General features: G+C 66.4%; 51 protein-coding genes, 1 tRNA gene and 1 pseudogene. 26 read left to right on the top strand and 27 right to left on the bottom strand.

Annotated elements, in window-relative coordinates; all coding sequences use genetic code 11:
- The first annotated feature begins 950 nt into the window (after positions 1 to 950).
- The 3 genes from ACLP4W_RS15065 to ACLP4W_RS15055 all read left to right on the top strand — a co-directional run bounded on the left by ACLP4W_RS15065 (position 951) and on the right by ACLP4W_RS15055 (position 3,360).
- Positions 951 to 1,904, top strand: coding sequence for a GNAT family N-acetyltransferase (locus ACLP4W_RS15065; RefSeq protein ID WP_442387195.1), 954 nt, complete (start codon positions 951 to 953; stop codon positions 1,902 to 1,904).
- 81 nt (positions 1,905 to 1,985) lie between these two features.
- On the top strand, positions 1,986 to 2,675 hold the full coding sequence (locus ACLP4W_RS15060; RefSeq protein WP_442387181.1) for a DUF5642 family protein: 690 nt from the start codon (positions 1,986 to 1,988) through the stop codon (positions 2,673 to 2,675).
- A 28-nt stretch (positions 2,676 to 2,703) separates the two neighbouring features.
- Entirely contained in the window at positions 2,704 to 3,360 is a 657-nt protein-coding gene (locus tag ACLP4W_RS15055) for a DUF5642 family protein (protein WP_442387179.1), read from the top strand.
- A 1-nt stretch (position 3,361) separates the two neighbouring features.
- On the opposite strand, the gene ACLP4W_RS15050 is transcribed toward ACLP4W_RS15055, so the two are convergent.
- The gene (locus ACLP4W_RS15050; protein WP_442387193.1) at positions 3,362 to 3,958 is read right to left on the bottom strand and encodes an alpha-ketoglutarate-dependent dioxygenase AlkB family protein; all 597 of its coding nucleotides are present in this window, start codon (positions 3,956 to 3,958) and stop codon (positions 3,362 to 3,364) included.
- Between the two features lie 68 nt (positions 3,959 to 4,026).
- Here ACLP4W_RS15050 and arcA point away from each other — a divergent pair, with 68 nt between their 5' ends.
- Positions 4,027 to 5,238, top strand: a complete 1,212-nt coding sequence (gene arcA, locus ACLP4W_RS15045; RefSeq protein ID WP_442387177.1) for an arginine deiminase — start codon at positions 4,027 to 4,029, stop codon at positions 5,236 to 5,238.
- A gap of 30 nt (positions 5,239 to 5,268) precedes the next feature.
- Here the strand turns inward: arcA and ACLP4W_RS15040 are convergent, their stop codons facing one another.
- Positions 5,269 to 6,834 (bottom strand): dolichyl-phosphate-mannose--protein mannosyltransferase, encoded by a 1,566-nt coding sequence (locus ACLP4W_RS15040; RefSeq protein ID WP_442387175.1) that lies wholly within the window; start codon positions 6,832 to 6,834, stop codon positions 5,269 to 5,271.
- 24 nt (positions 6,835 to 6,858) lie between these two features.
- Between ACLP4W_RS15040 and rsmI the strand changes: the two genes are divergently transcribed.
- Complete coding sequence (gene rsmI / locus ACLP4W_RS15035; RefSeq protein WP_442387173.1) at positions 6,859 to 7,701, top strand: 16S rRNA (cytidine(1402)-2'-O)-methyltransferase; 843 nt, start codon at positions 6,859 to 6,861, stop codon at positions 7,699 to 7,701.
- 6 nt (positions 7,702 to 7,707) lie between these two features.
- Here rsmI and ACLP4W_RS15030 read toward each other — a convergent pair whose 3' ends face one another.
- The 5 genes from ACLP4W_RS15030 to ACLP4W_RS15010 form a co-directional block, all read right to left on the bottom strand.
- Positions 7,708 to 8,646, bottom strand: a complete 939-nt coding sequence (locus ACLP4W_RS15030) for a hypothetical protein (protein ID WP_442387171.1) — start codon at positions 8,644 to 8,646, stop codon at positions 7,708 to 7,710.
- Between the two features lie 120 nt (positions 8,647 to 8,766).
- Positions 8,767 to 10,020, bottom strand: coding sequence for an aminodeoxychorismate synthase component I (locus ACLP4W_RS15025; protein WP_442387169.1), 1,254 nt, complete (start codon positions 10,018 to 10,020; stop codon positions 8,767 to 8,769).
- A gap of 72 nt (positions 10,021 to 10,092) precedes the next feature.
- Positions 10,093 to 11,010 carry an RNA polymerase sigma-70 factor gene (locus ACLP4W_RS15020; RefSeq protein WP_442387168.1) on the bottom strand — a complete coding sequence of 306 codons (918 nt, stop codon included), beginning with the start codon at positions 11,008 to 11,010 and terminating at the stop codon, positions 10,093 to 10,095.
- On the bottom strand, positions 11,007 to 12,206 hold the full coding sequence (locus tag ACLP4W_RS15015; protein WP_442387166.1) for an NAD(P)/FAD-dependent oxidoreductase: 1,200 nt from the start codon (positions 12,204 to 12,206) through the stop codon (positions 11,007 to 11,009). The genes ACLP4W_RS15020 and ACLP4W_RS15015 overlap by 4 nt, the downstream gene beginning before the upstream one ends.
- Positions 12,207 to 12,313: 107 nt before the next feature.
- A complete protein-coding gene (locus ACLP4W_RS15010) occupies positions 12,314 to 12,652 on the bottom strand; it encodes a hypothetical protein (RefSeq protein WP_442387164.1) in 339 nt (112 codons plus the stop codon).
- 65 nt (positions 12,653 to 12,717) lie between these two features.
- On the opposite strand from ACLP4W_RS15010, the gene ACLP4W_RS15005 reads away from it, so the two are divergent.
- The 4 genes and pseudogenes from ACLP4W_RS15005 to ACLP4W_RS14990 all read left to right on the top strand — a co-directional run bounded on the left by ACLP4W_RS15005 (position 12,718) and on the right by ACLP4W_RS14990 (position 16,417).
- A complete protein-coding gene (locus ACLP4W_RS15005) occupies positions 12,718 to 14,583 on the top strand; it encodes a putative bifunctional diguanylate cyclase/phosphodiesterase (protein ID WP_442387162.1) in 1,866 nt (621 codons plus the stop codon).
- A 43-nt stretch (positions 14,584 to 14,626) separates the two neighbouring features.
- Complete coding sequence (locus ACLP4W_RS15000; protein ID WP_442387160.1) at positions 14,627 to 14,815, top strand: hypothetical protein; 189 nt, start codon at positions 14,627 to 14,629, stop codon at positions 14,813 to 14,815.
- Positions 14,803 to 15,456: pseudogene (locus tag ACLP4W_RS14995) on the top strand (hypothetical protein); the annotation flags it as partial. The gene ACLP4W_RS15000 and the pseudogene ACLP4W_RS14995, both read left to right, overlap by 13 nt.
- Positions 15,457 to 15,685: 229 nt before the next feature.
- The gene (locus tag ACLP4W_RS14990; RefSeq protein WP_442387158.1) at positions 15,686 to 16,417 is read left to right on the top strand and encodes a TetR family transcriptional regulator; all 732 of its coding nucleotides are present in this window, start codon (positions 15,686 to 15,688) and stop codon (positions 16,415 to 16,417) included.
- Between the two features lie 128 nt (positions 16,418 to 16,545).
- Here the strand turns inward: ACLP4W_RS14990 and metG are convergent, their stop codons facing one another.
- Positions 16,546 to 18,105, bottom strand: coding sequence for a methionine--tRNA ligase (gene metG, locus ACLP4W_RS14985; protein WP_442387156.1), 1,560 nt, complete (start codon positions 18,103 to 18,105; stop codon positions 16,546 to 16,548).
- Between the two features lie 19 nt (positions 18,106 to 18,124).
- Between metG and ACLP4W_RS14980 the strand changes: the two genes are divergently transcribed.
- From ACLP4W_RS14980 to ACLP4W_RS14960, 5 genes are all read left to right on the top strand, one after another.
- Positions 18,125 to 18,979: a TatD family hydrolase gene (locus tag ACLP4W_RS14980; RefSeq protein ID WP_442387154.1), complete on the top strand. Its 855-nt coding sequence runs from the start codon at positions 18,125 to 18,127 to the stop codon at positions 18,977 to 18,979.
- A 173-nt stretch (positions 18,980 to 19,152) separates the two neighbouring features.
- Positions 19,153 to 20,280, top strand: a complete 1,128-nt coding sequence (locus tag ACLP4W_RS14975; protein ID WP_442387152.1) for a transglycosylase family protein — start codon at positions 19,153 to 19,155, stop codon at positions 20,278 to 20,280.
- Positions 20,244 to 21,206 (top strand): 16S rRNA (adenine(1518)-N(6)/adenine(1519)-N(6))-dimethyltransferase RsmA, encoded by a 963-nt coding sequence (gene rsmA / locus ACLP4W_RS14970; protein WP_442387150.1) that lies wholly within the window; start codon positions 20,244 to 20,246, stop codon positions 21,204 to 21,206. Before ACLP4W_RS14975 ends, rsmA begins: the two co-directional genes overlap by 37 nt.
- 70 nt (positions 21,207 to 21,276) lie before the next feature.
- Positions 21,277 to 22,257 carry a 4-(cytidine 5'-diphospho)-2-C-methyl-D-erythritol kinase gene (locus ACLP4W_RS14965; RefSeq protein ID WP_442387148.1) on the top strand — a complete coding sequence of 327 codons (981 nt, stop codon included), beginning with the start codon at positions 21,277 to 21,279 and terminating at the stop codon, positions 22,255 to 22,257.
- 256 nt (positions 22,258 to 22,513) lie between these two features.
- Positions 22,514 to 24,148 (top strand): fatty acyl-AMP ligase, encoded by a 1,635-nt coding sequence (locus ACLP4W_RS14960; protein ID WP_442387146.1) that lies wholly within the window; start codon positions 22,514 to 22,516, stop codon positions 24,146 to 24,148.
- 93 nt (positions 24,149 to 24,241) lie between these two features.
- Here ACLP4W_RS14960 and pth read toward each other — a convergent pair whose 3' ends face one another.
- From pth to ACLP4W_RS14920, 8 genes are all read right to left on the bottom strand, one after another.
- Positions 24,242 to 24,817, bottom strand: a complete 576-nt coding sequence (gene pth / locus ACLP4W_RS14955; protein ID WP_442387144.1) for an aminoacyl-tRNA hydrolase — start codon at positions 24,815 to 24,817, stop codon at positions 24,242 to 24,244.
- Between the two features lie 12 nt (positions 24,818 to 24,829).
- Positions 24,830 to 25,480, bottom strand: a complete 651-nt coding sequence (locus tag ACLP4W_RS14950; protein WP_442387142.1) for a 50S ribosomal protein L25/general stress protein Ctc — start codon at positions 25,478 to 25,480, stop codon at positions 24,830 to 24,832.
- Between the two features lie 141 nt (positions 25,481 to 25,621).
- Positions 25,622 to 26,503 (bottom strand): oxidoreductase, encoded by an 882-nt coding sequence (locus tag ACLP4W_RS14945; RefSeq protein WP_442387140.1) that lies wholly within the window; start codon positions 26,501 to 26,503, stop codon positions 25,622 to 25,624.
- Positions 26,504 to 26,590: 87 nt separating this feature from the next.
- A complete protein-coding gene (locus ACLP4W_RS14940; protein WP_442387191.1) occupies positions 26,591 to 27,196 on the bottom strand; it encodes an LpqN/LpqT family lipoprotein in 606 nt (201 codons plus the stop codon).
- Between the two features lie 107 nt (positions 27,197 to 27,303).
- Positions 27,304 to 27,660 (bottom strand): arsenate reductase (glutaredoxin), encoded by a 357-nt coding sequence (gene arsC / locus ACLP4W_RS14935; RefSeq protein WP_442387138.1) that lies wholly within the window; start codon positions 27,658 to 27,660, stop codon positions 27,304 to 27,306.
- A complete protein-coding gene (locus ACLP4W_RS14930; RefSeq protein WP_442387136.1) occupies positions 27,661 to 28,641 on the bottom strand; it encodes a ribose-phosphate pyrophosphokinase in 981 nt (326 codons plus the stop codon). It lies immediately after the preceding gene.
- 118 nt (positions 28,642 to 28,759) lie between these two features.
- Positions 28,760 to 30,250, bottom strand: coding sequence for a bifunctional UDP-N-acetylglucosamine diphosphorylase/glucosamine-1-phosphate N-acetyltransferase GlmU (gene glmU, locus ACLP4W_RS14925; protein WP_442387134.1), 1,491 nt, complete (start codon positions 30,248 to 30,250; stop codon positions 28,760 to 28,762).
- Between the two features lie 98 nt (positions 30,251 to 30,348).
- Positions 30,349 to 30,420, bottom strand: a tRNA-Gln gene (locus tag ACLP4W_RS14920).
- Positions 30,421 to 30,596: 176 nt separating this feature from the next.
- Here ACLP4W_RS14920 and ACLP4W_RS14915 point away from each other — a divergent pair.
- Positions 30,597 to 31,190, top strand: coding sequence for a TetR/AcrR family transcriptional regulator (locus ACLP4W_RS14915; RefSeq protein ID WP_442387189.1), 594 nt, complete (start codon positions 30,597 to 30,599; stop codon positions 31,188 to 31,190).
- 119 nt (positions 31,191 to 31,309) lie between these two features.
- On the opposite strand, the gene lysA is transcribed toward ACLP4W_RS14915, so the two are convergent.
- The gene (gene lysA / locus ACLP4W_RS14910; protein ID WP_442387132.1) at positions 31,310 to 32,650 is read right to left on the bottom strand and encodes a diaminopimelate decarboxylase; all 1,341 of its coding nucleotides are present in this window, start codon (positions 32,648 to 32,650) and stop codon (positions 31,310 to 31,312) included.
- 119 nt (positions 32,651 to 32,769) lie between these two features.
- On the opposite strand from lysA, the gene mfd reads away from it, so the two are divergent.
- The 7 genes from mfd to ACLP4W_RS14875 all read left to right on the top strand — a co-directional run bounded on the left by mfd (position 32,770) and on the right by ACLP4W_RS14875 (position 42,025).
- Positions 32,770 to 36,444, top strand: a complete 3,675-nt coding sequence (gene mfd / locus ACLP4W_RS14905) for a transcription-repair coupling factor (RefSeq protein WP_442387130.1) — start codon at positions 32,770 to 32,772, stop codon at positions 36,442 to 36,444.
- Positions 36,441 to 37,499 carry a nucleoside triphosphate pyrophosphohydrolase gene (locus tag ACLP4W_RS14900; RefSeq protein ID WP_442387128.1) on the top strand — a complete coding sequence of 353 codons (1,059 nt, stop codon included), beginning with the start codon at positions 36,441 to 36,443 and terminating at the stop codon, positions 37,497 to 37,499. Before mfd ends, ACLP4W_RS14900 begins: the two co-directional genes overlap by 4 nt.
- Positions 37,500 to 37,781: 282 nt before the next feature.
- Positions 37,782 to 38,510, top strand: a complete 729-nt coding sequence (locus ACLP4W_RS14895; RefSeq protein WP_442387126.1) for a lytic transglycosylase domain-containing protein — start codon at positions 37,782 to 37,784, stop codon at positions 38,508 to 38,510.
- 88 nt (positions 38,511 to 38,598) lie between these two features.
- On the top strand, positions 38,599 to 39,888 hold the full coding sequence (gene eno / locus ACLP4W_RS14890) for a phosphopyruvate hydratase (RefSeq protein WP_442387124.1): 1,290 nt from the start codon (positions 38,599 to 38,601) through the stop codon (positions 39,886 to 39,888).
- Between the two features lies 1 nt (position 39,889).
- The gene (locus ACLP4W_RS14885) at positions 39,890 to 40,594 is read left to right on the top strand and encodes an FtsB family cell division protein (protein WP_442387122.1); all 705 of its coding nucleotides are present in this window, start codon (positions 39,890 to 39,892) and stop codon (positions 40,592 to 40,594) included.
- On the top strand, positions 40,587 to 41,075 hold the full coding sequence (locus ACLP4W_RS14880) for a DUF501 domain-containing protein (protein ID WP_442387120.1): 489 nt from the start codon (positions 40,587 to 40,589) through the stop codon (positions 41,073 to 41,075). Before ACLP4W_RS14885 ends, ACLP4W_RS14880 begins: the two co-directional genes overlap by 8 nt.
- Positions 41,069 to 42,025, top strand: coding sequence for a Ppx/GppA phosphatase family protein (locus ACLP4W_RS14875; protein ID WP_442387118.1), 957 nt, complete (start codon positions 41,069 to 41,071; stop codon positions 42,023 to 42,025). The genes ACLP4W_RS14880 and ACLP4W_RS14875 overlap by 7 nt, the downstream gene beginning before the upstream one ends.
- 91 nt (positions 42,026 to 42,116) lie before the next feature.
- Here the strand turns inward: ACLP4W_RS14875 and ACLP4W_RS14870 are convergent, their stop codons facing one another.
- From ACLP4W_RS14870 to kdpF, 6 genes are read right to left on the bottom strand one after another with little or no spacing between them, the layout of a single operon-like run.
- Positions 42,117 to 42,797: a response regulator gene (locus ACLP4W_RS14870; protein ID WP_442387117.1), complete on the bottom strand. Its 681-nt coding sequence runs from the start codon at positions 42,795 to 42,797 to the stop codon at positions 42,117 to 42,119.
- Positions 42,794 to 45,370 (bottom strand): ATP-binding protein, encoded by a 2,577-nt coding sequence (locus tag ACLP4W_RS14865; RefSeq protein WP_442387115.1) that lies wholly within the window; start codon positions 45,368 to 45,370, stop codon positions 42,794 to 42,796. The genes ACLP4W_RS14870 and ACLP4W_RS14865 overlap by 4 nt, the downstream gene beginning before the upstream one ends.
- Positions 45,371 to 45,381: 11 nt before the next feature.
- A complete protein-coding gene (locus ACLP4W_RS14860; protein WP_442387114.1) occupies positions 45,382 to 46,305 on the bottom strand; it encodes a potassium-transporting ATPase subunit C in 924 nt (307 codons plus the stop codon).
- Between the two features lies 1 nt (position 46,306).
- On the bottom strand, positions 46,307 to 48,454 hold the full coding sequence (gene kdpB / locus ACLP4W_RS14855) for a potassium-transporting ATPase subunit KdpB (protein ID WP_442387111.1): 2,148 nt from the start codon (positions 48,452 to 48,454) through the stop codon (positions 46,307 to 46,309).
- On the bottom strand, positions 48,454 to 50,124 hold the full coding sequence (kdpA, locus tag ACLP4W_RS14850; RefSeq protein ID WP_442387110.1) for a potassium-transporting ATPase subunit KdpA: 1,671 nt from the start codon (positions 50,122 to 50,124) through the stop codon (positions 48,454 to 48,456). Before kdpA ends, kdpB begins: the two co-directional genes overlap by 1 nt.
- Positions 50,124 to 50,213, bottom strand: a complete 90-nt coding sequence (gene kdpF, locus ACLP4W_RS14845; protein WP_442387108.1) for a K(+)-transporting ATPase subunit F — start codon at positions 50,211 to 50,213, stop codon at positions 50,124 to 50,126. Before kdpF ends, kdpA begins: the two co-directional genes overlap by 1 nt.
- Positions 50,214 to 50,628: 415 nt before the next feature.
- Between kdpF and ACLP4W_RS14840 the strand changes: the two genes are divergently transcribed.
- From ACLP4W_RS14840 to ACLP4W_RS14830, 3 genes are all read left to right on the top strand, one after another.
- Positions 50,629 to 51,195 (top strand): DUF6611 family protein, encoded by a 567-nt coding sequence (locus tag ACLP4W_RS14840; protein ID WP_442387106.1) that lies wholly within the window; start codon positions 50,629 to 50,631, stop codon positions 51,193 to 51,195.
- Between the two features lie 513 nt (positions 51,196 to 51,708).
- Positions 51,709 to 52,530, top strand: coding sequence for an SDR family NAD(P)-dependent oxidoreductase (locus ACLP4W_RS14835; RefSeq protein ID WP_442387104.1), 822 nt, complete (start codon positions 51,709 to 51,711; stop codon positions 52,528 to 52,530).
- Between the two features lie 15 nt (positions 52,531 to 52,545).
- On the top strand, positions 52,546 to 52,638 hold the full coding sequence (locus ACLP4W_RS14830; protein WP_442387102.1) for a 50S ribosomal protein bL37: 93 nt from the start codon (positions 52,546 to 52,548) through the stop codon (positions 52,636 to 52,638).
- A 37-nt stretch (positions 52,639 to 52,675) separates the two neighbouring features.
- Here ACLP4W_RS14830 and ACLP4W_RS14825 read toward each other — a convergent pair whose 3' ends face one another.
- Positions 52,676 to 54,208, bottom strand: a complete 1,533-nt coding sequence (locus ACLP4W_RS14825) for a sensor histidine kinase (RefSeq protein WP_442387100.1) — start codon at positions 54,206 to 54,208, stop codon at positions 52,676 to 52,678.
- Complete coding sequence (locus tag ACLP4W_RS14820; protein ID WP_442387098.1) at positions 54,205 to 54,978, bottom strand: response regulator transcription factor; 774 nt, start codon at positions 54,976 to 54,978, stop codon at positions 54,205 to 54,207. Before ACLP4W_RS14820 ends, ACLP4W_RS14825 begins: the two co-directional genes overlap by 4 nt.
- Positions 54,979 to 55,706: 728 nt before the next feature.
- On the opposite strand from ACLP4W_RS14820, the gene ACLP4W_RS14815 reads away from it, so the two are divergent.
- Complete coding sequence (locus tag ACLP4W_RS14815; protein ID WP_442387096.1) at positions 55,707 to 57,053, top strand: PPE family protein; 1,347 nt, start codon at positions 55,707 to 55,709, stop codon at positions 57,051 to 57,053.
- Positions 57,054 to 57,114: 61 nt separating this feature from the next.
- Here ACLP4W_RS14815 and ACLP4W_RS14810 read toward each other — a convergent pair whose 3' ends face one another.
- Positions 57,115 to 57,399 (bottom strand): WXG100 family type VII secretion target, encoded by a 285-nt coding sequence (locus ACLP4W_RS14810; RefSeq protein WP_442387094.1) that lies wholly within the window; start codon positions 57,397 to 57,399, stop codon positions 57,115 to 57,117.
- Between the two features lie 50 nt (positions 57,400 to 57,449).
- The coding region (locus ACLP4W_RS14805) for a WXG100 family type VII secretion target (protein ID WP_442387092.1) at positions 57,450 to 57,671 on the bottom strand (222 nt) is incomplete at its 5' end.

Below are 57,671 nucleotides of genomic sequence, written 5' to 3'. Positions count from 1 at the left end.
CGGTGATGCATTAGTTCCGTTCCAGCATTTCGGTGGCCGTCTAGGAGCCCGGTTGAGTCCGTCGCCAGAATAATTACCCCAGCGAAATTACTGGAATTGCGGTGACTACCGACTGTATGGCTCCCAGCAATGAACGACGGCAGTAGGTAAGCATTGCTTGAGTCGGAAAACTTGGCTGCTCTAGCAGCATCGGAGCGGCAAGACCAGGTTTAATATGTCTTCGAAACCAAAACGACGACCGGATACCGTTCGGTGTGCGCGGCGCAAGTCCGGGCGGGTGACTGCAGCAGCCCTGCTTTGCCGAAGGATCCACGAGTAACGAGCCCAGGCCTCGGCCAACGGCAGTGGCGGGTTGCGGGCGATCTGGCCCCGCATCGGCTCGCAAGAGCAGACCAGCTACCGTGCTCCGCTGCAATCCGGGAATCCGCACCGGTCACAAAACGCAGCGCACACCAAACTCGGGATACTTCGCTCATTCAGTGCCCGACGGCCAGCCTTGTGCTTCACAAACCGCACAACGCGGATTTCGCAAATGCTTTCACCGTTTCAGCTAAACGCCGGCTGGCGGTGCCGGCAAAAATGGTCACACCGCACTGATTCTGCCGTTGCAAACACGGCATGCTACGGAACCTCACATCCTCGTTTGTGGTGACGGCGGCATTGGCAATGACATACAACGACCCGGAACCGGAGCAGAAGAATGGGCCCCTACACTGTGTCGGCGCGCGGGCGCGCGTCTTCTTGTTCTTGCCGCACCAGCACCCGACGCCATACCCTGAGTCGCATCGCACCGCGAGATGGCACGGGTGCCTGTCGCGGATGGGACGACAACAGGGCGGCGGGTTCATGGCAGTGCGGGCACCGCGAGTTCCCGTCCCGTGCGGAAACTCCGCGGCCCCTGGTATGTCGCAGTGGCCGGATTGACCGGCGCGCGGGCAGAAGAGCTCGCGATGATGGACATCTTCAAGGGATGCCCCGCCGAGGACTTGGTGCCGTTGGCGGCCTGCCTCCAGCCGCTGCGCGCCGCGGCCGGCCAGGTGCTGATGCAGCAGGGTGAGCAGGCGGTTTCGTTCCTGCTCATCTCGTCGGGTTCCGCCGAGATCAAACGTGTCGGTAGCGACGGTGTGGTGGCCATCGGACAGGCGTCTCCTGGCGAGATCGTCGGAGAGATTGCCCTGCTGCGCGACATCCCGCGGATCGCGACGGTCACCGCGGCCGAACCGCTCGGCGGCTGGATCGGCGACAGCGACGCCTTCACCCAATTGGCGGGCATCCCCGGGGTCATGCCGCGGCTGCTGCGCACGGTGCGCCAGCGGCTCGCCGCATTCATCACTCCGATCCCGATACGGGTTCGCGACGGCACCCATCTGATGGTGCGCCCTGTCCTCCCCGGCGACAGGGAGCGGACCGTGCACGGCCACATCCAATTCTCCAGCGAGACGCTGTATCGGCGGTTCATGACGGCTCGCGCTCCCACTACGGCGCTAATGCAGTACCTGTCCGAGGTCGACTACGTCGACCACTTCGTCTGGGTGGTGACCGACGGCAGCGACCCGGTGGCCGACGCGCGCTTTGTTCGTGACGAGAACGATCCAACGGTCGCGGAGATCGCGTTCACCGTCGCCGACGCCTATCAGGGTCGGGGGATCGGGAGCTTCCTGATCGGCGCCCTGGCCATCGCCGCCAAGGTTGACGGAGTCAAAAGATTTTCCGCGCGAATGCTTTCCGACAACGTGTCGATGCGCGCGATCATGGACCACTACGGCGCGGTCTGGCAGCGCGAAGACGTCGGCGTGATCACCACCGTCATCGATGTGCCCCGCCGGCGTGACCTGCACCTCCCGCGTGACATGGTTGATCAGATCAAGCGCGTTGCCCGCCAAGTGATCGAGGCGGTCGGCTGACCGCGGTAGCGCTCAGAATGCCAGCCGGTGTGGGGTTGGCGACAAGCGGCCTGATGCCCACCCGTCGTGATATGAACGGGCATGCGGCCGTTCCGGATTGGCCCGGTGGCACCTTACGTGCTCACACTGTTGGTGACCGCATGCGCTCATTCGCCCGCGCCCACGCAGTCGGCCACGCCCACAAAGCCGCCTTCGGCTTATGGCACTGCCGTCAACCCCGCCAACATCAAGCGGGTCGTTCGCGAGCTGCCGCCCGGCTATGAGGTGAGCACCGGCATTCCCAGCGGGGCCTCACCGAGGGTGATCTGGGGTCTTGAAGCGGGTGCGAGGGCCAGGCCGCCGCAATGCGCCAGACTCGCCGACCCCGGCGACGGACGCGACCAATCCGGGCAGGGCGTCTCCGGGTCGGGCCCCGGCGGCATCGTCGATGCGGTGGTGGTGGCTTTGCCGGGGCCGGTGGACCTGGACCCCCACGTCGTGGCGGCATGTGCCCAGTGGACCATGATCGCCGCGCGCACCACGGCCGGCGTTCGCCTCACCGACCCCCCGCACATCGACGGCGCACAAACCCTCGGCATGGTGGCCGACATAAAGTCATCCGTCGAGTCGGGAACCGAAATCGAGTCGCGGACATACACATTCACCGCGTACCTGGGCAACTATTACGCGTTCACCACGCTGACGACAGACCCAGGTTCGGCACTCCCAGCACTGCCGCCGCAGTTCGCCGCTGACCTGCTCGTCAAAACGGTGTCCACGTTGCGCAGCTGAGCCGTCTGCCTTCGGTAGATTGGCCACGATGTTGAAGGTGTTGCTTGCGACCGCTTCCGTGTGCGTGCTCGCCGGCTGCTCATCGGGTACCGAGACGTCCTCGGCGAAGGCCGACATCAGCAAGGTCGCCGACGTGAAGTCGAGCTTCGGACCCGAGTACAAAGTCGCCGACATCACCGAACGGGCGATCGACCCCAAGCTGCTGTCCGCCCGGAAGCTGCCGGATGGGCTGACTTTCGATCCGGCCAACTGCGCGAAAGTCGCGGTGGGACCGGAAATGCCGCCGGACTTGCAGGGCAATATGGCCGCCGTCTCCGCCGAGGGCAACGGCAACCGGTTCGTCGTCATCGCCGTGGAGACGTCAAAAGCCCTGCCATTCAACGACCCCGGGAAGGACTGCACCAAGGTCGCATTCTCCGGGGCCCAGGTGCGGGGCGGCATCGAGGTGATCGATGCGCCGCACATCGACGGGGCGCAGACGACGGGCGTGCACCGGATACTGCAAGCGCTGGTGGCCGGGGCTGCCCGCACGGGCGAGCTCTATGACTATTCCGCTCAGTTCGGCGACTACCAAGTGATTGTCATCGCCAATCCGCTCGTCGTCGCGGACCAGCCGGTTGCCAAGGTGGATACTCAACGCGCCCGCGACCTGCTCGTCAAGGCGGTGGCCGCGGTCCGGAGCTGACCTAGCGCACGTCTCGCGGCCGGAACTGGATGCTGACGCGCGGGCCGGTGGGTGCCGAGGTCTTAGGGACCGCGTGCTCCCAGGTGCGTTGGCATGATCCGCCCATCACCAGCAGGTCGCCGTGGGCCTGCGGCAGTCGCAACGAGGGACCGCCGCCCCGCCGCCTCATTGCGAAAGTGCGTGTGGCGCCGAGGCTGACGATCGCCACCATGGTGTCCTGCGAGCTGCTGCGACCGATGGTGTCGCCATGCCAGGCCACGCTGTCGGAGCCGTCGCGATAGCAACACAACCCGACCGTGGTGAACGGCTCACCGAGCTCGCCCGCGTAGATGTCGTTGAGCCGCCGCCGCAACCGTGCCAGCGCCGGATGCGGGGGATCTTCGACGGTCAGGTCGTGGAAACTCACCAGCCGCGGCACGTCGACCACCCGGTCGTACATTTGGCGGCGTTCGGTCCGCCACGGCACGGTCGACAGCAGGGCATCGAGCAGGTCCTCGGCGCCCGTCAGCCAGCTGGCGCGGATCTCGATGAAGGCGCCGTCACCGAGCTGTCTGCGCTCGGTGTGCTCGAACAGCGAGGTTTGCACCGCGATCCCCACGCCGGCCAGTCTATCGCACATTCGTTCGATGAAATGGCTTCGACCGGCCCAACGACTACGGTTTAGCTGTGGGTGTTGTTGAGCTGGGCACCAATTCCGAGGTGGGCGCGCTGCGGGTCGCCATCCTGCACCGCCCCGGAGCCGAGTTGCGACGACTCAATCCACGCAACAATGACCAGCTGCTGTTCGACGGATTGCCCTGGGTGGCGCGCGCCCAGGAGGAGCACGACCAGTTCGCCGAGTTGCTGCGGTCCCGCGGGGTCGACGTGCTGCTGTTGTCCGACCTGCTGACCGAGGCGCTCAGCCATAGTGGGGCCGCCCGGATGCAGGGCGTCGCCGCCGCAGTCGACGCCCGTCGGCTCGGAGTGCCGTTGGCACAGCGACTTTCGGCCTATCTGCGCGGCCTCGACCCGGTCAGGCTGGCGCGGGTGCTGATGGCCGGCATGACGTTCAACGAGCTCCCGCCGGACACCCGGAATGACGTGTCGTTGGTGATTCGCATGCACCATGGGGCGGATTTCGTCATCGAACCACTGCCGAACCTGGTGTTCACCCGTGACTCGTCGATATGGATCGGGCCGCGGGTGGTGATCCCGACGCTGGCGCTGCGGGCCCGGGTTCGCGAGGCGTCGTTGACCGACCTCATCTATGCCCATCACCCGCGATTCACCGGGGTGCGGCGTGCCTACGAGTCGCGCACGGCCCCCGTCGAGGGTGGTGACGTGCTGCTGCTCGCCCCCGGTGTGGTCGCGGTCGGGGTCGGTGAGCGGACCACCCCGGCCGGTGCGGAAGCGTTGGCGCGCAGCCTTTTTGACGACGACCTGGCGAACACGGTGCTCGCGGTGCCGATCGCCCAGCGGCGCGCGCAAATGCACCTGGACACGGTGTGCACGATGGTCGACACCGACACCGTGGTGATGTACGCCAACGTCGTCGACACGCTCTCGGCCTTCATGATCCAGCGCACGCCCGATGGCGTCACCATCGGCGATGAGGCGCCGTTTCTCGAGGCCGCGGCCAAGGCGATGGAGATCGACAAGCTGCGGGTGATCGACACCGGGATAGACCCCGTCATCGCCGAACGCGAGCAGTGGGATGACGGCAACAACACGCTGGCTTTGGCGCCCGGTGTCGTGGTTGCCTATGAGCGCAACGTGCAGACCAACGCCCGCCTACAGGACGCGGGCATCGAGGTGTTGACCATCGCGGGCTCCGAATTGGGAACCGGTCGCGGGGGTCCACGCTGCATGTCCTGTCCGGTCGCGCGCGACCCTCTTTAGTTTTCGGCGATGTGCCGAGCTTGCCGCCACTTACCGCCAGCTGGGCAGCCAGATTTCCATGTTCCAGGTCTGCTGCGAGATGGGTAGGCCGGTGAGCACCGGGAAAAGCCACGCGAAGTTGGTCACCACCAAGGCGACGTAGCAGGACACGGCGATCAGTCCCAGAGTGCGTCGTTCGGAGCTTTGACCGCGCGCGTAGAGGATGTCGCCGCAGATCAGCGCGATGCCCATGACCAGGAACGGTGCCATCGTCGCCGCGTAGAAGAAGTACATCTGCCGGTCGATGTCGGCGAACCAGGGCAGCCATCCCGCGCAATAACCGACCAAGATGACGGCGTAGCGCCAGTCGCGGCGAACCAGCATTCGCCACACGGCGTAAATCAAGACCGGCACCGACAGCCACCACATGGCCGGAGTGCCAACGAGCATCTCCGCCTTGACACACGACTGCGCACCGCAACCGGCAACGTTCTGCTGGTCGATGGCATACAGCACCGGCCGCAACGACATTGGCCAGCTCCAGGGTTTGGATTCCCACGGGTGGTAGTTGCCGGCGGAATTCGTCAGGCCCGCATGGAATTGGAAAGCCTTTGCCGTGTAGTGCCAAAGCGAGCGAATGGCGTCTGGGAGTGGGACAACGGAGTGGGGACCGATCGACAGACCGACCTCATGGCGATCGATCGCAGTCTCGGACGCGAACCACGGCGCGTAGCTGGCCAGGTAGACCGCAAGCGGGATGAACACCAGCGCATATGCGGTGGGGATCAAGTCACGTCGCAGCGCCCCCAGCCAGGGCCTGGTCACCTGGTACTGGCGCCGTGCGGCCACATCGAACGCCAACGACATCGCACCGAAGAACACCACGAAGTAAAGACCGGACCACTTTGTCCCGCAAGCCAATCCGAGGAGGACCCCCGCCAAGAAGCGCCACCAGCGCACGCCCAGCCGTGGACCCCACACGGTTTCGGCGTTGCGGCCCTCCAGGAGCGCGACATGCATTCGTTGCCGTACCTGGTCGCGGTCGACGATGAGCGCGCCGAAGGCCGCGACCATGAAGAAGCTGAGTAAGCCGTCGAGCAACGCGGTCCGCGCGGCGACGAAGCTCACGCCGTCGCAGATGACCAGCACGCCGGCGATGGCGCCGATCAAGGTCGAACGGCTGATCCGCCGGACGGTCCGCATCACCAGCGCCACCATGACCACGCCAAGCAGCGCACCGGTGAACCGCCAGCCCACCCCGTCGTAGCCGAAGATCGCCTCGCCGATCGCAATCAGTTGCTTGCCGACCGGGGGGTGGACGACCAGACCGAACCCCGGGTTGTCTTCCACCCCGTGGTTGTGCAGCACCTGCCACGCCTGGGGTGCGTAATGCTTCTCGTCGAAGATGGGTGTGCCGGAATCGGTGGGCGAGCCCAGGTTGAGGAACCGGGTCACCGTTGCCAGCACCGTGATGACGCCGGTCACGACCCAGCCGCGAATCTGGTCGGTTGGCCCGAAGTCCGCGACGGGAACCAGCGGCCCGGGGCTGACGACGGGTACGACGCGCTCGACGCGGTTTCCCAAGGCGGCGGATGCTTCGCGGGGCGGGGCGGTCATCACGTCGATCGTAGGCTGTCCGTCATGACCTCTGGTCGCCTGTTGCTGGGCGCGACCCCCCTGGGCCAGCCATCGGATGCCTCGCCACGCCTGATCGATGCGCTGGCCCGCGCCGATGTGGTGGCCGCCGAGGACACCCGGCGGGTGCGAATCCTGGCCAGGGCGCTCGACGTCGAGATCACCGGTCGGGTGGTCAGCCTGTACGACAGGGTCGAGACCGCGCGGGTGCCCGCCCTGGTCGACGCGATCAAAGCCGGCGCGGCGGTGTTAGTGGTCAGTGACGCCGGAATGCCCTTGATCAGCGACCCCGGCTACCGGCTGGTCGTCGCCTGCGTGGAGGCCGGACTGCCGGTGCAGTGCCTCCCCGGGCCGTCCGCGGTGACGACCGCGCTGACCGTGTCCGGCCTGCCGTCAGAAAGGTTCTGCTTCGAAGGATTCGCCCCGCGCAAGAAGTCGGCTCGTCGAACATGGCTGGCCTCGTTGGCCGACGAGCCGCGCACCTGCGTGTTCTTTGAATCGCCGCGCCGGTTGGCCGCCTGCCTGCGCGATGCCGTTGAGGAACTCGGCGGCGAGCGCCGGGCGGTGGTGTGCCGAGAGCTGACCAAGGTGCACGAGGAGGTGCTGCGAGGTTCGCTCGAGGAGCTGGCGACGTGGGCTGCCGACGGTGTCCTAGGCGAGATCACCGTGGTGCTCGCCGGCGCGATCCCGAGCGCCGACCTGCCGTCTCTGATGGCGGAAGTGGGGGCCCTGGTCGCCGGTGGTGTGCGCGTCAAAGACGCCTGCAGCGAGGTGGCCGGGGCGCATCCGAGTGTGCGTTCGCGCCAGCTCTACGACGCGGTTCTGCGATCGCGCGAAGACACCGGTTGAGTGGGGTTAGGGGGTGCAGACCCCGTGGAAGGGACCGGCGGTGGGGGTGCAGAATCTCGGGGCGGGTGGCAGCTGCGGCGGTGCCGGCAAGGCGGGCAGTGCCGGAAGACCCACCGATGGGAGGCCTACCGCTGGGAGACTGACATTCGGGAGGCCCACCGCTGGGAGACCGACATTCGGCAGGCCCACCGCTGGCAGGCTCACGTTCGGCAGGCCCACTGCCGGGAGAGCGGCTGCCGCGGGTAGCCCCACCGACGGCACACTCAGCGACGGGAGACTGACGTTCGGCAGCAGGCCCAGATTCTTCAGATAGCTGTACGCGATGGCGGCAGTGGCGACGGTGCCCACGACGCCGGAGCCCAGTCCGATGATGTCGCCCCCGACGCCCACGACGGCCTGGATGATGGAGACGCCCGCGCTTACCCCGCTCGGCACGGCGGCTGCGGTGGCGATTCCGCCTATGGCGGGCAGCAGGCCGGGCACCTGGCTGGCCACGGCCAACGGGTCGAAGGGCAGGCCCGCGGCGCCAAGAAGGCCCAGGTCGGGCTCGGCGGGAAGGACCGGGAGCACCGACCCGCCCCCGGCGGATATGCCCGGCGAAGCCACCCCGGGCACCGCGCTGGCGGCCGACGGTTCCGGGCCACTTGGTTCGGTGGCCACTCCGGGCGCTATCACATTGGACGCCGCTGAAAACGGCGTGGGCGACGCCGCTACCTGCGCGGCGGGCGCCGCCGCCGCGGCCGGCTCCGCTGCAGCTTGGCTGGCCGGTCCCGACGGTGTCGGCGTCTCGGGCATCAGGACCGACGCCACTTTCTCGCATACTCCGCCGCCGGTGCCGCACGTTACCGCGGTCGGCAGCGGCGTGCTGACCGAGGTCAGCGGCGTGACCGCCAGCGTCCCACCCAGGAGCGCAGAAGCTGCGGCGCCCAGGATAGCGATTCTCATTACGGCCCCCTCCGGCGGTCGACTCGCGATCGGCGCGGGTCTATGCCTGCAGCTTAAGCGCTCGCGGCCCGTGATGCGGCCGTTATCCGAAATTCAATGGCCGGGGCGCGGATGTCTCAGCTAACCGACCGACGCCGTGATCGCGATGCTCGGCAGCCCGACGATCGGGGCCGCCTTGTGCAGGCATTCCTCCCACTCGGCGTCGGGACCGGAGTCGGCGGTGATCCCGCCGCCGACTCCGAGCACGGCGCTGCCCGCGGGGTGGAACTCGACGGTGCGGATCGCGACGTTCAGCTCACATCCGGCGATCGGGGATGCCAACCCGATTGTGCCGCAATATATTCCGCGACGGCACCGCTCCAACTGCGAAATCAGTTGGCGGGCACGATGTTTGGGAGTTCCGGTGACCGAAGCTGGGGGAAAGGTGGCGTCTAACAGCGCCGACGTGGGTAGTTCGACGGGAACCTGCGCCGACACCGTGGACACCATGTGCCACACGCCCGGAGCGCGCCGCACAACCAGCAGCTCGGGCACGGTAACCGTGCCGACGATCGCAACCCGGCCAAGGTCGTTGCGGACCAGGTCCACGATCATGATGTTCTCGGCGACCTCTTTGGCCGAAGCTCGCAGCGCCGACGGCCACGCATCCAGCGGCAGGGTGCCCTTGATCGGGCTGGATGTCACGACCGCTCCGCGGCGTCGCAGGAAAAGCTCGGGAGACAGCGACGCCACCGCGCCCCACGGTCCAGCAACGTAGGCCGCCCGGGCCGGCGAGGTGCGTGCAACGCCGTCGATGAAGAAATCCAGCGGCGCCCCGGCGACCATCCCGGTGAACTGCGTGCAAACGCACGCCTGGTAGACCTCACCGGCGCGGATCGCCTCCAGGCAGGCCAGCACCCCGCCGCGGTGTGCCGCCCGGTCGGCCGCGCCCCAGTCGATCCGGCAATCACCCGCCGGCGCCGGTGTTGCCGCCAGCGCGGCGGTCAGCCACTCGGGCATGGCCGCACCAGAAAGGCTTTCGTACCACCACTGCCCGTCCCGGTCGCGGCGCAGAACGCAGTCGGTCCAGCCGCCGGCGGCTTCGGGGATCCGGTTCGGCTGCCCATCGGCACCGGGATCGGGGTAGGACAGGTACCCGACCCAGCCGCCGCCCACCGCCTCCGCATCGAGCGTGTGCGGGCCCAGCCGGACCGCGAACGCGTCGGCGATGTCGACCGGCTGGACCGACAGGCTCGGCGCGATCACCGCGAGCGCACCGAACCAGTCGCCGGTCAGAGCGGCGGGCGGCGGCAACTCGAGCCGGCTGGTGGCGTCACCGATGGCGCGCAGCACACGGGGTGCGGCGCCAAGGTCGCCGAGCCGGTCGATTCGCACCGCCCTAGCTTGACAGAGCGCTGGATTTTCGCACCGCGGGCGGTCCTTTGCGGTCCTTTGTGGTTGCTGCGCCTAGCCGCGGCTGATGTCGCGAGCTGTCGCCAGGGCCGTGAGCTTTTGCGGGTTGCGCATCACGTAGAAGTTGGTGATCTTGTCGTCGGCGATCTCGAGCGTGATCACACCCTCCAGCTGTTCGCCCAGGTAGAGCAACACCGCAGGAGCGCTGTTACAGGTCACCGTCTGCACGTGCAGCGTGGTCCCGGCTTTGTGTATCAGCCCGGCGATGGCCCGGGCGACGCGCTCGGCGCCGACAACCGGTTTGCGGGCGGCGCTCACGATGCCGCCGCTGTCGGCCGTCCAGGTGGCGTCCGGGGCGAGCATCGCCATCAGCGCCCGCACGTCGCCGCTGGCTGCTGTGGCCAAGAACTGGGCGGTGATCTGTGCGTTGCGTTCGGGGTCTATGGATATTTTCGAGGCCTCGGATCGCTTCCGCCGCGCCCGTACGTGTTCGCGGGCGCGGTGCGCGACCTGTCGTATGGTCGGCGCCGGTTTGCCTACCGCCTCGGCGATCTCGCCGTAGTCGAAACCGAAAACCTCCCGCAGCACGAACACCGCCCGTTCGTCGGGGCTCAGCGTCTCCAGTAAGACCAGCATCGCCATCGAAACCGATTCCGCCAGAACGACATCGGCTGACGGGTCCTGGTCGTCGAGTAGCAGCGGCTCGGGCAGCCACGGGCCCACGTAGTCCTCCCGGCGACGTGCGTCGGCCCGCAGCGCGTTGAGCGCCTGCCGGGTGACCAGCTGCGCCAGGTAGGACTTGGTGTCGCGCACGGTCGACAAATCGACTGCCGCCCACCGCAGATAGCCGTCCTGCAGCACGTCGTCGGCATCGGTTGCCGAGCCCAGGATTTCGTAGGCGATGGTGAACAGCAACGGCCGCAGCAGGGTGAACCGTTCGGCATGCTCACGGCCGCGCGACGGCGGGGTCATGGGAGCACGGCCTCTTGGTCGGCCGGCAACCGCGCGGGCCGCGTGCCGCCTTTGAGCCAGAAGTACGACCCGGGTTTGGCGGCCTCGCGCCGGATGGACCACAGCGTGCCCTTGCAAATCGCTTCCTTGATGGACGCGGCGCTTCGGCCGCCGACGACCACGTTCACCGGGGTGTCGTCCTTGCGCGCGAACTGAACGGTGCCGTGGGTGCGGCCCAGGCTGACGCACTGACCCACGAACGCCTGGTTCAGCACCGCGGGCGTGCTGCCGGCGATGCGGCTCAGCACCGTGTTGGCGGCTTGGGCGCCCAACGGCCCGGCGGCTTGGCAGCTCATCCGCAACGGCTGGCCCGACGGCGCGGCGGCGTCACCCGCGGCGACGATGCGTTGGTCGTCGACGCTGGTCAGCGTTTCGTCGGTGAGCAGCCGGCCCAACGCGTCGGTGCGAAGCCCGCTGCGCGTGGCCAGGTCCGGCACCGCAAAACCCGCCGTCCACACGGTCGCCGCGCTGGGCAGCACGGCGCCGTCGGTGAGCACCACCGCGTCCCAGCGCACCTCGCCAACTCTGATGGTTTCCAGGACGGACTCCAGCACGTTGACGCCGAGCTTGCGCAGTCGCCCGGCCACCGAACGCCTGCCCCGCCGGCTCAGCGACGGGCCGAGGACGCTGCCGCAAACGAGGGTTACGGACCGTCCCAGCTGGGCCAGCTCGGCAGCGGCTTCGATGCCGGTCAGCCCGGCGCCGACCACGGTGATCTGTGCGGCCAGCGGCAGGTCGGCGAGCGCATAGCGCAGCCGTTGGGCGCTTTCCAGATCGGCTACCGAATGGGCGAATTCGGCCGCGCCGGGCACCCCGGACCGCGTCGCGCCGGTACTCCCGACGGCATAGATCAGGTAGTCGTAGTTCAGCTCGGCACCCGAGCTCAGCAGGACGCGCCGGTCGGCCGTCTCGATGCGGTCGACGGTGTCGACGATCAGCCGGATGCCGTCGCCGAGCAGCGTGGCGTAATCGGCGGTCGCGGCGCCGGTGTCGGCGACCAACTGGTGTAAGCGGATCCGCTCGACGAACACCGGACGCGGATTGATCAGGGAGACGTCAAGGTCGGGGCGCTGTCGCAGACGGTTGGCCGCCAGGGTTCCGGCGTATCCGCCGCCGACAACGACGACATGAGTTCTTTTAGCGGCCATCTCGGTCATTCGTGTCTCCTACTCTCACGGGACTTGTGCCCTTGAGACACCGCAGGCCGGCCGGGCGTGACAGCCCTGTCCGCGATTGTGAGCTGTCTCACTGGCGAGCTCGCCGCTCAACCGCCCCTGGGCACGAAGACGAAGTTGTTGACGTAGACGCCGTTTTTGCCGCCGGCGCGAGCCGACGTTTCGCCGAGCGTGCCACAGGCATCTCCAGTGGTCGCTTTTGCAAGCTCGGCGGAGCCGGGCGCACGCGCGCCGCCGGTCGACGCCGATGCGGGCCAGGTGTACGGCCAGAAACCGCCTTCCAGCTGCGCCGGGCGGTGATACGCTTCCCAGCACCAAGTTCGTGACCTGCCCCGGGCCGAATAGACCCACCGAAAACCAAAAAAATATGGGGCTCTTTTCAGTGCACAGCGGTGTGCAATGGGAGAGGCAATCTCGAAGACCAACATTCCCTGATTGGGCCCCCGAAAAGGCCAAGCCAAGCCGGGCCATGTGCCCCATATCGGAGGAGCCCGTGCCGCGCAGCGTGGATCTCGTCGTCACCTCCGTGGCTACCCAGCTGATGGAGGCCACGGGATCCACCGCGACCCAGGTGAGTGAAAAGGTGCTCGCACAGCTTGTCCAGCAGTTCGATCTGGACGCCAGCTTCTTGCGCCACCACGATCACGACATCCGGGCCTCGGTGCTGGTCGCGGAGTGGCCGCCGCGCAGCGACGTTTCAGACCCGGATCCGATGGCGGTCGTCCATTTCACCAGCGCCGACCCGGTGCTCGCACAGTGCGAACACGGCAGGAAACCCGTCGTGGTCCGGCCGGACCAGACCAACCGCGCGTTCCAGCGCTGGATAGGGGCGGCGAAGCAGGTCGCCTCGCCCTCGGTGGCCGCCGCCCCGCTGGTTTCGGGCGAGGTGACCACCGGCGTGCTCGGCTTCGTCAAGTCGGGCGCCAAGAAGTGGAAGCAAGCAGAGATCAACACGCTCGAAGCGGTCGCCGCCCTGTTCGCGCAGCTTCAAGCCCGCATCGCGGCCGAAGAAAAGCTCCGTTACCTGGCCGAGCACGACGATCTGACCGGCCTCTACAACCGTCGGGCGCTGGTCGCGCATCTGACCGAAAGGCTCGAAGCCGGAAGCCCCGGCCCCGTCGCCGTCCTGTACCTCGACCTGGATCGGCTGAAGCCGATCAACGACTACCTCGGCCATACCACGGGGGACTGGTTCATCAGGGTTTTCGCGCAACGCCTCCGGGTGTGCGCGGGCAATCACAGCATGATTGCCCGGCTGGGTGGCGACGAGTTCGTCGTCATTCCGGACCAGCCGATGTCGACGGGAGCCGCGGAGTCGTTCGCTCGTCGCCTGGGGGCCATGCTGCGTGAACGCCTGGCCATCGGCGGTCACATGATCACCCGCACGGTGAGCATCGGGCTGACTGTCGGTATGCCGGGGCGTGACAACAGCACCGATCTCTTGTGCCGGGCCGACGAGGCCGTGCTGACAGCCAAGCGCGGCGGCGGCAACCAGGTTGCGCTGTCCACCGATGACATGTCCTTGAAAAGCGCCTTCCGCAACGACATCGAACTGCATCTGCAAGGTGATCTCGACAGCGAAGCGCTGCTGCTGCACTACCTGCCCGAGGTCGACCTGTGGACCGGCGCCGTCGTCGCGGCGGAGGCACTGGTGCGCTGGCGGCACCCGGTATGGGGACTGCTGCTGCCGGATTCATTCATCGGGGTAGCCGAATCGGCGAACCTCGCCGGAGAGCTGGGCCGGTGGGTAATGCGAAGCGCCTGCGCCGAATTCAGCAGGTGGCGAGCCAACGGCGTTGGAGAAAGCGCCATATTGCGCATCAACGTGTCCCCCGTTCAACTGATCACCCGCGGTTTCGTTCGTAGCGTCGCCGATACCATCGAGGAGTTCGGCATCGACGGCGGGTCGGTCTGCCTCGAGATCACCGAGCGTGCCGTGGTGCACGACATCGAAACCGCTCGCAAAACCCTGTCAGAGCTCAAGGAGGTCGGGGTCCAGATCGCCATCGACGACTTCGGCACCGGGTATGCGGTTCTGTCGCACCTGAAGTCCCTTCCGGTCGACATGCTCAAGATCGACACCGGCTTCGTCCGCGACCTGGGCACCAACGCCGGCGACCTGGCCATCGTTCGGGCGATCATCGGGCTCGCTGAAGCCTTCGGCCTACAAGTGGTGGCCGAGGGAGTCGAGACGCCGGCTGCCGCATTGACTTTGATGCAATACGGATGTCACCGGGCGCAGGGATTCTTGTTGTCGAAACCTGTCCCGGGCAATGCGATGGAAGCGTTGCTGTCCGCGCGCTGGATGCCGATGCCGTTCCTCGCCGACCGCGAGGCGTTGTCGTTAGGCGCGATCTAACCCTGGTGACGATGCCTCGTTCGTTGAAAGAGAGCGCGCTGTCGTGACCGTCGCGTGCACGGCACTGATGCTGAACGGATGTGGTGGTCATAGTAACCCCGGGCCGCTGTCCGCGATGGTCTTCCCGGCCATGCCGCCTACCATTCAGGAGATACCCAACCCGCTGCGCGGCCAGTACGAAGATCTGCTGAATCCGCTTTTCCCGCAGGGTAATCCGGCGCAGCGCCCGTGATCAGCGAGTGGTGCCAGTTGCCCAGCGGAACCGACCCGCGTTCCTATTACGAAAAGGGACTGCATGACGTCGTCAGGTATCACGTGTCGATGACATCGAGCGTCAACTTCCCGGACCGGGACTCGACCTCGGCGATGGACCCCAAGTTGTATCTGCTGTGGGCCCAAGCCAATACCTCCGCCGGTTATCGGTACTCGGTCGAGGTGCGGCCGGGATCGCAATCGATGCAGGGGAAAGTGGCGACCATGTCTGTCGTTTGGACCAATTACGGCTCGGCAGCCGCCACCGAGCAGTGGGCGCCCGGCTACAAGCTGGTGGACTTCTCAGGATCGGTGGTCAGGAGTCTGCCGGCAACGGTGAACCTCAAGACGCTGGTCCACGACTATTCCAGCCAGTCACGCGAGGAGGCGGTCCCGGAGTCGTCGACCGAGTCGGTTCGCATCGACCTGACCGGCTTGGCGCCGGGGCACTACACGCTGCGCGCGTCCGTGGACTGGCAGCAGCACAAGCCGGGCGCATCAGACGTGGTGAACTATGCGCCCATGGCGCTGGCCCGCGATGTCCGCGACAGCGCGGGGCTGTATCCGATTGCCACGCTTGACATACCGCGTGACTCGACGACATCAGCCAATGGTCAATGACATGTTGCACGCGGACCGGTTCGAACACTTCCGCCAATTCCTCAGGCGGCGTGCGGCACTCGCGATCACCGCCAGTTCGACGGGCGCGAAACCCCATCGGCACGACCGGCGCATTGCGCAACAAGGACCGTGTTGCACCGGCTGTTAGGCTTAGCCCTGGCCGGAAGACTTGAAGAGGCCGACGTCAGTGGTCTAAGCACATCAACGGAGCTCCGGAGGTGCAGTCGCGATGGCGCGTCAGGTTCGATCTGAAGCCACTCGGCGAAAGATCCTCGATGCTGCAATAGACGTGTTCAGCGAGGTTGGGTACGCCGCAGCCGGGTGGAATACGATCATCGAGCGGACTGGGATGACCAAGGGCGCCCTGTATCACCACTTCGATTCGAAAGAATCGCTGGCATCCGCCATCATCGAAGAAGGTTCCGACACAATACTTATCGCGTTCCGCAACGTGTGTGGGTCGTCATCACCGGCGCTCGAGAGCATGATCCATGGCACGTTCACGATCGCAGATGTGCTCTCCTCGGACAAAACGGCACGCGCGGCTGAGCAATTGATCGCTGCTTTAAGCGGATTCAATGAAGCGGCTGCGCACTTCTGCGCGAGCTTGGTCGAGCTGATGGCGGCTCTGGCCCGGCGGGCAAGCACTGAAGGAGACCTGCGAGAGGACCTCGACCCGGTACTGATCAGCGAATCGATCGTCGGTGCCATGTTCGGAACGCGATTACTGCGCAACGCGATAGCGGCAAAGGGTCTGGTGGGGCACCTTGAAGGGGACAGGGTCGTCGACGATGACGTCGCCGGCCGCACGAGTCAATTCTGGGAGCTTCTGCTGGCCGGCATCGTTACGGAGGCGTCGCTTGCCTACTTCCGCCAATTTCTTGCGCGCGAAGCACTCCGCTATGTCCCGCCCGCTGCGTCTCGCGCTAGTGACGCCGTCGCGGTGCCGACGGCAAACTAGGCGTTTATGACTGCCGTCGGCCGGGATGACAACATCGGGCACGGCCTGTGACGGCAATCTGCCTCCAAGTTTGCTGGAGAGCGCTTCGGTGCCTCGACACTCGCCTCGTTTGCGTCACTTCGTTCCGCTCACTCGACTTGGGAAGAAGCCGGCTGATAGCGCGGGAAAACGCCCGTGGGCGGCGGCAGCACCGTGCCGGGGGCCAGCCGTGCGCCGAGGGCGGTGAACGCCCGTTGGTCTTCGGTCTGGCCGAGCAAGTCCAACAGCTTGCCGGCCGACTCGGGCATGACCGGCTGAGCCAGTAGCGCCGCGATACGGACCGCCTCGCAGGTGACGTAGAGGACCGTACGGAACCTTGCTTGATCCGCCTCGGACTCGCTTTTGCGCAGCACCCACGGCTGCTCGGCGGAAAAATACCTGTTCGCATCGCCGAGCATCAGCCAGATCGCCTCCAGGGCCAAGTGCATCGCCTGCCCGTCGAAATGGGTGCGCACCCGCTCCACCAAGCCATCGGCCGTCGCCAGCAGCTCGATGTCGGCAGCGGTCAGCTCACCGGGTTCGGGCACGACCCCGCGCAGGTTCTTGGCCACCATGGACAACGACCGTTGGGCCAGGTTGCCGAGCTCATTGGCCAGGTCCGTGTTGATCCGCGTGATGATGGCCTCTTCGGTGTAGTTGCCGTCCTGGCCGAACGGGACCTCACGCAGCAGGAAGTAGCGAACCTGGTCGACGCCGAAGGCTTCCACCAGCGCCAGCGGGTCGACGGTGTTTCCCAGGGACTTGCTCATCTTCTCGCCCCGGTGATGCAAGAACCCGTGCGCGAAGACCTTTCGGGGTAGCTCGATTCCGGCCGACATCAAAAATGCCGGCCAGTAGACGGCATGGAACCTGATGATGTCCTTGCCGATCATGTGCAAATCGGCGGGCCAGTAGCGGCGGAACAGCTCCGAGTCGGTATCGGGGAAGCCGGCGCCGGTCAGATAGTTGGTCAGCGCGTCGACCCATACGTACATGACGTGGTCCGGGTCGTCGGGCACCGGAACTCCCCAGTCGAAGGAGGTGCGCGAGATCGAGATATCTGCCAGCCCGCCGGAGACAAAGCTGATCACTTCGTTGCGCCGCACCTCGGGGACGATGAAGCCGGGGTTGGCGTCGTAGTGGGCCAGCAGCTTGTCGGCATACGCCGACAGCCGGAAGAAATAGGACTGTTCCTCGGTCCAGGTCACCGCGGCGCCGGTTTCGGTTGCCACGCGGGTCCCGTCGTCGAGGAGCTGAGTCTCCGATTCGAAGAAGAACCGTTCGTCGCGCACCGAATACCAGCCGGAATAGGCGTCGAGATAAATGTCACCGGCAGCCGACATCCGCCGCCAGATTTCCTTGGACGCCTCGTAGTGGTCGGGATCGGTGGTGCGGATGAATCGGTCGAAGGAGATGTTCAGCGCCTCCTGCACGCGCTGAAATACGTCCGAATTGCGCCGGGCCAGCTGCGCGGTCGGCACACCCGCGGCCGCGGCGGCCTGGGCGACCTTCAGTCCGTGCTCGTCGGTGCCGGTGAGGAAGCGCACGTCGAAGCCGTCGAGCCGGTTGAACCGGGCGATCGCGTCGGTGGCGATGTATTCGTACGCGTGACCCACGTGCGGCGCAGCGTTGGGATACGCGATCGCGGTGGTGACGTAATAGGGCCTCATCGAGATTCCACCCTATTGTGTGGCCGTGAGCTCCAACCGCTCTGGTGAACGCAAAGCGCCGCCGGCGCCCGAGCCACTGGCACCCTTGATCGACGCCCATACCCACCTGGACGCGTGTGGCGCCCGGGACGCCGGGGGAGTGCGGGCCATCGTCGAACGCGCCGCGGCGGTCGGAGTGGGCGCCGTGGTCACCATCGCCGACGACCTGAACTCGGCGCGCTGGGTGACCCGGGCCGCCGAATGGGATCGGCGGGTGTACGCCGCGGTGGCATTACACCCGACCCGCGCCGACGCGCTCGACGGTGCCGCCCGTGCCGAGATCGAGCGACTGGCAGCCCACCCGAGGGTTGTGGCCGTTGGCGAGACCGGCATCGATCTGTATTGGCCCGGGCGCCTGGACGGCTGCGCGCGGCCGGACGTGCAGCGGGATGCCTTCGCGTGGCATATCGACCTGGCCAAACGGTGCGGGAAACCCCTGATGATCCACAACCGGGACGCCGACGCCGAGGTGCTCGACGTGCTGGCGGCCGAGGGAGCCCCCGACAACGTGATCTTCCACTGCTTTTCGTCGGACAGCGCGATGGCCCGCCGCTGCGTCGACGCCGGGTGGTTGCTCAGCCTGTCCGGGACGGTGAGCTTCCGCAACGCCCGCGCCCTGCGGGAGGCGGTGCCGTTGATACCCGTGGAACAACTTCTGGTGGAAACTGATGCGCCATTTTTGACGCCGCATCCCTATCGCGGCGCAGCGAACGAGCCGTACTGCCTCCCATATACCGTGCGCGCGCTCGCTGAACTGGTAGGTCGTCATCCCGAGGAGTTGGCGCAAACCACCACCAGCAATGCTCGCCGGGTTTACGGACTAGCCCCTGACTAGCCCCCGAGTAGCTTTATGGGCCAGTGAATTCCGCCAACACCCTCGCCCCGGAGTTGCTCAACATTGGCCGGTTCGTTACCGTCTTGTGATCGTATGCTGGGGCCGCTTGGCCCGTTTGTCATTTTCTGCTGAATAGTTCGTTGAAGTGTTACTGAGGCCGGGGTAGACGCGCGTTGAGTGTATTGACAAAACTTCATCAATCCCCATCACGGATGTTGCGGCTCGTAGTCGGAGGGCTGCTGTTAGTCCTGGGAATCGCCGGTGGGTTCGCGGTTTCTGCGTGCAAGACGGTGACGTTGACCGTCGACGGAGTCGCGATGCGGGTGACGACCATGAAGTCGCGGGTGGTCGACATCGTCCAGGAGAGCGGCTTCGCCGTCGGCGAGCGCGACGACCTGTACCCCGCCGGCGACGTGCAGGTTGGTGAGGCCGGAAAGATCGTGCTGCGGCGCAGCCGGCCATTGCAGATCTCGCTGGACGGCCACGGCGCCAGGCAGGTTTGGACGACGGCGTCCACCGTGGACGAGGCCCTGGCTCAGCTCGCGATGACCGACACCGCCCCGGTTGCGGCCTCCCGCGGCAGCCGCGTGCCGCTGGCGGGGATGGCGCTGCCCGTCGTTAGCGCCAAGACGGTCCAGATCAACGACGGCGGCGCGGTGCGCACCGTGCACCTGCCGGCACCGAATGTCGCGGGGCTGCTGAGCGCCGCCGGCGCACCGCCGCTCGACAGCGACCAGGTGGTGCCCAGCGCGGCGTCCCCGATCGTCGACGGAATGGAAATCCAGGTGACCCGTAACCGGATTCAGCAGGTCACCCAGCGGATTCCGCTGCCGCCGGGCTCCCGTCGCATCGAGGACCCCGAGATGAACATGAGCCGGCAGGTCGTCGAAGACCCGGGAACCCCGGGTGAGCAGGATGTGACGTTCGCGGTGGCCATGGTCAACGGTGTCGAAACCGGCCGGCTGCCAGTCGCCAACACCGTGATAACGCCGGCCCGCGATGCCGTGCTGCGGGTGGGCACCAAGCCCGGAACCGAGGCGCCCCCGGTGAGCAGTGGATCGGTCTGGGACGCCGTCGCGAGCTGCGAATCCGGCGGAAACTGGGCGATCAACACCGGCAACGGGTTTTACGGTGGCGTGCAATTCGACCTGGGTACCTGGGCGGCCAACGGCGGGCTGCGGTACGCGCCCCGTGCCGACCTTGCCAGCCGCGAAGAGCAGATTGCCATTGCCGAGGTGACACAAGCGCGCCAGGGTTGGGGTGCGTGGCCAGTGTGCAGCGGAAGAGCTGGTGCAAGCTGACCATCCGGCTGCTCGGACGCACCGAGATCAGGCGGCTCGCCAAAGAACTTGAATTTCGGCCCCGGAAAGCTCTGGGCCAGAATTTCGTCCATGACGCCAACACGGTGCGACGGGTGGTTTCGACCTCCGGGATCAGCCGGTCAGACCACGTGCTGGAAGTCGGTCCCGGCCTCGGGTCGCTGACGCTGGCCCTGCTCGACCGTGGCGCCACCGTTACCGCCGTCGAAATCGACCCGGTGTTGGCGCGTCGGCTGCCGCAGACCGTTGCCGAGCATTCGCACAGCGAAATCCACCGGCTGACGGTGCTGAACCGTGACGTGCTGAGCCTTCGCCACGACGAGCAGGCCTTGGGGCCGACAGGCCCGACAGCCTTGGTCGCCAACCTGCCGTATAACGTCGCGGTTCCGGCGCTCTTGCACCTCCTCGCCGAGTTTCCGTCCATTCAGACCGTGACGGTGATGGTGCAGGCCGAGGTCGCCGAACGGCTCGCCGCCGGGCCGGGCGGCAAAGACTACGGCGTGCCCAGCGTCAAGGTTCGTTTCTTCGGAGAGGTTCGTCGTTGCGGCATGGTTTCGCCGACCGTCTTCTGGCCGATCCCGCGCGTCTATTCCGGACTGGTTCGCATCGACCGTTACCCGGCCTCGCCGTGGCCGACCGACGAATCCTTCCGGCGGCAAGTCTTCGAACTCGTGGACATCGCGTTCGCCCAGCGCCGCAAGACATCTCGCAATGCATTCGCCGAGTGGGCGGGCTCGGGGAACGAGTCGGCGAACCGATTGCTGGCCGCCAGCATCGATCCTGCGCGTCGCGGTGAGACGCTGTCCGTCGACGACTTCGTGCGGCTGTTGCGACGTTCTGGTGGTTCGAATGACGGCACCACGCGGACAAGCCCAGACTCGGCGCAGTCACAGGCTTCTGTGAGCTGACCGGGACGCTTCGGAGCGCCGTCAGGCGCCGCTGCGTGTGGTCCGCCTGTCGCAGCGATAGTCTGCTGCGGTGTCCGCATCTGACGGCAACACCGCTGCCCAGTGGGTGCCCACTGGGTCAGTCACCGTTCGGGCGCCCGGAAAGGTCAACCTATACTTGGCGGTCGGTGACCGCCGCAAGGATGGCTATCACGAACTGACGACGGTGTTTCAGGCGGTTTCGCTGCTCGACGAGGTCACGGTTCGCAACGCCGACGTGCTGTCGCTCGAGCTCGTCGGTGAGGGCGCCGACAAGCTGCCCACCGACGAACGCAACCTGGCCTGGCAGGCGGCCGAGCTGATGGCCGAACACGTCGGCCGGGCACCCGATGTCTCGATCATGATCGACAAATCGATCCCGGTGGCCGGCGGTATGGCCGGTGGCAGCGCCGACGCGGCGGCGGTGCTGGTCGCGATGAACTCACTGTGGGAGCTCAACGTGCCGCGCCGCGATCTGCGCATGCTGGCCGCGCGGCTGGGCAGTGACGTGCCGTTCGCACTTCACGGCGGCACCGCGTTGGGAACCGGTCGCGGCGAGGAGCTGGCTACCGTGTTGTCCCGCAACAGCTTCCACTGGGTCTTCGCCTTCGCTGACAGCGAGCTGCTCACTCCGGCGGTGTTCACCGAGCTGGACCGGCTCCGCGACGCCGGGGATCCGCCGCGCCTTGCCGAGCCCGGGCCGGTGCTGGCGGCGCTGGCCGCGGGCGATCCGGAGCAGCTGGCGCCGCTGCTGGGCAACGAAATGCAGCCGGCCGCGGTAAGCCTGAACCCCGCCCTGCGGCGTGCTCTGCGAGCCGGCGTGGAGGCCGGTGCCCTGGCGGGCATCGTGTCCGGCTCGGGGCCCACGTGTGCCTTCCTGTGCGCGTCGGCCGCCTCGGCGGTCGACGTCGGTACCCAGCTGTCGGGGGCGGGTGTCTGCCGCACCGTTCGGGTCGCCAGCGGACCTGTGCCGGGCGCCCGCGTGGTGCCGGCGCCGGTGACCCCCGATGATCAGGGTCTGAACGGCGTGTGAAATCGAACTCAAACCGCGCGACGGTTTGGTGGTTACTTAAGAGGAGTTTAAGATAATGCGCGGTGACGAGCAGCGGTAAGCAAGACCACTCGATTACGTCGTCCGCCGGGCGTTCCGGTGGACTAGTCGATGCATCACAGGTTCGAGACCTAACCGCTGCCCAACTGTGCTCGCGCGCCTGCTTCAAAGTGACATCCAGCAGGCGGAATATGAGAATCCGAGCCTTGGGGAATGTGCCGGAACCGAGGAGGTTTTTGTGAGCAGGTTTACCGAGAAGATGTACCGCAATGCGCGAACCGCGAAGACGGGCATGGTCACCGGTGAGCCCCACGAACCCGTCCGCCACACGTGGGGTGAGGTCCACGAGCGCGCTCGTTGCATCGCGGGCGGCCTGGCCGCCGCGGGCATCGGTCTGGGCGACGCGGTCGGTGTGCTCGCCGGCTTCCCGGTGGAGATCGCCCCGACGGCGCAGGGTCTGTGGATGCGCGGCGCCAGCCTGACCATGCTGCATCAGCCCACTCCGCGCACCGACCTGGCCGTGTGGGCCGAGGACACGATGACCGTCATCGGCATGATCGAGGCCAAGGCCGTCATCGTCTCCGAGCCATTCCTGGTGGCGATCCCCGTGCTCGAGGAGAAAGGCCTCAGGGTCCTTACCGTCGCCGACCTGCTGGCGTCGGATCCGATCGACCCCGTCGAGGTCGGCGAGGACGACCTGGCGCTGATGCAGCTGACGTCTGGATCCACTGGTTCACCGAAAGCGGTCCAGATCACCCACCGCAACATCTACTCCAACGCCGAGGCGATGTTCATCGGCGCCCAGTACGACGTCGACAAGGATGTCATGGTCAGCTGGCTGCCCTGCTTCCACGACATGGGCATGGTCGGCTTCCTCACCATCCCGATGTATTTCGGTGCGGAGCTGGTCAAGGTGACGCCGATGGACTTCCTGCGCGACACGCTGCTGTGGGCCAAGCTCATCGACAAGTACAAGGGCACCATGACCGCGGCGCCCAACTTCGCCTACGCGCTGCTCGCCAAGCGGTTGCGTCGCCAGGCGAAAACCGGCGACTTCGACTTGTCGACCCTGCGCTTCGCACTGTCCGGTGCCGAGCCCGTCGAACCCGCCGACGTCGAGGACCTGCTCGACGCGGGTAAGCCGTTCGGCCTTAAGTCCTCGGCGATCCTGCCCGCCTACGGCATGGCCGAGACGACGCTGGCCGTGTCGTTCTCGGAGTGCGACGCCGGTCTCGTCGTCGACGAGGTCGACGCCGATCTGCTGGCCGCCTTGCGCCGGGCCGTGCCCGCGACCAAGGGCAACACCCGCAGGCTGGCCACGCTGGGCCCGCTGCTGAAGGACCTCGAGGCGCGCATCATCGACGAGGACGGCAACGTGATGCCCGCGCGCGGCGTCGGTGTCATCGAGCTGCGCGGCGAGTCGCTGACGCCCGGCTACCTCACCATGGGCGGCTTCATTCCGGCCCAGGACGAGCATGGCTGGTATGACACCGGCGACCTCGGCTACATCACCGAGGAGGGCCACATCGTGGTCTGCGGCCGCGTCAAGGACGTCATCATCATGGCGGGCCGCAACGTCTACCCCACCGACATCGAGCGGGCCGCCTGCCGCGTCGAAGGCGTCCGGCCCGGCTGCGCCGTCGCGGTGCGACTTGACGCCGGCCACTCACGTGAGACGTTCGCCGTCGCCGTCGAGTCCAACGCCTGGCAGGATCCGGTCCAGGTGCGCCGCATCGAGCACCAGGTCGCCCACGAGGTGGTGGCCGAGGTCGACGTGCGGCCGCGCAACGTGGTGGTGCTCGGCCCCGGCACCATCCCGAAGACCCCGTCGGGCAAGCTGCGCCGGTCCACCTCCGTCACCCTGGTCACGTAGGTCTCGCCGGTCGGCGCAACCTTCGCCGCGAGCGTGCGCAGATTGCCATGGTTTACGGCGTGTCGTTGTACAAACACGCGCGCTCGCCGCGGGCTACCAGGCGTGGACGCGGTTTTGTGCGGGCTCTAGGCCCAGTTCGATGAGCAACTCCGTGGCGTCGGCCGCCTGCTCGCAGAGGGTGGGGACTTCGGGCCGCTCGGCGGCGGTGAAGTTCTCCAGCACGAACGCCGCCGGGTCTTTGCGTCCGGGCGGCCGGCCGATCCCGATGCGCACCCGCTGAAAGTCCTTGGTGCCCAGTGCTGAGGCGATCGAGCGCAGCCCGTTGTGGCCCCCTTCGCCACCGCCGATCTTGAGCCTGATGCGGCCGAAGTCGAGGTCGAGGTCGTCGTGGATGACGATGATGTCGGCCGGCGCAACCGAGTAGAACTTCGCCAGCGGCCCGACCTGGCGGCCGGACTCGTTCATGAAGCAGCGCGGCTTGGCCAACAGCACGGAGTGCCCGGCCAACCGGCCGCTGACAACTTCGGCGCCGGAACGCTTGTGCGCCTTGAACTTCGAGCCCAGCCGCGCGGCGAGCAGGTCGGCAACCATGAACCCGAGGTTGTGCCGGGTGCGGGCGTAGTTGTCTCCGGGGTTGCCCAGGCCGACCACCAAAAGCGGTTCGGCCACGTCGCGGGCCGCCTACTCGGACTCTTCGGCGGCTTCGGCTTCGCCGGCCTCTTCTTCGGCTTCTTCCTTCTCGGGGACCTCGCCCGCGCCCTCTTCCGCGAGGTCCTCGGCGGTCGGCGCGTTCACCACATTCACCACGAGCAACTCGGGGTCGGAGATCAGGTTGACGCCCGCCGGCAGTGGGATCTCCCCGGCGGTGATCTGCGTCCCCGGAGCGGCGCCCTCGACAGACACGGTCAACTCCTCGGGAATCGACAGCGCCTCGGCCTCGATCTCGATGGCGTTGGTCTCCTGAGTGACCAGGGTGTCGGGCCCGGCCTCGCCCACGACGTCGACGTTGACCTCCACGACGACCTTCTCACCGCGACGCACGACCAGCAGGTCGGCGTGCTGGATGGTGCGGCGGATCGGGTGAATGTCGAGCGCCTTGGTCAGCGCGAGCTGCTCTTTACCGGCGATGTCGAGTGTCAGCACCGCGTTGGTGCCCGAGTGGCGCAGCACCGCCGCAAAGTCGTGTCCGGGCAGTTCCAGGTGCTGCGGATCGGCGCCGTGACCGTAGAGGACGGCGGGAATCTTGCCTTCGCGCCGGGCTCGCCGGGACGCGCCCTTGCCGGTCTCGGTTCGCACCGTGACCTTCAGCTCATTGACTGCGGACTTGGCCATTTTGTCGCTCCTGTGTGCTCGGTACCTAGTTCGGGGCACGGCCAGGGTCGCGACAATGAGTCGGTCTCCGTCGATAACGGTGCTGGCTAGACGGCCAGCCACCCTCGCCGTGACGCCTGGTCAGGTTAGCGCATGGGCACCTCAGAGCGGAAATTTGGTGCCGGTGAGCTGCTCGGATAGCTCCCAGAGCGCGGTGGCGGTCGCCGAGTTTTGTGCGGCCCGGCTGCGGCCGACAGGCTGGGTACGGCCGAGATTGCCGAATCTGGGCCCGACGAACGTATTGCCCGGCAAGTCCTGTGACGCCGCGTACAGCGTTTGCCGGGCGCCGAAGTCGGCGTCGGTGGCAAACACCCGGGTGGCGGCCGACATCAGGGCGTCGCTCAGCCGGCGGCCGGTTGCCCCCTGCAGGTTGGTGTGCGAGTAACCGGGGTGTGCCGCCAGCGCGCGCAGCGACGAACCGGCCGCAACGAGGCGCCGTTGCAGCTCGCTGGTGAACAGGAGGTTGGCGAGCTTGGACTGGCTGTAGGCCAGCCACGGCCGATACTGCCGGGTCTTCCAGTTGAGGTCGTCGAGGCTGATACGCCCTGGCCAGTGGGCCATCGACGACACCGACACCACTCGGTCGCTGAGCTTGGGCAGCAGCAGGTTGGTCAGCGCGAAATGCCCGAGATGATTGGTGCCGATCTGGCTCTCGAAGCCGTCGACCGTCACCGTGTACGGCACGGCCATGACGCCGGCGTTGTTGATCAGGATGTCGGCTTTGTCGATCCCGTCGGCCAATTGCCGGACCGACGACAGGTCCTGCAAGTCGAGTCGACGCACCTCGAACTGGCCGGTGTTGGGGCCGCTCATCTGCCGCGCAGCTGCCTCGCCCTTGTCCGTGTTGCGGACGGCCATGATGATCTTGGCGCCGTTTCGCGCCAGCTCGCGGGCCGTCACCGCGCCCAGCCCACTGTTGGCGCCTGTGATGATCACGGTGCGTCCGGCGAACGACGGAAGATCTGCGGCGGTCCAGTCAGTCATGGCTGATTAGCCTAATGAAGTCGAACGAGCGGAACGCGCGCAGCGCGTGACGGGAGTGAGACGAACAGTCCGGGTCCAGTCACGGCGCTACTTCGCGGCGACGACGAATCCGCGAATGATCGCCTCGATATCGGAAGCCTGAGCGACGGCTTGGTCGGCCAGACCGGTGATGGTCAACTGGACCAGGTATCGCTGGTTGGCGGGCGGCGATCCGGTGGGGATGACGATCCGGTTCCAGCTGTGCAGCCGCGTGCCATCGAGGTCGTAGCTGCCCTGGATCAGCGACGAGGGAAACCCGTTGAAGTCTGCCGTCGAGGCCTCCAGCTGCCTGAAATTCTCGAACAGCTGGGCATCGTCATTGCCATGCTTGACGACCTGCGCCGGGTCAAAGTCCCCGCTCAGCTTGAACACAATCAGCCTTGCCGTCGGGTACTTGCCGCCCTTGGAGATCATCACCGTCTCCGAAGCGATCTTCGGATTGCTATACGGCGACCAGCCCGGCGGCGTCGGTATCGACACGGTCAGATCGGTCAGGGCGCCCGGTGCCACCTGCTGCCCGGTAACGCCGATGCTTTCCAGATACTGCGACAGGGGGACGGGCTTTTGGGTCGTCGTGGTGGTGCCGGTTGTCGAACTCGTGGTCAAGATCGACTGGTAGTCAGGAGCTTTCGGGCCACAGCCCAACGCAGACATCGTCAGCGCGACTGTCGCGGCAGCGGCCGCGACCGCGCCGCCGCGCCCAAGCCCGATTCCTCGGCTCCTCCTCCCGCCGTTCCGGCGCGCATCGTCGCCGAGCGGGCTCACAGAATCTCGCGGACCGCGTCGATCGGCCTGGCCAGCCGAGTGCCCTTCGTTGTGACGACAAACGGTCGTTCGATGAGGATGGGGTGTTCGGCCATGGCGTCGAGCAACTGGTCATCGGTTGCGTCGGCCAGATTCAGTTCGGCATAGAGCGATTCACGCTTGCGCACCGCGGTGCGCACGTCGATGCCGGCGTCGCGGATCATTTCTGCCAGTTCGCTCCGCGACGGCGGGGTTTTCAGGTACTGGATGGTGGTGGGCTCAAAACCGTTGTCCCGCAACAAATCCAGCGTCTTGCGCGAGGTGCTGCATTTTGGATTGTGATAGATGAAAGTGTCGCGTGAACCGGAACCCATCTAGGCGTCTCCGTCGAATAATCCTGTGACTGAGCCGTTTTCGAAAACGGCGCGAATGGTGCTCGCCAGCAGCGGCGCGATCGACAAGACAGTGAGCTGGGGGAACCGCTTCTCTTCACCGATCGGCAGCGTATTCGTGACGATCACCTCGCGGGCGCCGCACGCGGCCAGCCGGTCGGCGGCCGGGTCGGACAGCACACCATGGGTCGCTGCGACGATCACGTCACAGGCGCCGTCTTCAAGCAACAGCTTCACCGCGCCGGCGATGGTGCCGCCGGTGTCGATCATGTCGTCGATCAGCACGCAGGTGCGGCCGTCGACTTCGCCGACGACGCGGTTGGAGACCACCTGGTTGGGCACCCGGGGGTCGCGGGTCTTGTGAATGAAGGCCAGCGGAACACCGCCCAATGCGTCGGCCCATTTTTCGGCGATACGCACCCGGCCGGAGTCGGGGGAGACCACCACCATGTTGCCGTCCGGATAGTTGTCCGTGATGTAGCCGGTCAACAGGTTCTGGCCGCGCATGTGGTCGACGGGCCCGTCGAAAAAACCCTGGATCTGATCGGTGTGCAGGTCGACGCTCACGATCCGGTCGGCACCCGCGGTCTTGAGCAGGTCGGCGACCAGACGGGCCGAGATCGGTTCGCGTCCGCGATGCTTCTTGTCCTGCCGCGCGTACGGGTAGAACGGCATGACCGCGGTGATCCTCTTGGCGCTGCCCCGCTTGAGCGCGTCGATCATGATCAGCTGTTCCATCAGCCAGTTGTTCACCGGCGCCGGGCACGATTGCAGGACGAACGCGTCGCACCCGCGCACCGATTCGTTGAAGCGCACGAAGATCTCGCCGTTGGCGAACTCCCGCGCGATCTGGGCGGTGACGTGGACGTCGAGTTCTTTGGCGACCTGTTCGGCCAGCTCGGGATGCGCGCGGCCGGAGAAGAGCATCAGGTTTTTGCGATTGTCGGTCCAGTCGTGGCTCAACGCACTGCCCTCGCCGTATCGGGGTCCAGATAGGGGTCAAAAGGGATTGAGGCCCCCATCGTACGTAGCGAAGATTACCGCCGCGTGGACGGGTTGCCAGAAAACGAATTCGCCGTGTCTATTCGGGCTCGGGTGTTGGTTCGGACCGCTCGGGGTCTTGGCGGGCGGCCCTATCCGAGGCCTTTTCGGCGGCCTGCGCCGCCGGGCTGCCCGGCCGCTTGCGCTGCACCCAGCCTTCGATGTTGCGTTGCGGTCCCGCGGAGACCGCCAGCGCCCCCGGCGGAACGTCGTCACGCACCACCGTGCCGGCGCCGGTATAGGCCCCGTCGCCGATCTTGACCGGCGCGACGAACATGGTGTCCGAGCCGGTCCGCACGTGCGAGCCGACCGTGGTACGCCGCTTGGATTCGCCGTCGTAGTTGACGAACACGCTGGACGCGCCGATGTTGCTGTGTTCGCCGATGTCGGCGTCGCCGACGTAGGTGAGATGCGGAACCTTGGTGCCGGTGCCGATGGTGGAGTTCTTGGTCTCGACGAACGCACCGAGCTTGCCGTCGGCTCCCAGGACGGTGCCGGGTCGCAGGTACGTGTAGGGGCCGACGGTAGCGCCGGGCCCGATCGACGACGACGTGCCGTGGGTGCGGACGACTGATGCGCCGTCACCGACGGTGACGTCGGTGAGCGTGGTGTCCGGGCCGACTACGCAGCGACCGCCGAGCTGCGTGCGGCCGAGCAGCTGAGTTCCGGGGTGGATGACGGTGTCGCGGCCGATCGTCACGTCAACGTCGATCCAGGTGGTGGCCGGATCGACGACGGTCACGCCAGACATCTGGTGGGCGGCGACGATCCGGCGGTTGAGCTCGGCGCCGAGTTCGGCCAGCTGGACGCGGTTGTTGACACCGGCCACCAGCGCACTGTCGTCGACGTGCCGAGCATGCACGGTCCGGCGGTCGCTGCGAAGGATCGCGATGACGTCGGTGAGGTAGAGCTCCTGTTGGGCATTGTTGGAGGTCAGCCTGGTCAGTGCCGACCGCAAGGCCGCGATGTCGAAGGCGTAGACGCCGGTGTTGACCTCGCGGATCTCGCGTTGCGAGGGCGTCGCGTCGGTGTGCTCCACGATCGCCATGACTTCGTTGTCCTGGGTGCGCAGGATGCGTCCGTAGCCGACGGGATCGCTGACCGTCGTGGTCAGCACCGTCACCGCGGCCGACTTCGCGCTGTGGGTCGCGATCAGATCGGCCAGTGTGTCTGAGTCCAGCAGTGGTGTATCGCCCGATGTGACGACGACGATTCCGGCGTAGTCATCGGGCAGCGCGGACAGGCCGGAGAGGACCGCGTGGCCGGTGCCCAGTGGCCGATCCTGTAGCGCGACGTCGATCGTGCGTCCGAGGGTGTCGGCGAACTCGGCGACCAGCGGCGCGATGCGCTGCTGATCGTGGCCCAAGACCACGACCAGGTGCTGGGGCGCCACCTTGGCGATCGCGTGCAGGGAGTGCGACAACATGCTGCGACCGGCGATCGTGTGAAGCACCTTCGGGGTGTCCGACCGCATCCGGGTGCCGGGCCCGGCGGCCAAAACCAAGACCGCGGTGTCACCACGAAACGACATCCAACTCTCCTATGGGCTCGGCGCGCGATCGTGCGTGTCTGTATGCCGACACGCCGTCCAGCGTGTCATTTCACGCACGTTCGCGGCAAAAAGCCACGCTCCGTCGCCAGGACTCGAACCTGAACTCTCAGAACCAAAATCTGATGTGCTGCCGATTACACCACGACGGATTGCTTATCTGTGCGGGCCCATGCGGCGCGCCAACTTGAGACTCTAGACGTTGTGCGGGTCGGTTGTGGTCCCGAGGGAAAGAGGCATGGTTCGGTCGCGCTGAACCGATACGCTGATTGACGTGGCCGTTCTGGATAAGGAGCCCGACAAAGAGGTGCGGGCGCCGCGCGCACGCATGACCGGTACCGAGCGCCGGCAGCAACTCATCGGCATCGCACGCTCGCTGTTTGCCGAACGCGGTTACGAGGGCACCTCGATCGAAGAGATCGCGCAGCGTGCCAACGTGTCCAAACCGGTCGTCTACGAGCATTTCGGCGGCAAGGAGGGTTTGTACGCCGTGGTCGTCGACCGTGAGATGTCGGCGCTGCTGGACGGCATCACCTCGTCGCTGACCAACAACCGGTCCCGCGTGCGGGTCGAGCGGGTCGCGCTGGCGTTGCTCACCTATGTGGAGGAACGCACCGACGGCTTCCGGATCATGATCCGCGACTCGCCGGCCGCGATCAGCTCGGGCACCTACTCGAGCCTGCTCAACGACGCCGTAAGCCAGGTCAGCTCCATCCTGGCCGGTGACTTCGCCCGTCGCGGCCTGGATCCGGACCTGGCGCCGCTGTACGCCCAGGCGCTGGTCGGCTCGGTGTCGATGACGGCGCAGTGGTGGCTGGACACGCGGGAACCCAAGAAAGAAGTGGTCGCCGCACACCTGGTCAACCTGATGTGGAACGGCCTTACCCACCTGGAAGCCGACCCGCGGCTGCAGGACGAGTAGCGCCGGCCCAGCTCCGAAGGTGGTGAGCTGCTGCGCCCCGCTAGGCGGCGCTGGCACTCACCACGAACCCCGATGGTGGTGAGCTGCTGCGCCCCGCTACGCGGCGCTGGCACTCACCACTAGCCGCAGTCGCGCGACATCAGGTCGGCGATCGTTTCACGGCGGACCAGCTCGCGAGCCCGGCCGTCTTTGACCGCCACCACGGGCGGCCGGCCGACCATGTTGTAGTTCGACGCCATGCTGTGGTGGTAGGCGCCGGTGCAGGCCACGGCCAACAGGTCGCCGGGGTGCACGTCCGCCGGCAGCTCGATATCCCGGGCGATCTCGTCGCCGGCTTCGCAGTGCCGGCCGGCCACGGTGACGCGCTGCTTGGCTCCCAGCGGGTGCCGGTTCGCCAGCGCGATGGTGTACTGCGCGCCGTACAACGACACCCGCGGATTGTCGCTCATTCCGCCGTCCACGGCGACGAAGGTGCGGCCACCCGGTTGCGTCTTGACCGAGCACACCCGATACAGCGTCACACCGGCCCGGCCGCTGATGGCGCGACCGGGTTCCACCACGATCCTTGGCCGGGGGAAATGTTCGATCGCGCAGGCCTCGTCCAGGCTCTCCTCGATGACGCCGGCCAACTCGTCGATGTTGAGCTCCCGATCACCGGGGACGTAGGGGATGCCGTGGCCACCGCCGATGTTGAGCTCGGTGAGGATGATGCCGTGCTGCGCGCGGATGTCGGCCATAGCGGCGATCACGCGGTGCATCGCTTCGCTGTAAAGGGTCGCGTCGGTGACCTGCGAGCCGATGTGGCAGTGCAGCCCGACCAGGTCGAGGATGGGGTGCGCCAGCACTCGCTTTGCCGCGTCGGCGGCCTGGCCGCCGTCGAGGGTGAAGCCGAACTTCTGGTCGCTGATGCCGGTGGTGACGGCGGGGTGGCCGTGGATGTCGACCTCGGGGGTCACCCGGATGAGCACCTGCTGGCGCCGGCGCGCCAGGCCTGCGAGGTAGGCGATCTCGATGTTGGAGTCCAGCACGATGCGCCCAACCCCGGCGCGGACCGCGTCGCGCAACTCGTCGGGCGATTTCGCGTTGCCGTGCATGATGATGCGGGCGGGGTCCACCCCGCCGGCCAGGGCGACGGCCAGCTCGCCGGCGGAGCAGACGTCGACGCCGAGCCCCTCTTCGCGCGCCCACCGCGCAACCGCGGTAGTCAGCAGCGACTTGCCGGCATAAACGACCTCAACACCGCGCAGCGACTTGCGGTAGCGCCGGGCGCGGTGCCGGAAGTCGGTCTCGTCGATGACGTAAGCAGGCGTGTGGAACTCGTCGGCGATGTCCGCTAGGGGGACACCGCCGATGCATAGTCGGCCCTCCTCGTCGGAGTGTGTCGTGACGGGCCAGATCGCGGGATCGAACCGTCGGGGTGCCGCCTGACCCAGAGACGGCAGAATTTCAAGCAATGTCATGACCCAAAAGTGCGCCCGGCGAACCCCGGGTGCCGCTTTCCTTACGATCCTTTGACGGCACCGGGCTCAATTTTGACGAAGTTCGGCGCCACTGGAGGGCCCCCTAGAATGGGCTCATCATGACCGCACCGGGGCCTGCTCGCCCAGAAACCCCGATTGCGGGGCTCGTCGAATTGGCGCTGACGGCGCCAACTTTCCAGCGGCTCATCGACAGCGCAGCCGCTCGGCCAGCCGAATTGAGCCTGGTCGGTCCGGCCAGTGCGCGATTGTTCGTCGCAAGTGCGCTGGCGCGGCTGGGTCCCTTGCTGGTGGTCACCGCGACCGGACGCGAGGCCGACGACCTGACCGCCGAGCTGAAAGGCGTCTTCGGCGACGCGGTGGCGGTTTTCCCGTCCTGGGAGACGCTGCCGCACGAACGCCTTTCGCCCGGCGTCGACACCGTCGGCAGCCGGTTGATGGTGCTGCGCCGGCTGGCTCGTCCCGGTGATGCCCGGTTGGGGCCGCCCCTACAGGTGGTGGTGACCGCGGTGCGTTCGTTGCTGCAGCCCATGACGCCGCAGCTGGGCCTGGTGGAGCCGGTCACGTTGAGCGCCGGCCAGGAAGTCGAATTCGAGAGTGTGATCTCACGCTTGGTCGAGCTGGCGTACACGCGGGTGGACATGGTCGGCCGGCGCGGCGAGTTCGCCGTGCGCGGCGGGATCCTCGACATCTTCCCCCCGACCGCCGAGCACCCGGTGCGCATCGAGTTCTGGGGCGACGAGGTCAGCGAAATGCGGATGTTCTCCGTCGCCGATCAGCGCTCCATTCCGGAGATCGAGATCGACACGCTCGTGGCGGTTGCCTGTCGTGAACTGCTGCTCACCGATGACGTGCGGGAACGGGCCGCGCAGTTGGCGGTCCGGCATTCTGCGGGCGAGCCCGCCATCACCGGCAGCGTCACCGACATGCTGGCCAAGCTGGCCGAGGGGATCCCGGTCGACGGCATGGAGGCTCTGCTACCGGTGCTTCGGCCCGACGACCACGTGCTGCTGACCGATCAGCTTGCCGAAGGCACGCCGGTCTTGCTGTGCGACCCGGAGAAGGTGCGCACCCGGGCCGCCGACCTGATCAAGACCGGGCGCGAATTCCTCGAGGCGTCATGGTCGGTGGCCGCGCTGGGTACTGACGCACCCGTCGACGTCGAAGAGCTGGGCGGGTCGGGATTCGCCGAACTGGACGAAGTGCAGGCCGCGGCGGCGCGGTCGAGTCATCCGTGGTGGACCCTGAGCCAGCTGTCCGGCGAGTCGGCCGTGGAGCTGGATGTCCGGGCGGCTCCGTCGGCGCGTGGGCATCAGCATGACATCGACAGCATCTTCGCGATGCTGCGCGCGCACGTCACGACCGGCGGGTACGCCGTGGTAGTCACGCCCGGCACCGGGACCGCCCATCGGGTGGTGGAGCGGTTGGCCGAGTCCGACACCCCCGCCGCCATGCTGGAATCCGGCCCTGGGTGCACTCCAGCGCCCAAACAGGGTGTCGTCGGAGTGCTGAAGGGCCCGCTGCACGACGGCATTTTGATACCGGGGGTCGTGCCCGGCGCCGATCTGGTGGTCATCACCGAGACCGATCTGACCGGCAACCGGGCGACGTCCGCCGAGGGCAAGCGGCTGGCGGCCAAGCGGCGCAACACCGTCGACCCGTTGGCGCTCACGGCCGGCGACCTCGTGGTGCACGATCAGCACGGCATCGGACGGTTCGTGGAGATGGTCGAGCGCACCGTCGGCGGCGCCCGACGCGAATACCTGGTGCTGGAGTACGCATCGAGCAAGAGGGGCCAGCAGGCCGACAAGCTGTATGTCCCAATGGATTCGCTGGATCAGCTGTCACGGTACGTCGGCGGGCAAGCGCCCGCGCTGAGCCGCCTCGGCGGCAGCGACTGGGCGAACACCAAGACCAAGGCGCGCCGCGCGGTGCGGGAGATCGCCGGGGAGCTGGTGTCGCTGTACGCCAAACGGCAGGCCAGCGCCGGACACGCATTCGCGCCGGACACCCCGTGGCAGGCCGAGATGGAGGACGCGTTCGGCTTCACCGAGACCGTCGACCAGCTCACCGCGATCACCGAGGTCAAGGCGGACATGGAAAAGCCGGTGCCGATGGACCGGGTGATCTGCGGCGACGTCGGCTACGGCAAGACCGAGATCGCGGTGCGGGCGGCGTTCAAAGCGGTTCAGGACGGCAAACAGGCCGCCGTGCTGGTGCCCACCACGCTGTTGGCCGACCAGCACCTGCAGACGTTCGGCGAGCGGATGGCCGGATTCCCGGTGACCGTCAAGGGACTGTCCCGGTTCACCGACGCCGCCGAATCCCGGGCGGTGATCGAAGGCCTGGCCGACGGGTCGGTGGACATCGTCATCGGCACGCATCGACTGCTGCAGACCGGGGTGCGCTGGAAGGATCTGGGCCTCGTGGTCGTCGACGAGGAGCAGCGGTTCGGCGTCGAGCACAAGGAGCACATCAAGTCGCTGCGCACCCACGTCGACGTGCTGACCATGAGCGCCACCCCGATCCCCCGCACCCTGGAGATGAGCCTGGCCGGGATTCGCGAGATGTCGACGATCCTGACGCCCCCCGAGGAGCGCTACCCGGTGCTGACTTACGTCGGGCCGCACGACGACAAGCAGGTCGCCGCGGCGCTGCGCCGCGAGCTGCTGCGCGAGGGTCAGGCCTTCTACGTGCACAACCGGGTCAGCTCGATCGACCAGGCCGCCGCCCGGGTCCGGGAGCTGGTGCCCGAGGCGCGGGTCGCCGTCGCGCACGGGCAGATGCCCGAGGACCTGTTGGAGCGCACCGTGCAGGGGTTTTGGAACCGCGAACACGACATCCTGGTGTGCACCACGATCGTCGAGACCGGCCTGGACATCTCCAACGCCAACACGCTGATCGTCGAGCGCGCCGATGCCTTCGGGCTGTCCCAGCTGCACCAGCTGCGCGGCCGGGTCGGCCGCAGCCGCGAGCGTGGTTATGCCTACTTCCTCTACCCGCCTCACGCGCCGCTGACCGAGACGGCCTACGACCGGCTGGCGACCATCGCGCAGAACAACGAGCTGGGCGCGGGCATGGCGGTCGCGCTCAAGGACCTCGAGATCCGCGGCGCGGGCAATGTGTTGGGCGTCGAGCAGTCCGGGCACGTCGCCGGGGTCGGGTTCGACCTGTATGTGAGGTTGGTGGGCGAGGCCGTCGAGGCCTACCGGTTGGCGGCCGACGGTCAAACGGTGACCACCCCCGAGGAGCCCAAGGATGTGCGGATCGACCTGCCGGTGGACGCACACCTGCCACCGGACTACATCTCCAGCGATCGGCTCCGCTTGGAGGCTTACCGGCGCCTGGCCGCGGCCACCGACGATGCGGCCGTCGCCGCTGTTGTGGACGAGCTCACCGATCGCTACGGCGCGTTGCCCGAACCGGCCCAGCGGCTGGTGGCGGTCGCTCGGCTGCGGTTGCTGTGCCGCGCCGCCGGCATCACCGAAGTGAGCGCCCCGTCAGAGGCGACCGTCCGGCTCTCGCCGATAACGTTGCTGGATTCCGCCCAGGTGCGGCTCAAGCGGATGTATCCCGCGGCGCGCTACCGTGCGACGACGGCCACGGTGCAGGTCCCGATCCCGCGGACCGGCGGAGTCGGCGCGCAGCGCATCCGCGACGTCGAGTTGGTCCAGATGGTGGCGAACCTGGTGACCGCACTGCAGGGAAAGCCACAGACGGAGGTTGGTATAACGAGTGCTGCAGCGATGTCAAGTGAGGGGGGACAAGCGCGATGATCGTCGTCTTGTTCGACCCCCGCCGCCCATCGCTGGTGCCCGTCGAAGCGATCGAGTTCCTCACCGGTGAGGTGCAATACACCGAGGAGATGCCCGTCGCGGTGCCCTGGTCGCTGGCCGCGGCGCGCCCGGTGCACTCCGGAGGCGACGCGCCGGTGTTGCTGTCGTCCGATCCCGACCATCCCGCCGTCACCGCGCGGTTGGCGGCCGGAGCGCGGCTGATCTCGGCGCCGGACGCGCCGCGTGGCGAACGACTGGTCGACGCCGTCGCGATGATGGACAAACTGCGCACCGCCGGGCCGTGGGAAAGCGAGCAAACCCACGACTCGTTGCGCAAGTTCTTGCTGGAGGAGACCTACGAGCTCTTGGACGCGGTGCGCAGCGGCAACGCCGACCAGCTGCGCGAAGAACTCGGCGATGTGTTGCTGCAGGTTCTCTTCCACGCCCGCATCGCCGAGGACGCGCCGCAGCTGCCCTTCACCATCGACGACGTTGCCGCCACGCTGATGCGTAAGCTGGGCAACCGGGTTCCGGGAGTTCTTGCCGGACAGTCGATTTCGCTGGAAGACCAGTTGGCCGAGTGGGAAGAGCGCAAGGCTGCCGAAAAGCCGCGTAACTCGGTGATGGACGACGTCCACACCGGTCAACCTGCATTAGCTCTGGCGCAGAAGGTGATTCAACGCGCGGCGAAAGCCGGACTGCCCGCCGACCTGGTCCCCGCCGATATCACGTCAATCGTCGTGTCGGCTGATATTGATGCGGAAAGCGCACTGCGCACCGCGGTGTTGGAGTTTGTGGACACGGTCCGCAGCGTCGAGAGGGCGATAGCCGCCACGCGCCGCGGGGACAGCGTGCCAGAGGAATTCGATGTGGCCCCGCTGGGCGACGTCACCGAGGACGAGTGGCGCGAGCACTGGCCGCGAGAGTCGCCATCAGCGGATGAGACGGCCGCGGGGGACATCGATGTCGACGAGCCCGATGATGAGCCCGGCACTGCGTCCAAAGCGTCCAAAGGGTCCGGCGGAGGCTCCAAGCGACGCCGCGGCCGGCGGTAAGGCGGCCCTATTTCGGGATTCGTGGCATTAACCCGGCAGCGATGACAATAACGTTTGCCGTCTCCGTCGTTTATCGCGGGTAATGTCGCCTGTGAGATCACGAATCGACGTGGTTGGGGCGGATGTAACTTTGCTAGCCACCTTTGCCGGCAGCTAATCGACCATTAGCTGAAACGACACCGGGTCGGTGCGCTTGAGCCCCGAAACGCCGGGGTAGTCCCGAAACCCGTGGGACGATGATGATGACCGAAGTTTTGGTGTGAGGGAGTTTAGGAGAACGTGGTGTCGCCGAGGCGCTGGTTGCGTGCGGCCGCTGTGATCGGCGCGACCGCGATGCTTCTGGCGTCCAGCTGCACCTGGCAGCTCAGCCTGTTCATCCCCGAAGGCGTCCCGCCGCCGGCCGGCGACCCGGTGCCGCCGGTGGACACTCACGCCAGCGGTCGGCCCGCCGATCAGTTGCGTGAATGGGCCGAGCGACGGTCGACGGGATTGGAAATCCCGGTCATCGCGCTGGAGGCTTACGCGTACGCCGCCCGGGTCGCCGAGGTCGAGAACCCGAAGTGCCACATCGCGTGGACCACGCTGGCGGGCATCGGGCAGGTCGAGAGCCACCACGGCACCTATCGCGGCGCGACGCTGGCGCCGAACGGAGATGTGAGTCCCCCTATCAGGGGTGTTCGGCTGGACGGTAGTGGGGGCACCCTGCGCATCGTCGACACCGAGGACGGTGCGGAGCGCAACGCCGGGGTGGTGCGCGCGATGGGGCCCATGCAGTTCATCCCGGAGACGTGGCGGTTGTACGGGGTTGACGCTCACAACGACGGCGTCGTCAGCCCGGACAATATCGACGATGCGGCGCTTTCGGCGGCGGGTTATTTGTGTTGGCGCGGAAAAGATCTGGCGACGCCGCGAGGGTGGATCACCGCGCTGCGGGCCTACAACAACTCCGGTGTTTACGCGCGGGCGGTCCGGGACTGGGCGACCGCCTATGCGGCGGGTCATCCTCTGTAGCAGGATGTATCGCTGACCCAGGCTTTACGCTTAAGGCGGCCCGGGGCCGGCGCCCGCTACTAGGCAAGTTTAGGCAAGGAGAACACTAGTGCCGATTATCGAGCAGGTCGGGGCCCGCGAGATCCTCGATTCCCGCGGTAACCCGACGGTCGAGGTCGAGATAGCTCTGATGGACGGGACGTTTGCCCGCGCGGCGGTGCCGTCCGGCGCGTCGACCGGGGAGCATGAGGCCGTCGAGTTGCGTGACGGCGGTGAGCGTTACGGCGGCAAGGGCGTGCAAAAGGCAGTGCAATCCGTGCTCGATGAGATTGGTCCGGTCGTAATCGGACTGAGCGCCGACGATCAGCGGTTGGTGGACCAGGCGCTGGTAGACCTCGACGGCACGCCCGACAAGTCCCGCCTGGGTGGGAACGCGATCCTGGGTGTCTCGCTGGCCGTCGCCAAAGCGGCCGCCGATTCCGCAGAGCTGCCGCTGTTCCGTTACATCGGCGGCCCGAATGCGCACATCCTGCCGGTGCCGATGATGAACATCCTCAACGGCGGTGCGCACGCCGACACCGCCGTGGACATTCAGGAGTTCATGGTGGCGCCGATCGGTGCGCCCAGCTTCGCCGAGGCGCTGCGCTGGGGCGCCGAGGTGTACCACGCGCTCAAATCGGTGCTGAAAAAGCAGGGGCTGAGCACCGGACTGGGTGACGAGGGCGGCTTCGCCCCCGATGTGGCCGGCACCACCGCGGCCCTGGACCTGATCAGCTCGGCCATCGAAACGGCGGGTTTCAAACCCGGCGTCGACGTTGCGTTGGCCATCGACGCGGCGGCAAACGAGTTCTACGCCGACGGCACCGGCTACACCTTCGAGGGCAGCACCCGCACCGCCGAGCAGATGACGGAGTTCTATACCGGGCTGCTGGGCTCCTACCCGCTGGTGTCGCTTGAAGACCCGCTTTACGAGAACGATTGGGACGGATGGGCGGCCCTGACGGCCGCGATCGGTGACCGGGTCCAAATCGTCGGCGACGACATCTTCGTCACCAACCCCGAGCGGCTCGAGGAGGGCATCGAAAAAGGTGTGGCAAACGCGTTGCTGGTGAAGGTAAACCAAATCGGCACGCTGACCGAGACGCTCGACGCCGTCGCACTGGCCCACCACAGCGGGTACCGCACCATGATCAGCCACCGCAGCGGGGAGACGGAAGACACCACGATCGCCGATCTGGCGGTGGCCGTCGGCAGCGGGCAGATCAAGACCGGCGCGCCCGCCCGCAGCGAGCGCGTGGCCAAATACAATCAGCTGTTGCGGATCGAGGAGGCGCTCGGCGACGCCGCACGCTACGCCGGCGATCTGGCGTTCCCCCGATACGCGCCGGAGGCTAAGTAGTTTGGCCGCCAAGCCCGATCCGAAGCGGCGCTCCCCGGCATCGCGTCCGGGGAAGGCCGGCGATTCGGTTCGGCGCCGTCGCTCCACCGGGACTTCTAAGCCCCCCAAGCCCTCGCAAACCGCGACCCACGTGGGCCGCGACGCGACGCGCACGCTGCACGAACGTGTCGTCGAACCCATCAAGCGGCAGGTTGCCGAATCCGTCGAGCAGCGGTCCGACCAGCGGCTGGGTTTCACCGCGCGGCGGGCGGCGGTGCTGGCCGCGATGATCTGTGTGCTGACGCTGACCATCGCGGGCCCGGTGCGCACGTATTTCGCGCAGCGCACGGAGATGGATCAGTTGGCCGCAAGCCAAGCCGCGTTGCGCGGTCAGATCGCCGACCTCGAGCAGAAGAAGGGCAAGCTCGCCGACCCGGCCTACATTGCGGCGCAGGCCCGCGAGCGCCTCGGTTTCGTGATGCCCGGAGACATCCCGTTCCAAGTTCAACTTCCGCCGACGGCGGCGGTGTCCCCGCAGCCAGGAAGCGAGACGGCGAAACCAGCCAACAACGACCCGTGGTACACGGCGCTGTGGCACACCATCGCCGACGCGCCGCACCTGCCACCGGCCAATGTGCCTCCGGCAGACGCACCACCGCCGGCGGAACCCGGGGCGCCCGGTCCCGCGCCGCCGGCCGAACCGAATCCCACGGTTCCCGGTGGTTGATCGTGCGGACCTGGAAGCGGTGGCGCGTCAGCTCGGGCGTGAGCCCCGGGGCGTCCTGGAGATCGCCTACCGGTGCCCCGACGGTGAACCCGGCGTGGTGAAGACCGCGCCCAAACTTGCTGACGGCACACCATTTCCGACGTTGTACTACCTAACGCATCCGGTGCTGGCCGCAGCAGCGAGCAGGCTGGAGACGACCGGGTTGATGCGCGAGATGTCCGAGCGGTTGCGGCAGGACTCCGAACTGGCAGCGGCGTATCGGCGCGCCCACGAATCGTATCTGGCCGAACGCGACGCGATCGAGCCGTTAGGGACCACGTCCTCCGCCGGGGGGATGCCGGAGCGGGTCAAGTGCCTGCACGTGCTGATCGCGCACTCGCTGGCCAAGGGGCCCGGCTGCAACCCGCTCGGCGACGAGGCGCTGGCCATCCTGGCCGCCGAGCCGGCAATGGCCGGGGTTTTGGTGGCCGGGCGGTGGTGAGCAGGCTCGCCGCTATCGACTGCGGCACCAACTCGATTCGGTTGCTGATCGCCGACGCAAGCGGTGGGCAGCTGCGCGACGTGCATCGCGAGACGCGGATCGTGCGGCTGGGTCAGGGCGTGGATGCGACGGGTCAGTTCGCACCGGACGCGATCGACCGAACCCGTGCTGCGCTGGCCGACTACGCTTCGCTGCTGGGAGCGCATGGTGTCCAGCGGGTGCGGATGGTGGCCACCTCGGCGGCTCGCGATGTCGCCAATCGCGATGTCTTCTTTGCGATGACGGCCGACGTGTTGGGTGCCGTAATCCCCGGCGCGGTTGCCGAGGTGATCACCGGCGCCGAAGAGGCTGAGTTGTCCTTCCGCGGAGCTGTCGGCGAATTAGACGACGCCGGAGCACCTTTCGTCGTCGCCGACCTGGGCGGCGGCTCCACCGAGATCGTGCTCGGTGGTGGGCCGGCGGGGGACGGGGTAGTGGCGAGCTACTCGGCCGACATCGGCTGTGTCCGGCTGACCGAACGCTGTCTGCACTCGGACCCACCGACACCAGGGGAAGTGCTGGCCGCCCGCCAGGTGGTGCGCGAGCGGCTCGACGTCGCACTGGGCGTGGTGCCCGTCGAAGGGGCGCGGACCTGGGTGGGACTGGCCGGAACGATGACCACGCTGTCCGCGCTGGCGCACAATCTGACGACGTATGACCCTACGGTCATTCATCTTTCGCGTGTCTCAGGCAGCGATCTGCTGGCGGTGTGCGAGCGCCTGATCGGCATGACGCGATCCCAGCGTGCCGGGTTGCCGCCGATGCATGAGGGCCGGGCCGACGTGATCGGCGGCGGCGCGATCGTGGTGGAGGAACTGGCGCGTGAGTTGCGCACCCGCGCCGGCATCGATGAGCTGACCGTCAGCGAACACGACATCCTGGACGGCATCGTGCTGTCGATCGCCGGGTAGCTGCGAACGTCGACTCGTTGTGCTGACAGTGCTCGAATCCGCCGAACAACTCGACGTTCGGCGCACAGTGATGCACAGTGATGCACAATGTTCACGCCTCGAACCGATACCCCATACCCGATTCGGTCAGCAGATGCTTGGGATGTGACGGGTCGTCTTCGAGTTTGCGTCGCAGCTGCGCCAGATATACACGCAGGTAATGAGTTTCGGTGGCATACGCCGGGCCCCAGACCTCTTTGAGGAGTTCCTCGCGGCCGACCAGCTTACCCCGGTTGCGGACCAGCACCTCGAGCATGCCCCATTCGGTCGGGGTCAGATGCACCTCAACACCGTCCCTGGTGACCTTCTTGGCGGCCAGATCGACGGTGAATGCCTCGGTTTCGATAACCGGCTCATCCATTTCGGACGCCGCGGCATTGCGGCGGACCGCGGCGCGCAGTCGGGCCAGGAACTCGTCCATCCCAAAGGGTTTGGTGACGTAGTCGTCCGCGCCGGCGTCGAGGGCCTCGACCTTGTCCGACGAATCGGTGCGCGCTGACAACACGATTACCGGGGACATCAGCCAGCCGCGCAGACCGGCCAGCACCTCGATACCGGATATGTCGGGCAGACCGAGGTCGAGGATGACGACGTCAGGTTTGTGCTCGGCGGCGGCGCGCAGCGCTCCGGCGCCGGTTGACGCGGTGATGACCTCGTAGCCTCGCACGGACAGATTGATTCGCAGGGCGCGCAGGATGTGTGGCTCGTCGTCGATCACCAGCACCCGGGTCATCGTGCACCGATCCGCTGCGGCGCAGCAAGATCCACCATGACGGTGAGTCCGCCGCCCGGAGTGTCGCCGGCCTGGATTGTGCCGCCCATCGCTTCGACGAAGCCGCGCGCCACCGACATTCCGAGACCCACCCCGGTGGTGTTGTCGTGATCACCCATCCGCTGGAAGGATTCGAAGATCTGATCCTCGGCCCCTTTCGGGATTCCGGGACCTTCGTCGACGACATTGATCAGGACGCGATCCCCCACCCGCCCCGCGTTGACCCGGACCACGCAGTTGGGCGCGTAGCGCAGCGCGTTGTCGATCAGGTTGGCAAAGACTCGCTCGAGCAGCCCGGCGTCGGCCATCAGCACGGCGTCACCGACGTCGACCTTGACGCGGTCGATGGCGGATCGGTAGAAGCCGGTGGCGCCCTTGCCGATGCTGACCAGCGCGCGTTGCACCGTCTCCTCCAGATACACCCGGCGCAGATCCGGCCGTACCACGCCGGCGGCCAGACGCGAGGAGTCCAGCAGGTTTCCGACCAGCGCAGTCAGCTGGTCGATCGACTCCTCGATGGTGGCCAGCAACTCGGCGGTGTCCTCCGGGGAGAAGGCGACGTCTTCGGCGCGCAAGCTGGACACCGCGACCTTGGCCGCCGCCAGCGGCGTGCGCAGGTCGTGGCTGACCGCTGAAAGCAGCGAGCGCCGCAGCTCGTCGGCTCGCATGATTGCCGCGGCCCGGCTGGCTTCGTCGGCCAGCTCACCCTGTCTGATCAAACCCACGGCCTGCCTGGCCACAGCGCTGAGCACCCGGCGGTCACGCGCGGCGAGCTTCCTGCCGGCCAGCAGCATCCAGAACTCGTCGTCACCGACCTCGATCGCGGTATCGGCGGAATCAACGGTCACGCAGGGATCTTTGCCCACGCAGGCGACTACGTAGCTCTTTTTCCCGCTGGCGCGATCTTCCTCGCTGGGTTCCCGCAGCATGCTGACCGCGCGCTGTGAGTAGGTTTCTCGTACGCGTTCCAGAAGCGTCTCGAGATCCGCGCCGCGCAGCACCGACCCGGCGAACAGCGTCAGCAGTTCGGCCTCCTGGGACGCGCGGCGGGCCTCCCGGGTGCGTTTGGTCGCGCCGTCGACAAGAACCGCGACCGCGACCGCAATCATCAGCAGAACCAGCTCGGTGACGGCGGCATTGGGTTCGGCGATGGTAAAGCTGTGCCGCGGGGCTATCAGGTAGTAGTTCAGCAGCAGCCCGGACAGCACCGCCGAAAGTATCGCGGGCGCAACGCCTCCCAGCAGGCCCACCAGCAGCACCCCGACGAAGAACAAAGCGCTCTCGCCGCCGGTCTCCAGATACGGGTCCAGCCAGGTGAGCGTAACCGCGCAGATGACCGACGGCACGATGAAGGCCGCCAGCCACGAGGTGACCCGCCGCTCGCGGGGCGAGAGCGACGCTGCCCGAAAGCCGCGTTTGGATTCTTCATGGGTGACCAGATGCACATCGATCTTTCCGGACCGCTCGACGATCGTGGGGGCGATACCCTCCTCGAACATGCGCGCCCACCGGGACCGGCGCGACGTACCGATCACCAGCTGAGTGGCGTTCATCTCACGGGCGAAATCAAGCAGGGCCGTGGGCACATCGTCACCGACCACGGTGTGCACGGAAGCTTCGAGGCTGCTCGCGAGCTCACGGATCTTGCTCATCCTGCGCTCGGACACGCCGGCCAGCCCGTCACCGCGGATGACATTCACCACCATCAGCTCGGCGCTGGACTTCGATGCGATCCGGGATGCCCGTCGTACCAGCGTCTCCGATTCCGGACCACCGGTGACTGCCACCACGACCCGCTCGCGCGCCTCCCAGATATCGGTGATCTTGTTTTCCGCGCGGTACTTGGCCAGCGCGGTATCCACCTGGTCGGCCAACCACAGCAGCGCCAATTCCCTTAGCGCGGTGAGATTGCCACGGCGGAAATAATTCGACAGCGCCGCGTCGATTTTTGTCGAAGCATAGACGTTTCCGTGGGATAGCCTGCGGCGCAGCGCCTCCGGTGTGATGTCGATGAGCTCGACCTGCGAAGCCTGGCGCACGATCGAATCCGGTATCGTTTCTTGCTGTTCGATACCGGTGATCTGGGCGACGACGTCGTTGAGGCTCTCCAGATGCTGGACGTTGACGGTGGAAATCACCGTAATCCCGGCGTCGAGCAGCTCCTCGACATCCTGCCATCGCTTGGGGTTTTTGCTGCCCGGTGTGTTGGTGTGGGCGAGTTCGTCGACTAGAACGACCTGCGGGTGGCGCGCCAGTACGGCCGGCACGTCGAGTTCGGGGAAGCTGCCGCCGCGATATTCGATGTAGCGGGGCGGGATCATCTCGATTCCCTCAAGCAATTCCGCGGTTCTGGTTCGTCCATGGGTCTCGATCACGGCCGCCACCACATCGGTGCCGCGTTCCAAGCGCCGGTGTGCTTCTCCAAGCATCGCGTACGTTTTGCCGACACCCGGAGCCGCGCCGAGGTAGATGCGTAGCTCCCCGCGCTTGGGATGGTGGTCCCCGAGGCTGACGTCACTCACGTCAACCATCATCCCCCCTGGTGCTAGCTCGCGACTGGATACCGGTGGTCGAGTTGCAGGTTGAGTTGCAGCACATTGACCGTCGGCTGACCGAAAACCCCAAGAGCGCGGCCGCTTCGGTTCTGCGCCACGACATCACGTATCTGATCCGGGCTGACGTGCCGGGCCTTGGCCACCCTGGCGATCTGGATGTCGGCGTAGGCCACGGAGATGTGTGGGTCGAGGCCGCTGCCGCTGGCGGTGACCGCGTCGGCGGGCACGGCGGGGTTAGCGGGTGCCGCGCCGCGGATGGGGACGATCTGGCCGATCGTGTAGTCCTCGCCGTACTTCGCGCACTCCACCCGCACGCCCTGGTAGATGGTCTGGAACGGCGTCTGAGTGGTCTGGCACGGCTCGTTTACGCTGACCACCCGGGTGGGGTGAATGACGTTTCCGCCGGCGTCCCGGGAACCGATCACCGAGAGCACCGCACCCACACCGCCGCCTGTGCAGAACGGGCGCGACCCGTCCACACCCTCCAGTTGACCCACGGCGGAGCTGCGCGAGCACACCGTCGTCAGCAGGCTCGGCTTGAAGCCCGCGTCCGACGCGGACTTGCCGGCCGCCAGTAGCGACGGATCGGCGGGCGTGTCGACGACGCTTTCCGGCCCGAGGTTGCTCGCGCCCGACGACGTTGGGTCGTAGCCGTTGCCGGCCGCCGAGGGGCGGCTCTGGAAGTACTTCGGCAGCGCGTTGCCGTCCTTGTCGGTGAACAGCTGACCGATCAACCGGCTGCCGACCGGCTTGCCGTCGACGGTCAGAATCGACCCCTCGGCCTTGTCGTGCAATCCCGGAATCTGCGCGACCAGCCAGATGAACAGCGGATACGCGAGACCGGTGATCACGGTCAGCACCAGCAGCGCGCGGAAAGCCGCCCAGTGCATGCGGACGAAATTGGAGAACTTCATGTCAGGACATCCCGGGGACGAATTGGACGATCAGGTCGATTGCCTTGATTCCGACGAACGGGGCGACGATGCCGCCGAGCCCGTAGACATAGAGGTTGCGGCTCAACAGTTTTGAGGCGCTGCTCGGCGTGTAGCGGACGCCGCGCAGCGAGAGCGGGATCAGCATGACGATGATGATCGCATTGAAGATCACCGCCGACAGGATCGCCGACTGCGGGCTGTGCAGCCGCATGATGTTGATCATGTCCAGCCCGGGGAACAGTGCGACGAACATTGCCGGGATGATCGCGAAGTACTTCGCGATGTCGTTGGCGATCGAGAAGGTGGTCAGCGCTCCGCGGGTGATCAGCAGCTGCTTGCCGATCTCGACGATCTCGATGAGCTTGGTGGGGTCGGAGTCGAGGTCGACCATGTTGCCGGCCTCTTTGGCGGCCGACGTGCCGGTGTTCATCGCCACGCCCACGTCGGCCTGAGCCAGGGCCGGCGCGTCATTGGTGCCGTCGCCGGTCATCGCGACCAGTTTGCCGCCTTCTTGCTCCCGCCTGATCAGCGCGAGCTTGTCCTCGGGCGTGGCCTCCGCGAGGAAGTCGTCGACACCGGCCTCGTCGGCAATCGCCCGCGCGGTCAACGGGTTGTCGCCGGTGATCATCACCGTCCGGATTCCCATCTTTCGCATCTCGTCGAAGCGCTCGCGCATGCCCCGCTTGACGACGTCCTTGAGGTGGATGACCCCCAGCACGGCCGCCTTGCCATCGATGCTCTCCCCGACGACCAGCGGGGTGCCACCGCTGGCGGAGATGCCGTCGACGATCTCGCCGAGCTGGGCGGGAACGTTGCCGCCTTGTCCGCGTACCCAGTCCGCGACCGAGCTGGCAGCTCCCTTTCGTAGCATGTGCCCGTCGAGGTCGACACCCGACATCCGTGTGGTCGCGGAAAACTCCACCCAGTGCGCCTGCGCGAGTTCGCCCGGTGTGCGCGCGCGCAGCCCGAAGTGTTGTTTGGCGAACACGACGACCGAGCGTCCTTCCGGTGTTTCGTCGGCGAGGCTGGACAACTGCGTCGCGTCGGCCAGCTGCTCTGGGGAGACCCCGTCGACCGGGATGAAGGCGGCGGCCTGCCGGTTACCCAGGGTGATGGTGCCCGTCTTGTCGAGCAGCAGCGTGTTCACGTCGCCGGCGGCTTCCACCGCGCGCCCGGACATCGCGAGCACGTTGCGCTGCACCAGCCGGTCCATGCCGGCGATGCCGATGGCCGACAGGAGCGCGCCGATCGTCGTCGGGATCAGGCACACCAGCAGCGACACCATCACGATCCCGGTGACGCCACTTGCGTTGAGCGCCTGGGTATCCGGGACGCCGGGGTTGTTGACCTTGGAGTAGATCGCCAGCGGCTGCAGGGTCGCGACGGCGAACACGAAGATGATCGTCAACGCGGCCAACAAGATGTTCAGCGCGATCTCATTGGGGGTTTTCTGCCGGTTGGCACCCTCGACGAGCGCGATCATCCGGTCGATGAAGCTTTCCCCGGGCTTTTGGGTGATCTGCACGACGATGCGGTCGCTCAGCACGGTCGTGCCGCCGGTGACCGCCGACCGGTCACCGCCGGACTCGCGGATCACCGGCGCCGATTCGCCGGTGATCGCGGATTCGTCCACCGAGGCGATGCCCTCCACCACATCGCCGTCACCCGGTATTACCTGCCCGGCCTCGACCACGACGATGTCTCCCTGCTGCAGCAGCGGAGCCGCGACTTCTTCCTCCACGACGGGGGCACCGGCTTTCCAGTCCTTGAGCCGCCGGGCCATGGTGCTGGTTTTGGCTCGGCGCAGCGTTTCGGCCTGGGCCTTGCCGCGGCCTTCGGCCACCGCCTCCGCGAGGTTGGCAAACAGCACGGTCAGCCACAGCCAGACCACGATCAACCACGCGAACCATGTTTCGTTAGCGATCGCCAGCCAGGTGCTCCAGGCGGCACCGATTTCGACGATGAACATCACCGGGTTGCGCCACAGGGTGCGCGGGTCGAGTTTGCGCAGCGCATCCGGCGTCGATTTCCACAGCATCTTCGGGTCGAGCAGGCCGCCCTGAACCCGATTCTTGGTTGTGGGGGTCGCGGGCTGCGCCTGCTCAGCCGAATCGATGGTCGCGGTCATCAGTGGATTCCTTCAGCGAGGGGCCCGAGCGCGAGCATGGGCAGGAAAGTAAGGGAAACGAGGATCACCGTGACGCCGGCGACCATTCCGACGAACTGTGGCCGATGGGTCGGCAGCGTGCCCACCGATTCCGGTGTGTGGCCCTGCTTGGCCAGCGAGCCGGCCAGGGCGAGCACGAGCACGATCGGCAGGAATCGGCCGAACACCATGGCCAGCCCCAGGGCCGTGTTGTACCAGTCGGTGTTGACGCTGATTCCGGCGAACGCCGATCCGTTGTTGTTGGTCGCGGAGGTGAACGCGTACAAGACCTCCGATAGCCCGTGCGGACCGGTGTTCAGCATGCCCGCGCGTTCGCCCGGCAGCGCCATCGCGATCGCAGTGCCGATCAGCACGACCACCGGCATGACCAGGAAATAGCTTGCGGCGAGCTTGATTTCGCGAGGGTTGATCTTCTTGCCGAGGTATTCCGGGGTCCGCCCGACCATCAGCCCGGCAACGAAGACCGTGATCACCGCCAAGACCAGCAAGCCGTACAGGCCAGAGCCGGTGCCGCCGGGGGCGACCTCCCCGAGCTGCATGTTGAACAGCGCGATCATCCCGCCGAGGCTGGTGTAGGAGTCGTGGAACGAGTCGACGGCACCGGTAGAGGTGAGCGTTGTCGAGTCGGCGAACACCGCCGAGTTGGCGATGCCGAACCGCTGTTCGACTCCCTCCATCGCCGCGCCGACCGAGGTCGGCACCGTGCCGTGGTGCTGCAACTGGAGCCACAGCATGAACGACACGCTGATCGCGTACAGCGTCGCCATGATGGATGCGATCGCGTAGCCCTGCTTGGTGCTTCCCACCATGCGGCCGAAGGTGCGCGGCAGGGAGAAGCTGATCACCAGCAGCAGGAAGATCTCCAGCCAGTTCGTCCACGTCGTCGGGTTCTCAAACGGGTGCGCGGAGTTCGCGTTGTAGAACCCGCCGCCGTTGGTGCCGAGCTCCTTGATGACTTCCTGGCTGGCCACCGGCCCGCCAGTGATCGTCTGCTGGGCGCCGCCAAGGGTGGTGACAACCTGGTCGTGCAGATGGAAGTTTTGGATCGCGCCTCCCGCGATGAGCACGATCGCGCCGATGACGGCGATCGGCAGCAGGATGCGCAGCGTGCCGCGCACCAGGTCGACCCAGAAGTTACCCAGATCGCCGGTGCGGGTCCGGGCAAAACCGCGCACCACCGCGATCGCCACCGCGATGCCGACGGCGGCCGAAGCGAAGTTCTGCACCGCCAGCCCGGCCATCTGCACCAGATGGCCGTCGGTGGACTCACCGGAGTAGGCCTGCCAGTTGGTATTGGTGACGAAGCTGACCGCGGTGTTCCATGCCAGCCCGGGGGTCATTTGGGTGGCCGGATCGTGCAGATGCAACGGCAGCTTGCCCTGTACGAGCTGCAACACGAACAGGAAGAGGACGCTGATCGACGAGAACGCCAAAACGCTTCGGGCGTAGGCGGCCCAGGTCTGCTCCGAGCGCGCATCGACACCGATCAGCCGATAGATCACCCGCTCGACATACAGGTCCTTCTCCGACGTGTACACCCGGTACATGTAATCGCCCAAGGGCACATGCACCGCCACCAGTGCCACGACGACGACGAGGAGGAAGATGATCCCCGCTGTTGTTGTGCTCACTAGAACCTCTCCGGGAACAGCAGGGCGCCGAAAAGGTACAGCGCAAGAAGAACGGAAAGCACCAAGCCGACAACGTTTTCGTAGCTCATAGCCGCTCGACCAACTTCTGCGCTATGCCGAGAATGGCGAACACCGCCAGTGTCAGCACGATGAATATCACGACGCCCATCTTGTCTCCGTTCCCAAGCCGGTCACGCGCACACGAAAAAACCTCAACGAGTCAGCCACAGCGCAGTCCTCGGAGGCAAGGCCAGCTTGAACGTAAGCGGGCCCGGTCGGATAGAGCCATTGGTTGATACTTTCCTAACGGCGTCGCAGGGCACCTTTACGTTTCCTTTACGCCCATTTGTTCGAACATTCCCATGGTTCGACGGGGCCTGCCGCGCGCGTGATCGCCGGGTTCGCCGCCGGGTCGATAAGGTTGCGTAAAGGTTGGCGCGTCAAGCGTATGAATGCCGTTTGGATCGATAGTCGGCGTCGCGAATTCGGCGTATATCCGAATCCATGCGGAGGACCCGGCACCGAGACGTCGAAGCAAGTCCCCGACCGGCCCTGGAGTTCCCGGCAAAACCGGGGTGGTGGTCGCGGCTGCTCGACGGCGCGCATCCGTGGGGATCGTTTGATGCGCGGGTCAGCCGATACGGCGTCCGGCGCTATCGGTTGACCATCTACCCGCCCGCAGCCAGTACCGCCGATCGGCAGTTCGCGCGCCTGTGGCGGGGATGGCCGATAACTGGCGCCGTGCTCGCACTGCTCGCGGTCCTACTGCTCGGCAACGTGGCGTCCCCACCCGATACGGTGCTGGGATTCGCTGTGGCCGCCTATGTGGGTATCGGCACGCTGCTGTTTTTGCGGGCCGGCCCGGCTCGCGTGCAAGTCAGGTCCATGTCGATCGCCCTGATGCCTAAAGGCGCCGACGCTCGCCAGCGACGCAGGCACACCGAATGGCGAGTCTTGGTCCACATGCTGACCCGGGCCGACGCTATGTTGGCGACTCGAGCGATCTCATTGGTCGAGCATGAGGCCATCTGGTGGGAAGCCTATGACCGTCTCGAGGTGACCCATGTCTGATGCGGTGTCGCAGATTCCTGAGGCCGTCGCCGCGGCAGCGACCTTGCTGACTATCTATTACCTGGGGCGGCGGGGACAAGGGCGTTCCCACTCCGAATCTTGTTCTGCCCGGCGACAATCGCACAGCGCGCGGGTCGAGCGAAGCTGACACAGGGGATTCCACACAATGCGTTCGGGAGACGCGGCGTCAAAAAAACATCAAGAAAACCGTTTGCGCGTCAAGAAGTCGTTAAGCAGCGTTGCTTTTACGCGTCGCGGCCTGCTGCGATGAACCCATGTCCCACGCCACCGTTGTCGCGCTCGCGGTGCCTTCGGTGCTGGAGTGTTACGGTGTGGGCTGGGACGACGAACCGCCGTCGCGTAGGTGAATCAGCTTCTGAGCCAGGCTTTTTAGCGTTCGACGCTTCACACCCTTTCTAGATTCGTTTCATTCCCATTCAATTTCGATCGCATTTGCTGTCGCGTTGTATCGCGCGGTGTCTGCAGTCGTGCTTTCAGTTAGCGAAAGTCATTATGTCCGAGCTCGTTTCCAACACTCCTACAGTTCTCATCACCGGCGCCACCGACGGCATCGGTTACGCAAGTGCGCGCAGGTTTGTCGATGAAGGTGCGACCGTGTATCTGCACGCTCCGGACCTGGACAGTGGCGAGAAGGCGATGACGCGGTTGGTGAAAGACGGCGCGGAACCGCTGCGCCTGCATCTAGTCGTCGCCGACTTCGCCCATATCGAAGAGGTCGCCTGCCTAGCCGACACGCTCGCCGCGACCCTGCCGGCGCTGGATGTGCTGGTCAACAACGCCGCGGTCGCTGCACCGCAGGGACGCACCTACACGCAAGACGGCCAGGAGCTGACCTTCCAGGTCAATTACCTGGCGCCCTACCTTCTGACCACGAAGCTGGTGCCCCGGCTTGCCAGCGCCGGTGGACGAGTCGTCAACCTATCTTCGGTGACCCACTCTGGGGGAAACATCAAGTGGGCCAAACTCGCCGGCGAGCAGTATTGGCCGCTGGCGGCTTACGCACAGTCCAAGCTCGCTCTGACGATGTACACCAGGTCGCTGGCTGAGGCCAGCGGCGATTCGTTCACCGCGCTCAGCGTTCATCCCGGCGTGTTCCGGACCCGACTGCTGCCCATGTACGGCCGCGTCGGCCGACCGGCTGAAGAGGCCGCGCCGATCCTGACCACGCTGGCGGCACCCACATATCCCGTGGTCGACGGTGGCTACTACGACGGTCTGCGCCTCGCAAAGGCCGCAGCGCTCGTCGAGAACCCGCGCGCCCGCAGCCGGCTGGCCAAACTCAGCGCTGAACTCGTCGCGTCGGCGCTGACTTAGAAAGGACGCGACGCGATGTCCAAACGAGCCGACAAGAAGCGCGCCCGTCGGAAGAAAAAGGCCAACCACGGAAAGCGGCCGGCCTCCGGAAAGCGCGAACGCCAATAACGACGCTCGCAGTCACCGCCGTTTTCGGCATCGGTGCCTAGTCGGTATCCGCGAGCGGATCTTCGATCATCGGAAGCCGCACCCGAAAGACCGTTCTGCCATCGGCGGATTCGGCGGTAACCGAGCCGTGATGGGCCTTGACGATCGAACTCACGATGGCCAGGCCAAGCCCGATGCCTGACCCGTTGGACCTGGACGTGTCCGCGCGGGCGAAGCGCTCGAACAACCGGGGGAGAAGATCCGCGTCGATGCCGGGCCCGTCGTCAGCGACGGTCAGGTCCGCATACGGCGCTTCGGGGCCGCTGCGGTGGCAGGTGATTCCCGTCGTCACCGTGACGCCGGGCGGCGTATGGACGCTGGCGTTGCTGAGCAGGTTGCTGACCAGCTGGTGCAGCCGGGCGTGATCCCCGCGGACCCACACCGGCTCGTCGGGCAGGTCTTTGACCCAATGGTGTGTCGGCGCGGCGACCGCCGCGTCGTTCACCGCATTGATGACCAGTTCGGCCAAGTCGACGTCTTGGGTTTGCAGATCTTCACCCTCGCCGAGGCGGGAGAGCAGCAGCAGTTCGTCGACAAGCAGGGCCATGCGCCGTGCTTCGGACTCGATGCGTGCCAGCGCGTACTCGGTAGTCGGCGGAAGTGCCGAACTGTCCTGGCGGGTCAGTTCGGCATATCCCTGAATCGCCGCCAGCGGGGTTCGCAACTCATGGCTGGCGTCGGTGATGAATTGCCGCATCCGCAGGTCAGAGTCGGCACGATGCGCCAGCGCGCCGTCCACGTTGTCCAGCAATCGATTCAGCGTGTGTCCGACGATTCCGACTTCATTGTCCGGGTCGGTGTCCTGCGGCCGCACCCTGACGCTGATCCGTTGGTCGCCATCGGTGAGCGGCATCGCGGCGACTTCGGCGGCGGTCGCGGCGAGACGTCGCAGCGGGCGAAGGGTGTAGCCCACCACCGAAACGGTAAGCCCCGCGGTAACCGCCAGAGCTGCCGCGACCAGGGCCATGTTGGTGAAGTTTTTGCGGGCGATGATCTGGTTGGCGCGGGCTACTGATACCCCGACGACCAGGAGGTCGGGTCCGTCGACGCGGCTGTCGACGCGATAGGAACCCAGGCTGGCGAGTTTCACGGTCCTTGGCGGGGCGTCATCGGGCCACGGCTGCGCTTCGATGGCGCGGACCACGTCGGCCGGCGCAGGTCGCGCTTCGGGTTCGGAAAAGACCGCCGATCCGATTACGACGCCTTCCCGCAGCACGGCGATGACGTTTCCCGGCGTTTGATCTGTGAACTCGAGCATCGCCTGTGCGATGGGCGGAGGGCTGCGGTGCGCCGAAGTGTGTTGGCCGTTGCGGTATTTGGTGTACGAGTTACTCAGTGCGTCAAGGGATTCGGCGACGTCGGCGTCGCTCATCGCAGTACCATAGCCGCGCAGGCTCAGCACGGAGGCGATCCCGACCGTCGCGAGCACGACGCTGACGACTGCTAATACGCCCAATAGCAACTGGCGGCGCAACGAATGCGGAAGCCACCGTGGAAGGTCTCCGGATGCCCTATTCCGCTCGCGGGTCATTCCGGCGGCCGCAGCATGTACCCAATACCGCGGACGGTGTGGATCATCGGCTCCCGGCCGGAGTCGATCTTCTTTCTCAAGTACGAGATGTACAAATCGACGATGCTGGTGCGCCCGGCGAAGTCGTAGTTCCAGACCCGGTCGAGGATCTCGGTGCGGCTCAGCGCGCGCCGGGGATTGCGCATCAGGAAGCGAAGTAATTCGAACTCGGTTGAGGAAAGCGATATCGGCGTGCCGTCGCGGGTGACCTCGCGACTGGCGGTATCGACTTGCAGGTCGCCGACCTTAAGGGATTCGGCTGCCGGTGGGGTCTGCTGGGTGGAACGGCGCAACAGCCCGCGCAGTCGGGCGACCAGCTCCTCGAGGCTGAACGGCTTGGTCATGTAGTCGTCGGCGCCCGCGGTCAGGCCGGTCACCCGGTCCATGACCGAATCGCGTGCGGTCAGGAACAGCGTGGGCGTGTACGAATCGGATTCGCGGATCCGCTGCAGAATTCGCAGTCCGTCCACGTCGGGAAGCATGATGTCGAGGACCAGCACGTCGGGGCTGACACTGTCGAACTTCGCCATGGCCTCGCGCCCGTTGTGGGCGATGTCGACGACCCAGCCTTCGTAATGCAGCGCCATCTTCACCAGGTTGGTTAGTGCGGGCTCATCGTCGACCAGCAAAACCCGAATTGGTGATCCATCGGCACGATAGATCCGCGGCAACTGCCCGAGAATGGCCTGGCGTGGCCGCTGGCTGCTCGCATATCCCGACATTGCGGTCATGTTCCTACATTCTCGCAAGCGCACATGCAATTGTCACGAACTTCATAGAGACCTCAAATATAACCATGTTCGGTGGATCACACCACGGGCCGTTCAAATATGTGTTTTATATGTGTTGCATCAGCCAACTTGAGATTGAGCTCCGATCCCAAAAATACTGGTATGCATGGCCGTTGGTTTGATGGAGCTCTGAGAGAGCTCAGCCGTTCCGAGGGATAGCTGTTCAAATCATCGGCATACGAATGGATTTCATTGATTACGAGACGCTGCAGTTCAGCAGATGCCGTCGGGGCTCAACACGTACGCACGACGGCTGAGGACGACGGCGTCCTGACTTTCGTTAACTCGAAGTTACGTGATGTTACGAATGTCGGTAGATGTAAATGTTTTTCGTAGCGCCGGTAGTGAGCGCACCGTCGGAGACGCCATGGGCGGCGGCTAGCAACTCCAAGAGCTGCGGCGCTGTGCGCCCTGCGGCGGGCGCTGCAAACGTAGCCAGTTCGGCCCTCGCCGAGGAGGTAAAGCCGACGGTCGCCGATGGTGATGCCTGTGAATTCGACTACCCACTTCGCGGGGCCCGCCGAGCCTCGGTCTGTGGTGCGATCCGGAGCCTCCCCGGGCTTACCGCCGGTACTCGGCCGACCCAGTGCCCTTCGGCATGCCGAGCGCAGCGTCGCGAGTCGTTTGTAACCCGGCCAGCAAATTCAACTAAGAGATAGGAAAAGGCGATGGACTTTGGGGCATTGCCACCAGAAATCAACTCCGGCCGGATGTACTTGGGGCCGGGGCCCTCAACGCTGCTGGCCGCCTCCGCGGGATGGGATGCGCTGGCTGCCGAACTGAACGCCGCCGCCGACGGCTACCGGTCGGTGATCGTGAGCCTCACCGACGAGTCGTGGTTGGGTCCCACTTCGATGTCCATGGCGGCGGCGGTCACGCCATACATGTCGTGGATGACGGCCACCGCTGCCCAATGTGAGCAGGCGGCCGGTCAGGCCACCGCGGCCGCGGCCGCCTTCGAAACCGCGTACGCGATGACCGTTCCGCCCCCGCTGATCGTGGCCAACCGGGTCCAGCTGATGACGCTGATCGCGACCAACCTGCTGGGCCAGAACACGCCGGCGATCATGGCCACCGAGGCGGAATACAGCGAGATGTGGGCCCAGGATGCGACGGCGATGTACAACTACGCTGCCAATTCGGCCAGCGCGTCGGCGTTCAGCACCTTCACGTCACCGCCACAAACGACCAATCCGGGCGGGCTTGCCGGCCAGGCCGGCGCAGTCGCGCAGACGGCGGGCACCAAGGTCCAGTCGACGTCGACGCAGCTGATGTCCTCGGTGAGCCAAGCCCTCCAGCAACTGGCAACCCCCGGATCATCGACCAGCGCGGGTCTGTCGCAGGCGGCGATGGGCACTGGGGCGTCACTCGGATCGTCGGGAGCCTCTGCGCCGCTTGGTGCCCTGTCGAGTCTGACCAGCGCGTCGACCAAAACCGCTACCAGTAGCACCAGCACGGGGGCGGGAGCGCTATCCGGACTGACCTCAAGCCTGGTATCTGCGTTGGGCGGGAATGTGAACAGCCTGACCGACGTGTTCGGCGTGGGCTCCGATGTGGCCGGCCTCGGCGCCGACGGTGGAGGGTTGGGTGGCGACGGCGGTGGGCTTGGTATGGACGTGTACGGCCTGTCGCTGGATTTCCAGGGCGCGGGTTCGATCATCGGCGCCGAGGGAGGCGCAGCGGTCCCGGGCGCGGGGGACTTGGGTGGTCTGGGAAGCCTGGGGCCCGTGGGGGGTCTGGGCGAGGGCGCATCGGCGGGGGTAGGCCACGCGGCCTCACTCGGCACCCTGTCGGTGCCGCCGAGTTGGGCCGAAGCGGTCTCGTCCGTTACACCGCTGCCCACGCTCGACGCCAATGTCATGCCGGGCGGGTGGGGTGCCGCGCCGTCGCCGACGACTGCCACGGGCATTTCCAAGCTGCCACTGGGCGGGATGGTCGGGCGCGAGTCCGACGGTGCGGTTCAGCGGATCGGGTTCCGCACCTCGCTGATTCCGCGATCGCCCGTGGCCGGGTAGCGCCACAAAGAACCGGGGCCGCACACCGATCGGTGTGCAGCCCCGGCCTGAACGTGCGGTGTCAGGCCCAGCTGGAGCCGACGGCGCTGTCGGTGCTCGCCATGTTGCTGCCGGCGGTCTGCACCTTTTGCCCGTGGGAGTTGGCCTGCTCGTAGATCACCTGGAAGTTACGACCCAACTGGGTGATGAACTCCTGGCAGGCCACCGAACCGGCGCCGCCCCAGAAGTCACCAGCAGCCAGCACATCGCGCACGATGGCCTGGTGCTCGGCCTCCAACGATGCGGCCTGGGCGCGAATCGTGGCGCCGTGGGAGTCCACATCGCCGAACTGGTAGTTAATGCTCATGTTCACGTCCTCCTGAGTTAAAAGTATTGGACAGCAGCAGTTTTCGGCTGCTAGCTGGACAGGATCTGCTGCGAGGCCTGCTCTTGCTGCTCGTAGTTGTTCGCGTCGCGGACCAGACCGTCACGCACCCCGTGCAGCATGTTCACGATGTTGCGGAACGCCTGGTTGACCTGACCCATGGTGTCGTACGAGGTCGCCTGGGCCTGACCGCTCCAGCCCGCACCGGCGATGTTCATCGACGACGCCCACATCTTGCGGGCCTCGTCCTCAAC

The sequence above is a fragment of the Mycobacterium sp. genome (genome assembly GCF_052145595.1).
GTDB lineage: Bacteria > Actinomycetota > Actinomycetes > Mycobacteriales > Mycobacteriaceae > Mycobacterium.
This window is presented reverse-complemented; position numbering and strand designations above follow the sequence as displayed.

Coding starts and splice junctions, on each gene's coding strand:
- ACLP4W_RS15060 (WP_442387181.1), top strand. CDS start 1,986: ATGCGGCCGTTCCGGATTGGCCCGGTGGCACCTTACGTGCTCACACTG.
- rsmI (WP_442387173.1), top strand. CDS start 6,859: ATGACCTCTGGTCGCCTGTTGCTGGGCGCGACCCCCCTGGGCCAGCCA.
- ACLP4W_RS14820 (WP_442387098.1), bottom strand. CDS start 54,978: ATGACCGCAATGTCGGGATATGCGAGCAGCCAGCGGCCACGCCAGGCC.
- ACLP4W_RS14825 (WP_442387100.1), bottom strand. CDS start 54,208: ATGACCCGCGAGCGGAATAGGGCATCCGGAGACCTTCCACGGTGGCTT.
- lysA (WP_442387132.1), bottom strand. CDS start 32,650: ATGACATTGCTTGAAATTCTGCCGTCTCTGGGTCAGGCGGCACCCCGA.
- ACLP4W_RS14870 (WP_442387117.1), bottom strand. CDS start 42,797: ATGACCCGGGTGCTGGTGATCGACGACGAGCCACACATCCTGCGCGCC.
- ACLP4W_RS15055 (WP_442387179.1), top strand. CDS start 2,704: ATGTTGAAGGTGTTGCTTGCGACCGCTTCCGTGTGCGTGCTCGCCGGC.
- ACLP4W_RS14860 (WP_442387114.1), bottom strand. CDS start 46,305: ATGAAGTTCTCCAATTTCGTCCGCATGCACTGGGCGGCTTTCCGCGCG.
- ACLP4W_RS14830 (WP_442387102.1), top strand. CDS start 52,546: ATGTCCAAACGAGCCGACAAGAAGCGCGCCCGTCGGAAGAAAAAGGCC.
- ACLP4W_RS14840 (WP_442387106.1), top strand. CDS start 50,629: ATGCGGAGGACCCGGCACCGAGACGTCGAAGCAAGTCCCCGACCGGCC.
- ACLP4W_RS15030 (WP_442387171.1), bottom strand. CDS start 8,646: ATGAGAATCGCTATCCTGGGCGCCGCAGCTTCTGCGCTCCTGGGTGGG.
- ACLP4W_RS15015 (WP_442387166.1), bottom strand. CDS start 12,206: ATGACCGAGATGGCCGCTAAAAGAACTCATGTCGTCGTTGTCGGCGGC.
- mfd (WP_442387130.1), top strand. CDS start 32,770: ATGACCGCACCGGGGCCTGCTCGCCCAGAAACCCCGATTGCGGGGCTC.
- ACLP4W_RS14945 (WP_442387140.1), bottom strand. CDS start 26,503: ATGACTGACTGGACCGCCGCAGATCTTCCGTCGTTCGCCGGACGCACC.
- ACLP4W_RS14810 (WP_442387094.1), bottom strand. CDS start 57,399: ATGAGCATTAACTACCAGTTCGGCGATGTGGACTCCCACGGCGCCACG.
- arsC (WP_442387138.1), bottom strand. CDS start 27,660: ATGGGTTCCGGTTCACGCGACACTTTCATCTATCACAATCCAAAATGC.
- kdpB (WP_442387111.1), bottom strand. CDS start 48,454: ATGACCGCGACCATCGATTCGGCTGAGCAGGCGCAGCCCGCGACCCCC.
- ACLP4W_RS14950 (WP_442387142.1), bottom strand. CDS start 25,480: ATGGCCAAGTCCGCAGTCAATGAGCTGAAGGTCACGGTGCGAACCGAG.
- ACLP4W_RS15020 (WP_442387168.1), bottom strand. CDS start 11,010: ATGACCCCGCCGTCGCGCGGCCGTGAGCATGCCGAACGGTTCACCCTG.
- metG (WP_442387156.1), bottom strand. CDS start 18,105: ATGAGGCCCTATTACGTCACCACCGCGATCGCGTATCCCAACGCTGCG.
- ACLP4W_RS14915 (WP_442387189.1), top strand. CDS start 30,597: ATGACCGGTACCGAGCGCCGGCAGCAACTCATCGGCATCGCACGCTCG.
- ACLP4W_RS14815 (WP_442387096.1), top strand. CDS start 55,707: ATGGACTTTGGGGCATTGCCACCAGAAATCAACTCCGGCCGGATGTAC.
- ACLP4W_RS15065 (WP_442387195.1), top strand. CDS start 951: ATGATGGACATCTTCAAGGGATGCCCCGCCGAGGACTTGGTGCCGTTG.
- ACLP4W_RS14990 (WP_442387158.1), top strand. CDS start 15,686: ATGGCGCGTCAGGTTCGATCTGAAGCCACTCGGCGAAAGATCCTCGAT.
- ACLP4W_RS14900 (WP_442387128.1), top strand. CDS start 36,441: ATGATCGTCGTCTTGTTCGACCCCCGCCGCCCATCGCTGGTGCCCGTC.
- ACLP4W_RS15040 (WP_442387175.1), bottom strand. CDS start 6,834: ATGACCGCCCCGCCCCGCGAAGCATCCGCCGCCTTGGGAAACCGCGTC.
- glmU (WP_442387134.1), bottom strand. CDS start 30,250: ATGTCGTTTCGTGGTGACACCGCGGTCTTGGTTTTGGCCGCCGGGCCC.
- ACLP4W_RS15010 (WP_442387164.1), bottom strand. CDS start 12,652: ATGTTGGTCTTCGAGATTGCCTCTCCCATTGCACACCGCTGTGCACTG.
- kdpF (WP_442387108.1), bottom strand. CDS start 50,213: ATGAGCTACGAAAACGTTGTCGGCTTGGTGCTTTCCGTTCTTCTTGCG.
- ACLP4W_RS14940 (WP_442387191.1), bottom strand. CDS start 27,196: ATGTCTGCGTTGGGCTGTGGCCCGAAAGCTCCTGACTACCAGTCGATC.
- ACLP4W_RS14865 (WP_442387115.1), bottom strand. CDS start 45,370: ATGATGGTTGACGTGAGTGACGTCAGCCTCGGGGACCACCATCCCAAG.
- ACLP4W_RS14835 (WP_442387104.1), top strand. CDS start 51,709: ATGTCCGAGCTCGTTTCCAACACTCCTACAGTTCTCATCACCGGCGCC.